Raw genomic sequence first — 55,709 nt, forward strand, 5'->3', positions numbered from 1 at the left:
CAGGGTGTCCCCGATCAGATCGTTGTCAGCTGACGCGATGATCACCCACCCATCCGTGGAGACATCGACGAACGGCAGGTCAGACAGGAACCCGTGCGGCAGGAGAATGGCGTCGGCAGATCGGAGATTGCTAACGGCATCCTCAACGATCTTCGGGGTGTGCTGCATGAAGCGGAAGCGTACTTGCGGGGCGCGCTCAGCGGCGAGGTCGGCGACGACCCTCCCGACTGTCGCGAAACCGTAGTCCGAACCGAAGACGGTGAACTCCCGCATCGATTCGCTCGGGTCCCATGCTGCCTGGCTCGCGAACACTCGCTGGGCGGCATCAAGGGCGATCCCCGTCTGCTCCGCCAGGCGTGAGGCAAGCGGGGTCAGCTGATACGAGTTACCCTGGCGCGCCAGGATCTGGTCGCTGAAGTGGATCCGCAATCTGGCCAGCGATGCGCTCAGCGCAGGCTGGCTGAGGTTGAGCCTCTCTGCCGCTCGCGTCACGCTGCGCTCAGTGAGGAGAGCATCGAGTGAAACGAGTAGGTTCAGGTCAAGTCGGGTGATGCTCTGTGGGGTCGGCACGTCATCGTGTCCTTCGCAGATCGGATCGACGCGGCATCAGCGACGTCGATGTCTCAAGGACACCATATAGCGTCGATCGATTGCCTGGGCGACGGGCTCAGCTGCCGGTGCGGCGGTCCCGCGAGAGGAACTCCATCGACTGACTCGAGGAATGCACCAATGCCCGGAAACGGCCTCCGGGGCTTGCCGCCGGGTCGCTGGACGGGAGCGCAGCCGCGCGGAGTGCCGTGGCCGTTCGCAGGGCGGCTGTCCGCAGCGTCTCAACGGTGTGCAGCCACGACTGGTCGTCATTCGGCACGACAGCTCCGATTGCGGCCACCGTCTCACCAGCGGCCCCGACCACGGGAACCGCGATGCCCCGAGCGCTGGGATGGATGTGCCCGTCAGTCACGGCGAATCCTTGTTTTCGAACATCGGACAGCGCTGCCCTCAACACGTTTGGATCGTGGATGGTCGCGTCGGTGTACGACGGCAGAGGTGCAGCGAGAACGGTTGCGAGTGCATCCGGTGGGAAATTCGCCAGCAACACCAACCCTGTCGCCGATGCATGCAGCGGCAGCCGGCCCCCGATGATCGTCGATGAAACGACGGCGTCGAGCATCGAAAGGCGTTCCAGAAAGAGGACGTCTCGCCCGTCGGCGATGCCGAGCTGGACATGTTGTCGAACAACAGCATGCGCTTCCAGGAGATAGGGGGACGCGGTCTCGCGAAGGCCAAGCGCACCGGGCGTGCGGCAGGCGAGTTCCCAGAGACGCACTCCGAGCCGATACGTCTTGTCATCCAACCGTTCAACAAGACCAGTGTCAGTCAACTCGGCCATTAGACGATGAGTTGTGGAGAGCGGCAGACCACTACTTCGGGAGAGCTGGGAGATCGTGAGGAACGGCTGGCCTATCGAGAACGAGTCGAGCAGTAGCAGCTGCCTGGTCAGCGCCGATTTTCCTGCGGATGCCTTCGCCATTGATCCTCCGCGCCGAGCCTAACATTTTCCTTTCATCGGAAAGCCAAAGCCGCGCTTCTGCCCCGTGTCATATCGTGTGGTCACTCGTCGTCAACGGTGACAGCAGGAGAGTCCAGTGAAATCCCCACCATCGTCAGCACCCCAAGAATCCGAGCGTTCGAATGTAGGGGACCTCGTCGTCGTTTCCACAGAGGTCATCGCGTCGGACGTGGTGTCGATCAGGCTCCGCCGTGTCGACGGCGGACGCTTACCGGACTGGACGCCTGGTGCCCACATCGACCTCATCCTGCCGAACGGGATCACCCGTCAGTACTCACTCTGCGGTGATCCGGCGAACAGCATCGAATACCGAATCGCGGTGTTGCGTGAGTCAGCGGGACGTGGCGGATCACGCTTCATCCATGACGTGCTTGCCGTAGGTGACCGAGTCGGACTCGGTGGGCCACGAAACAACTTCGTCCTCGTCCCGTCCCCGTCGTTCACCTTCGTCGCCGGCGGCATCGGAATCACCCCACTCCTCCCCATGCTGCACGCAGCTGACGCGCTCGGTGCCCGCTGGAGGCTCCTGTACCTCGGGCGGGATCTCAGCACCATGGCGTTGACGCGTGAGATCAGTGGGCGGAACGGCGATATCACCCTGCATCCAGCCTCCGAACGCGGGCGCATATCTCTTGCAGACTGGATCGGGAGCTTCGACGAAGCGACCAAGGTCTATGCGTGCGGCCCTGCTCGGCTCCTGGCATCCGTCAACGACATCACTCGCTCGTGGAGACACGGGTGGGTGCGAACCGAACGGTTCACCGCCCGCACGTTCGATGCGCCGATCCGCGCCGATTCGTTCGAAGTGCAGGTCTTCGGGACTGATATCGCGGTCGACGTCGAACCGGGCACCTCCATCACGGCAGCTCTGCGTCGCGCGGGGGTTGACATCCTCACGTCGTGCGCCCGTGGGGTGTGCGGCACCTGCGAGACCACCGTCGTGACCGGAGAGCCCGATCACCGCGACTCAATTCTCAGCGATGACGAGCAGGTGGCCGGAGACTGCTTCTTCCCCTGCGTCAGTCGTTCGCGCAGCGACCGCATTGTCATCGCCGTCTGACCGCGCTCGCCTGATGAAAGGGCACCACATGACCATCACGGACGCACCGACCATGGCTGAGAACACTGAAGACCCGTTCAGCGCCGACATCCTCGAGGATCCGCTTCCCTTTCAGGAGCGGCTGCGCGAGGCTGGAAGTGTTGTGCACCTTCAGAAATACGGCGTCTACGCGATGGGCAGGTACGACACCGTCCGTTCCGCCCTGCTGAACTGGCAGGACTTTCAATCCGCCGCTGGCGTCGGCATGACCAACTTCACGGTGGAGAAGCCATGGCGGCCACCGAGCCTGCTTCTCGAGGCCGACCCGCCCCACCACGACGCCCCGCGTGAGGTGCTCGCGAAGATCCTGAGCCCGCGATCCATTCGTGAGCTGGAACCAGCATGGGCGGATGACGCGGAGCGCCTCGTTGACGATGTGGTGCACGGACCGCTCGAGTTCGACGCCGTCGCAGCGCTGGCGGAAGCATTCCCACTTCGCGTTTTCCCCGACGCGGTAGGCCTCCCAGGCTCAGACCGCGACCACCTTCTTCCGTATGGCGATCATCTCTTCAACACCTTCGGACCCGAGAACTTCCTGGTCGAGCAGGGCGCGAAACGCGCACCGGAACTGTCAGCCTGGGTGAACGCACAATGCTCACGGGAGTCCCTCTCCCCGACCGGGTTTGGGGCAAACATCTGGGCGGCGACGGATCGCGGCGACATCACGAGCGCCCAGGCGCCGCTCATCGTCCGCTCCCTGCTCTCCGCCGGCGTCGACACCACCGTTCATGCCATTGGTGCAGTGCTCCACGCATTCGCAACCCACCCCGAACAGTGGGCGGCCCTCCGCGCCGACCCGCGGCTGGCTCGTCGAGCTTTCGACGAGGCGATCCGCCTCGAATCCCCGGTGCAGACGTTCTTCCGCACGACCACACGGGACGTGACCATCGACGGCACCCTCATCCCAGAAGGACAGAAGATCCTCATGTTCCTCGGATCGGCCAACCGCGACCCACGGCGTTGGGAGCACCCCGATGTGTTCGACCTGTCGCGCGATCCGTCAGGGCACGTCGGGTTCGGCATGGGCATCCATCAGTGCGTTGGTCAGCATGTAGCCCGCCTCGAGGCGGCCACGCTCGTCACGGCGCTGGCGCGACGGGTGCGAACGATCGAGCTCTCCGACCGGCCCACACGCCACCTCAACAACACGCTGCGCGCATGGGAGACCATGCCGGTGCGCATCACCCTCACCTGATCGAACAGGAGCTAGCGGCGCATTCCCGGCACGGTGACCTGGTTCATCTGGGCCCTCAACCACTGATGACCCGGATCATCGTCGAAAGCGGCATTCCACCAGAAGGCGTTGCGGAGGTCTGGCACGTCGATTGGCGGGTCGAGCACGACGACTGGACGGGTCTCGGCGAGGCGTCGAGCCAGGGATTCGGGAGCAAATGCGATTCGGTCAGTGTCAACGACGAGATCTGCGAGGGTCAAGAAGTTTCGGCTCACCACCTGAATGTGGGGATAGATCCCGATGGTGTGCAGTTCACGGATGGCCAGGGAGATCGCTGTTCTCCCGTTGAACGTGACCACCCATGGAAGCCGGCCCAGCGCCTCCTCGGAGAGTTCCGGTGCATCGTGGCGGGCTGTGTCGGCGATGCAGACCCACCGATCCAGGAACAAATCCTGGTGCGCAGCTCCCTTGATATATCCGTGGGGAACGATGAGGCCATCAATGTCTCGAAGTGACTCAGGAGCGTTGTCGACGACGGTGTCCTCCATCTGCTCGAACACCAACTGGACAGAGGGCGCGTACTTGGCGATGCGGCGGGACAGGGGCGCTCCGAAGACGCTGGCCGCATAATCCGAGCAGATGATTCGGAACTCTCGCTGGCTGGATGCTGGGTCGAAATCGGATTGCGATCCGAAGACACGGGACACGGAGGCGGCCGTGGCTTGGATCTCAAGGCTGAGCTGCACCGCGAGCGGGCTCAGCACATAGGAATTGCCGGAACGAACGAGGAGGTCGTCATTGAAGTGCCGACGGAGGCGGCTCAGCGACTGGGACAGCGCAGGCTGGCTCATGTGCATGCGCTCTGCGGCGCGGCTTACGCTCCTCTCTTCGAGCAGTGCTTGAAGAGGCAGAAGAAGATTCAGATCGACGTTGACCGGTTCCATGGTGACTACCGTACGCCCGGGTGAGACGCCGCCATGCCGGTGCTCTCGCGCACGATCAACGTCGGTTCCAACTCGATCTGCTCGTGTCGATGGGTGCCAGGTTCAGCGACTTCGCGAAGAAGGAGCTGTGCTCCTCGATAGCCCAGTTCGTCGCCGGGCTGGCCGATCGTGGTGATCGGGATGGGACTGTCCCATGCTGCCTGGTTGTTGTCGTAGCCGACGATGCCGACCTGGGACGGAACGCTTACGTCGTGGGCGGCGAATGCCTGGGCGATGCCGGCCGCAAGGAGATCGGACGCGGCGAAGATGCCATCAATGCGGCCGGCATTGATGTCTTCGATGAGTGTGAGACCGACCGCCCATCCGTCGGAGCGGTTGACGCCGATCGGATCGATCTCGCGTGCAGGCTGTAATCCGTGCTCGGTCAGGGCTCGATGGAAGCCCAGTCGCCGTTCGGTGACCGGTTGCAATCCGCTGGGGCCACCGATGAACGCCAGGCGGCGCCGGCCGGTTTCCAGGAGATGCTGGGCAGCCATGTAGCCGCCGACGTCGTTGCGAATGTGGGCGCTGCAGAACGAAGCAGGATCTGCCGCATAATTCAGGAGCACGAGTGGGCCACCTGGCGACGCTCGCTGGGCGATCGCCCGGTAGTGCGACTCATCGTTGAGTGTGAGGAGGACGCCAGCGACGCGTCCCTCCGCGAACAGGCGCACGTAGGTGTTCTCCCGGTCGAGGCGCCCGTCACTGTTTGCCAGGAGGAGGGTGAGGCCGGCTTCTTCCGCAGCGCGTTCTGCCCCGGCGGCGATCTCCACGAAGAGCGAGTTGGACAGATCCGAGAGCACCAGTCCAAAGGATGGTGTCCGGCCAACCGCCAACGAGCGTGCAGGCCCATTCGGCACATAGTTGAGCATCTGGATCGCACGCTGCACCCTGTTGAGCGTGACGTGCGTCACTCGCTCCGGATGGTTGAGCACATTAGACACCGTGCCCTGCGAGACGCCCGCCAACGATGCCACGTCGGCGATCGACGCATTGGACGGAGGAGGTGTGGTTCCTCCTGCGGGTACTTGCACGGCAAAGGTCATGCGCCCAACTTACCGGGACATGCCATGAAGCGCTTCAAACCTCGGCGTATGCCTGCGAGGCATATCGGGTATTACAGATGGCGATGGATACGGGGCCGACGGCTATTCCGGTCGTGACTGTGCGCCCCTAACATCAGCTTGAAGCGCTTCAAACGAGGCCTACATTCAAAGGAGAAAACATTGCCTTCACCCTTCACACAGCGTGGTGTGCGTCGCTTGGTGCCGCTTGTGACCATTGTCGGAGCGAGCGCACTTCTCATCACCGGCTGCAGCGCCGGTGGTAGCGGTGGCGGATCCACTACCGCACCAGAGGACTTCACCTACCTGTCCTTCGCGGAGAACACATCTATCAAGGACACCCTGACCGCCCTCAGCACCGATGAGTGCTCCGCAGAGAACGACGCCCTTCCTCTGAAGGTGACGACCCAGCCGCAGGCAAGCTACGACCAGCAGCTGCAGCTACTTGCCGGCCAGAACGCTCTGCCCGTACTGATGGCCAGCGGAAACACGCCCCAGGTCGCGAAAGACCTCAACAAGGGTGGGAAGCTCGTCGATATCGAAGCGGCACTCAAGGAGCTCGATAAGAGCGACGACATCATCCCTGCCGCGAAGTCGACCATCGACGCGCTGTACGACGGCGACCAGTACGTCCTCCCGACTGAATTCAACGTCGAAGGCATCTGGTACAACAAGAAGATCTTCGCTGACAACGGCATCGATGTTCCGGCAACCTGGGACGAGCTGACCGCGGCTGCAGACACGCTCAACACGGCCGGCGTGACGCCGTTCTCCGCCGACGGCAAGGACGGATGGCCTCTGACCCGTCTCGTCGGAAACTACATTTTCCGCGACCTCGGACCCGACGCCCTCCAGAAGGTGGCTGACGGAGACGCGAAGCTCACCGACCCCGAGTACGTCAAGGCGGCCGACGAGGTCGCGAAGCTCGGCGAGAAGGGGTACTTCGGGCCGTCCGTCGGCTCGATCGACTACACGACCGCGGTTACGCAATTCCTCTCTGGGGATGCGGCCATGTTCTACATGGGCAGCTGGATCCTCGGCAACTACGCAGACCCCGCCCAGAACGTGATCGGCGCAGACAACATCGGCTTCATGCCGTTCCCCGAGGTCACGGGCGGCAAGGGATCGATCGACCAGCTCGCTGCCAACGTTGGCGTGCCGTTGGCGCTCTCACAAGCGAGCTACACCGATGACGTGGCGAAGTGGGTTGGCTGCATCGCAGACAACTTCGGCTCAAGCTCTCTGAAGAACCAGGGAGTCATCACCGGCTTCAAGGTCAACACGCCGGTCGAAGACCTGCCACCGCTCACGAAGACCGTGCAGGAGCAGATCGACAACACCACGCAGAGCGTGCTCTGGTTCGAAGCCCTCTTCAACGCGAAGGCGGCCACCACCAGCCAGACGAACGCATCTCAGCTCGTAACCGGTGCGATCGCTCCGGAGAAGTTCATGGAAATGGTCCAAGCCGACCTCGGCAACTGACACCAGAAATGACGCGTGAGCGCTGCGGGGTGGAACTCCCACCCTGCAGCGCGCCCGCGTTCCGCTGCAACAACGAAAGACCAATGTCGTGAATCGCGTTCTCGGTGACTGGCGGGCCGTCACCATACTCCTGGGCCCCGCACTCCTCGTCTACACACTCGTCATGCTCGTGCCCATCCTCTGGTCGCTGGGCTACACGGTATTCGAAGGCAACCCCATCACCGGGTTCACCTTCGTCGGCCTCGACAATCTTGCTGCGCTCTTCACCGACCCCAAGGTGGGCGACGCCCTCCTCTTCACCGTGAAGTACGCCATCGTGCTGACCATCGGACAGGTGGCCTTCGGCTACGTGCTCTCACTTGCGTACATCTTCTGGCTGAAGAAGGCATCGGGACTCATCCGCACCCTGGTGTTCTTCCCTGTGGTGCTTCCCACCGTCGCAGTCGCACTGTTGTTCCAGAAGCTGTTCGAATACGCGCCCCAAAATGGCCTGGTCAACTCGGCACTCAACCTGGTCGGCATTCCCTCCGTTGACTGGTTCTCGACAGCCGGCAGCGCCTTCTGGGTGATCATCATCATGGACATCTGGCGGTCAATGGGCTTCTACGCAGTGCTCCTCTACGCCGGCCTCGTCGACATCCCAGAGGACCTCTTCGAATCCGCTCGACTCGACGGCGCCGCGGGATGGCGACTCGTTCGCCATATCGTGATTCCACTTTCTCTGCCTGTGTTGCTCTCCTCGATCATCTTCAGTGTCAACGGCACCCTGAAAGTGTTCGACTCCGTTCTCGCCCTGACGAACGGCGGGCCGGGTAATACGACAACGCCGCTGACGCTGTACATGTACCAGACGTCCTTCACCTATGGCGAGTACGGCTACGGCAGCTCCATTGCACTTCTCCTCACGATGCTCTGCCTCATCGTCACGTTGTTCATCTTCCGCTCGTCGCGCAACGACCTCACGAAAGGCTGACGACGATGTCCAGAGCCACTTCCTCAACTGTGACCTCGATTCGACGCCGCGAGGCATTGGGTCGCACCGTGCGGCGCATCCCCGGCTGGCTCCTGGTCGCCGTGCTCCTCGTCATCGTGGTCTATCCGTTGTTCTGGCTGCTTATGGGATCGTTCAAGTCTCAAAGCGAGTTCCTCACGAGCCCGTCCTGGGCATTCCCGGAGAGTTGGACGAACTTCGACAACTACATCGAGGCGTTCACCACCGGCAACCTCGGCACCTACATCCGCAACAGCATCCTCGCGACCATTCCCGCGCTGTTCTTCACCATCGTGTTCGGGGTGGCCGCAGGCTTCGCCCTCGAGGTGATGGTGTGGAAAGGCCGTGGAACGGTGCTGCTCTTGTTCCTCGCCGGCATCATGGTGCCTGGACAGATGATCCTCCTTCCGCTCTTCACGATCTACTTCCAGACCGGCCTCACGGGATCGCTCTGGCCCCTGATCATCACGTACACAGCGATCGGTCTGCCGCTCACTGTCTTCATGATGGCGACGTACTTCCGAGGCGTGCCACGCGAGATTTTCGAAGCGGCTACTCTCGACGGGGCAAGCATCTTCCGCAGCTTCCTGTCCATCGGGTTCCCCCTCGTCAAAAACGCCATCTTCACCGTCGCCCTCGTCCAGTTCTTCTTCATCTGGAACGACCTCCTCATCGCGCTCACCTTCACCAACCGAGATGACCTCCGCACCATCCAGGTCGGACTGCTGAACTTCACCGGCCAGTTCGGGCAGGTCCAGTACGGACCGACCTTCGCGGCGATCTGCGTCAATGTGTTTGGCACCCTCGTGATCTACCTCTTCCTCAACCAGCGGGTCATGAAGGGCCTGACCGCTGGATCGGTGAAGGGCTGACCATGACATTCACATCTGACCTGCGGGTCGAGCACCTTGAAAACGGACTCGGAGTCGGCACCGCTCTGCCCCGACTGAGCTGGACCATCACCGACGCACCGAACGGTGTCTCCCAAAGCGGGTTCGACATTGAGATCGTTCGTTCCGCCGGGGATCCACTCTCTACCAGGGTTCTCAGCGACCTGAGCGTCCTCGTGCCGTGGGTGGGCGAGCCCCTGGTTTCCCGAGAAATCGCTGAGGTCCGCGTTCGCGCGAGGCTCGACGATGGCAGCGTCACGGAGTGGACACCATCCCTGCGCATCGAAGCCGGACTCCTCTCCCCGTCTGACTGGAGCGTCGACTTCGTCTCCCCAGCCATTCGATCTCCGCATGACGAGGCCCGGCCGGCGTTCCTCCTTCGCTCCGAGTTCGAGGTGAAGGGAGCGATCACGGCCGCGCGCGTTTATGCGACAGCGCACGGAGTCTTCGACCTGGAGGTCAACGGCCACCCGGCCACCGACATCCTCTCTCCGGGCTGGTCAAGCTACTCGCATCGGCTTCGGTACCGCACCATAGATGTCACCGACATGATCCAGGCCGGGCCCAACGCACTGGGCGTGTGGCTCGCCGACGGCTGGTACCGAGGCCGTCTGGGATTCAACGGCGGTCTCTGGGACAACTACGGAACCGACGTCGCGTTGCTCCTGCAGCTTGAGATCTCTGACGACGACGGAACCCGAGTAGTTCCTCTCTCGTGGTCGTGGACCGAGAGTCCCATCACGGCGACGGGCCTCTACGAAGGGGAGCAGCACGACCAGCGCCTCGCCATCGCAGGCTGGTCGACGGGAGGGTCTGTCGCGGGCGAATGGAACGGTACGACCACACTGAAGCGCGATGAGTTCCCCCACCGTTTGGAAGCACCAACCGGCCCACCCGTGCGGGTGACTGAGATCCTGGCCCCGATCTCGATTGAACGTCGTCCCAACGGCAGGCTTCGACTGGATTTCGGACAGAACATCTCCGGCAAGATCGGCTTCGACGTCACGGCGCCAGCCGGGCACCGGATCGAACTGCACCATGCCGAAGTGCTGGAGCACGATGAGCTCGCCGTCCGCCCGCTTCGCACAGCTACGTCGGTGGACAGCTACACCTCCGCCGGGGAAGCGGGTGAACGATGGACGCCGCGGTTCACGCTGCATGGTTTCCGTTACGCCGAGATCGTTGGTTGGCCGGAGGACCAGGGCACGGATGCGATCTACGCATCGGTCGTCCACTCCGACATGCAGCGCACCGGCTGGTTCTCCAGCTCGAACGCGATGCTCGATCGCTTCCACGAAAACGTCGTGTGGAGCATGCGCGACAACTTCGTTGACCTGCCGACGGACTGTCCGCAGCGTGACGAACGGCTCGGCTGGAGCGGCGACATCCAAGTCTTCGCGCCAACCGCGGCCTATCTCTACGACAGCATCGGATTGCTGACCAACTGGCTCAGGGACTTGGCTGCCGAACAGAAAGAACACGGGTCGGTCCTCAACTTCCACCCGTGGATCGACTGCGGCTTCCCGAAAGACCCCTCCGCGGCGTGGGGCGATGCTGCCGTCATCGTGCCCTGGGTTCTTTACCAGCGCACCGGTGATCGTGACCTGCTGAGCGATCAGTTCGCGAGCATGAGCGCGTGGGTGGATCAGGTGACCGGGCTCGCCGATCCGTCCGGCCTGTGGGGCACCGGATTCCAGCTGGGAGACTGGCTGGACCCTGCTGCCCCGCCGGATCGCCCCGGAGATTCCGCGACCGATGCTTACCTGGTAGCGACTGCGCACTACGCCCGCTCCGCGGCGATCGTCGCCGAGGCTGCCGGGGTTCTGGGAGACACGGTTGGTCAGCAGCGGTATGCGGACATCGCGGCACGCGCGAAGCTGGCCTTTCAACAGGTCTACGTCGCCCCACTGGGTCGAGTCGTGAGCGACACCGTGACCAGTCTCGCCATCGCCATCGCGTTTGATCTGCTGGCGAACGACGAACAGCGCGAGTCGGCCGGACGGCGGTTGGCTGAGTTGGTGCAGAACGGCGGATACCTCATCCAGACCGGCTTCGTGGGCACGCCGATCGTGTGCGATGCTCTCGCCCAGACCGGGCACATGGATGACGCGTACCATCTCCTCCTCCAGACGAAGGCGCCGTCCTGGTTGTACGCCGTGACAATGGGGGCAACAACGGTCTGGGAACGCTGGGACAGCATGCGACCAGACGGAACGTTGAATCCAGGTGAGATGACGTCGTTCAACCACTACGCCCTCGGGGCCGTTGCCGACTTCATGCACCGCCGAATCGGTGGGCTTGAACCCGTCGAACCCGGATATCGCCGGGTTCGAATTGCCCCACAGCCTGGCGGGAAGTTGACCCATGCTTCTGCAGAGCACCTGAGCGCATACGGCCTGATCTCCACGCGATGGACACGCGAAGACGGGCTACTCACCGTTCACGTCACCCTCCCGCCCGGCGTGACAGCTGACGTCGTGCTCCCCGGCGCCGACGTCCGAGTCGTGCAGGCGGGTCACCACACGTTCACCGCCTCAATGCGCAGTGCCGAGGACGACCCCTCGGCGCCGCGGCGATGGAACATCCACAATCCAGACGAGCGCAGGCAGATGATCGAGTTGGGGATTGCGTCATGAATGCCGAGACGGCCACGCAGGCGCTCCCACTCGACGTGATGACATCGCTCCTGTCTGGAGCCGATTTCGCTTCGACGAAGGCGCTGCCGGATCACGGCATCCGTTCTGTCGTCATGACCGACGGGCCTCACGGCGTCGCCATGAATCTGGCGGACTGGTCGGGGAAGGTGCCGGCCACGTGCTTTCCGACGGCGACGAATCTCGCATCGACGTGGAACAGCGAACTCATCGAACACGTCGGTCGTGCAATCGGCCTCGAGGCGCGCGCGGCTGGAGCGCAGGTCCTCCTTGGGCCAGGGATGAACATCAAGCGCTCGCCGCTCGGGGGTCGGAACTTCGAGTATTACTCCGAAGACCCGCTCGTGACCGGCGCTGCTGCAAGCGCCTTCGTGCGTGGTGTGCAGTCTGCAGGCGTCGGAGCCTGCATCAAGCACTTCGCTGTGAACAACCAGGAGACCGATCGAATGCGCGTCAGCGCAGAGGTCTCCGATCGCGCGCTGCACGAGATCTACCTCGCGGGGTTCGAGCAGGTGGTCACGGACACACAGCCGTGGATGGTGATGGCGTCCTACAACCGCATCAACGGCGTCTACGCCGCAGAGAACCCGTGGCTCCTGACCGAAACGCTTCGGGACAGCTGGGGGTTCGACGGCGTCGTCGTGTCCGACTGGGGGGCAGTCGATGATCGAGTGAAGTCCCTCGCCGCTGGCCTCGACCTGGAGATGCCGTCGACCTCCGGCGCCTCCGATCGTCAGATCGAGGAGGCGGTTCGACGCGGCGTGCTCTCGCAGGACGCAGTGCGAGCATCAGCCGACCGTCTGGTGGCGCTGGCTCGTCGCGCACACACTGAAACCATCGATAGCGTGGTCGATCAGTTCCACCACGATTCGCTCGCGTTGGACGCAGCCCGGGAGTCAATCGTCCTCCTCAAGAACGACGACCGCGCGCTCCCCGTTGCCGCCGGCGGATCGATTGCCCTGATCGGAGAGCTCGCAGACCGCCTCCGCATCCAGGGCGGGGGCAGCTCCGCCGTGAATGCGCGGACGGCGAGTTCGTTGCTGTCCGCGGTCCACGCAGTCAACCCGTCAGCGCGGTATGCCCGCGCATACGACCTCGACGCGGGAACTACCGACGATGATCTGACGGCCGAAGCCGTCGAGGCCGCCCGCGCCGCCGAGACGACGATTCTCGTGCTGGGCTTGCCGGCCGACGCCGAGTCGGAGGGATACGACCGCACCGGCATCCAGTTGCCCGACGCCCAGATCTCGATCCTCAACGCAGTTGCCGACGTTGCCGCCAATCTCGTCGTGGTCTTGAACAGCGGGGGAGTGCTCTCAACGGAGTGGTCAGAGCTGGCACATGCCATCCTCACCGTCGGCCTGCCGGGCCAGGCCGGACCTCAAGCACTCGCTGACGCGCTCTTCGGGGTGTGCAGCCCGTCTGGAAAGCTCGCGGAGACAATTCCCGTGTCACTCGCGTCCCACCCTTCCGCCATCTCCTTCCCCGGAGAAGGCGGCAAGAGCTACTACGGGGAGGGCGTCTTCGTCGGATACCGGTACTTCGACTCCGTCGCGGCGCCCGTCGGCTATGCCTTCGGACATGGACTCAGCTACACCACCTTCGTCATGACTGAACCGTCAGTGCGCTGGGATGGCGACGTACTCCTCGCATCAGCACTCGTCTCCAACAGCGGTGACGTTGAGGGGGCCGAGACGGTGCAGGTGTACCTTCGACCTCCCTCCACAGAGGTGAAGCGCCCGGCGCACACCCTCGGGGGATTCAGCAAGGTGCACCTCCGGCCCGGGGCGTCCGCAACCGTCACGATCCGTATTCCCAGACGTGCGTTCGCCCGGTACGACGAGTCGATTCGAGACTGGGCCTTCGACGCGGGGGAGTGGACGGTCGCCATCGGTTGTTCGTCACGCGACATCCGCTGCGTGGTTGCGGTGGACATCGAGTCGAATGTGACAAGGCTGCCGGCCCTCAGCATCGACGCAACGCTCGCGGAATGGATGTCCCACCCGGAAGCAGGGCCCGACCTGACGCGCCGCCTTCTCGAGGTTGAACCGTCAGGCCAGACAGTCGGGCTGCTGACCAATCCAATGGCGCTGACCATGATCGGCGGGATGCCGGTCCACCGTTTGTCCGTCGATGCGGGCAACGCTCTCACCATCGGGATCCTCCACGAAGTACTTGTAGGCCTTCGCGACAACGCTTCTTGATCGCTTCTTAAATCCGCGGCACTACATTGACGTTTGTCAATATAGTGAGGCAGGATGGTCGTATGACGTTGACCGACTTGCTGCCCGTGACTGACGTGACCGCCTGCTGCGAACCGCTGACTCGCGAGGCACTGAGCGCTGAGAACGCTGACGCACTGGCCGGGTCGCTGAAGGCGTTGGCTGACCCGGCCAGGCTCCGACTTGTCTCGATGGTCGCTGCGCACGAAGATGGCGAGGCGTGCGTCTGCGACCTCACGGAGCCGCTCGGGTTGTCGCAGCCGACGGTGTCGCACCACCTCAAAATCCTGGTGGATGCCGGCTTCCTGACCCGCTCCAAACGAGGGCTCTGGGCGTACTACCGTCTCGTGCCTGGGGCACTCGACTCCATCAGTCGCCTGCTCATCACGATCTAGGCGCTTGCCGCCCGCCGACCGGCATCCGCTTCGCCGGCATCCGCTTTAGCCAGCATCCGTACAAACCAGTTTCGAGGAGTACCCGCATGACCATCACCGAGCTTCCACTCACGACAGCGCCGACGCCGTCGTCCTTCGACCGCCTCACTGGGCTCCCCGTCGCCGTCATCGGCGCTGGGCCCATTGGTCTGGCTGCCGCTGCGCAGCTCATCGAGCGTGGCCTTGACGTCGTCGTCTTTGAGTCGGGCGCGTCGGCCGGTGCTGCGGTGCAAGCCTGGGGCCACACGCGCTTGTTCTCCCCGTGGGAGGTGCTCGTCGACGAGGCGGCAGCGAGGCTGCTCGACAACGCTGGCTGGGAGGCTCCGCCCGCGAAGCGACTCCCGTTCGGTCGCGACCTGGTCGCCAACTACCTGCTTCCGCTCGCGGAAACCCCTGAACTCGCCGCGCGCATCCGCTACAACAGCGCCGTGACGGCCGTCTCCCGCCAGGGCATGGACCGCACCCGCTCGAACAACCGGGCATCCGCTCCCTTCCTGCTCCGCGTGCAGACCCCAGAGGGCACGACCGAGCAGCTGGCCCGCGCTGTCATCGATGCCTCCGGAACGTACTCGACCCCGAACGGTGTGCTGTCCAGCGGGTTGCAGCCTGCGGCCGCAGCGGACGTCGCCGCGCACATCACACACGCGCTGCCCGATGTGTTGGGCGCCGACCGCGAGCAGTTCGCCGGCAAGCACGCGGTCGTTGTCGGGGCAGGCCACTCAGCGGCGAACACGCTCCTCAAGCTGGCCCAACTCGCCGGCGAAGTACCGGAAACGACCATCACCTGGGTGGTGCGCTCGGTGAGCCCCGTCCGCGTCTACGGTTCGGAGAACGACGAGCTGGCCGCCCGTGGCCAGCTGGGCACAGCGGTGCACGACCTGGTTCGCGCCGGCACGGTCACCCTCGTCGACCGGTTCGAAATCGACGACGTTCAGCCGACCGGCGACGGGCGCGTGACGGTTGTCGGGCGCAGGCGTCGCGAGGCAACGTCGATTGAAGCGGATGTCGTGGTCAACGCCACCGGCTTCCGTCCCGACCTCGACATGCTGCGCGAGGTGCGGCTGAGCCTCGACGACATCGTGGAGGCGCCGACGCGACTGGCCTCCCTCATCGACCCGAACCTGCACAGCTGCGGCACCGTTTACCCACACGGCGTCGACGAGCTGGCGCACCCCGAACCGAACTTCTTCATTGCGGGCATGAAGAGCTACGGCCGTGCGCCGACCTTCCTGCTGCTGACCGGATACGAGCAGGTGCGCTCCATCGCCGATGAGCTTGCCGGCAACACGGAGGCGGCCCGCATCGTGCAGCTCGTTCTCCCCGAAACCGGTGTGTGCTCGACCGCCCCGCCGACTGACGATGGAACTCTGCCGCTGCTGGCGACGAACGAGGGCGCATCCTGCGGAACGCCGTCATCGACATCCGCTCAGGGAAGCTGCTGCGGCTAGACGCGATCCTCATCGAGCGACGAAGCAGCCGCGCCTAGCCGTGTCGGCGTGATGGCCTAGGCGGATCGGGGTCGCCACGGCTCGGGCTCGTGGGCGAGCCAAACCAGTTCGGGGTCGAGAGCGCGCACGAGCAGCTGGCCTTCGGTGTGCGGCTCGTCGAGCTCGCCGAACCACACCGCCACGTCACCGCCGATGACGATTGGGCGCCCCGCAGTCTCGACGACGACTACCTGCGTGCCTGGGGTGTGGCCAGGGGCAGGGATGAGCCGGAGCCCCGGAAGCAGCTCACGCTCTCCATCGACCGGCACGTACTGCACGCCGGGCGCATCGACCCACTCGCGAATCGTGTAGTCGTCCTCGCTGCGCGCGTCGTCGAGCTCCCTGCGCTGCACATAGATCGGTTTACCGGCGAAGAGGTGGTTGCCGCCGCAGTGGTCGAAGTGCAGGTGGGTGTTGACGACGATATCGATGCCGTCGAGGTCGAAGTCGTGCTGCTCGCTTAGCGGATGCAGAAGGGGATCGAGGTCGGCCACCGCCGGGTGCAGGGCCGTCATGCCGGTGTCGACCAGTACGCGCCCATCGGGATGGTCGATAACGTGCACGTACACCGGCATCCGCTCGCCCTCAGCGAGCAGGTCGGCAACGTGGACTGGCGTGATGGTGATCGCGGCCGGGGTGTTCATTGTGACCTCCAATGTTGACTGCAGCTTATGTCTAGGCGAGGCATCGCCGATGAACTCGCCGGCAACGCGGAAGTCGTCCGCATCGTCCGGCTGGCCCGCCCACTAAGGAGTCACCGCTTAGCCCCCACGGGAAATGTCACGCCGGTGAGCTCCTCGGAGACAGTCCACAGGCGCTGCTGGATTTCCTGGTCGTGGGAGTCGGCGCTGGAAGTGACCACCTTCGGATATCCGCGGTTCTGACCCCCATGGGCTGGACCGTAGTACTGGCCGCCGACGACCTCCGGATCGGTGGCGGCGCGCACCGTTGGCAAGGCGCCCATTTCGGGCTTCTGGCTGAGCAGCGGCGCGAACCAGGTGAGGGGCACCCGGATCGCGGCGGGTGTATCGCGGGTGAGGGCGGTGTTGGCCACGCCGGGATGGGCGGCCACCGCGACTGTCGTGCCGTGCGACGCGAGCCGGCGCTGCAGTTCGTACGTGAACATCAGGTTGGCCAGTTTGGCCTGGCCATACGCGCCGGCGCGGCTGTACGAGCGCTCCCACTGCAGGTCGTCGAAGTGGATGGCGGCCCGGATGCGGTGGCCGTTACTGCTGACCGTGACGACGCGGGAGCCGGGGACGGGCAGGAGCCGGTCGAGCAGCAGGCCGGTGAGGGCGAAGTGGCCGAGGTGGTTGGTGCCGAACTGCAGCTCGAAGCCGTCGGTCGTTGTTCGCTTCGGGGTGTACATCACGCCGGCGTTGTTGACCAGAAGGTCAATGCGCGGGTGGGCGGCGCGGAGGTCGGCCGCCGCGGATCGGATCGAGTCGAGCGAGCTCAGATCGAGGGCCTGGACGGTGACGTCGCCGATAATGCGATCGGCTGCCTGCTTCCCCTTCTCGACATCGCGAACGGCCAGGACCACCGCCGCCCCGCGCTCGGCGAGCATGCGGGCGGTCTCGAAGCCCAGCCCGGAGTTGGCACCGGTCACGATCGCCACCCTGCCGTGCTGATCGGGGATGTGTTGCTCTGTCCAGTCGTTGCTCATGATGCTCTCCTAAAATACTGTCGGTCTGTTATGACCTCACCATAAGGGACCAGCGGTCTAATGTCAAAGGACCGGCGGTCTTTAAGCTAGGCTCATGGTGTGACATTCCAACGCGCACGAAGCGAGGAGCAGCGGGAGATCCGCCGCAGGGCGATCCTGGACACAGCAGCGGCCATGCTCGACGAGATGCCCGTGGCCGCGGTGAGCCTCAACGAACTCAGTCGGCGGGTGGGCCTGGCCAAGTCGAACGTGCTGCGGTACTTCGAGTCGCGCGAGGCTGTGCTGCTCGAACTGCTGGACGACTTCCTGGGAAGCTGGCTCGCCGAGCTGGCGGACGAGCTGGCCGCGGGCATCGAGCCACACGCGGCACCGGAAGTGCGGGCGCGTCAGCTGGCTGAGATCCTCAGCCAGTCGCTGGCGAGCCGAGTGGTGCTCTGCGACCTTCTCGGCGCGCAGGGCGGCGTTCTGGAGCACAATGTCTCGGTTGAGGTCGTCAAACGGCACAAACGGGCTTCCCTCGCCAAGCTCGCGGTCATGACCGAGCTCGTGCGCCGCCATGTGCCGGAGGTCGGCGACGGCGCGCAACTGTTCTGCCTGATGAGCCTCGTCTCGGCTGGCGCCCTGTCGGCCTACGTCCCGCCGCCGCCCAGCCTCCTCGCCGCCTATGCGGACGAGCCCGCCCTCGGCGCGCTCAACCTCGAGCTGCGTGACGCTTTGCGGTTCTCCTTCACCTCGGCGCTCGTTGGTGTGCTGCCGCGCGGCTGAACCTTATCGGCACTGACGAAGCAATCGTCAGGTCAGCAGGGCGATGGAAGAGCTAGCGCTTGTCGAGGCTGCCGATTTCCTCACCATCGGTGCGGTAGACAGTGAGGGTGTCGCCGTCGACCTCGGCGGTGGAAGCAAGGTTGAGCCAGGGGGTAACCCCTTCGCAGGCTTGCAGGGTGGATGCGAACGGGCCGAACGTGAAGGTGTCGCCAGAGACGGTGCCTTCGCCTGTGAGTGGGTTGCATCCGTCTGTGCCGGAAAACGTCCCGTCGGCTTCGATCGTCAGCGACGGCTCCCCGGCAGCATCCTCGCCCCAGGTTCCAGTGAATGTTGAACCGGACGCAGCGCATCCAGTGAGAGTCATCATGGCCAAGGCGGCCGTGACGGCGAGGGCGATTCGAGCGGTCTTGACGGTCATGGCCAGATCCTAGCGGCGGACGCATGTCGAACGGAAGAGACCTCGCGTCGTCGATTTCATACGGGATGACGCCTCGTCAAGAGTCGGCTGTCTGCTGCGCCCAACGCAGACGTCTGGCTCGAAGCCCTACGATCGCAGTCACTCGCGCAGGCAGCGACCGTGCCGTCCACGGTGAAGGAAGCGGAGGTTCCTCCGGCGGCTGCGACGAACTGCTGGGTTTCGGCGGTGCCGCTCACCTCGACGAGAGCGACGGCAGCTCATCAATGGTGAACGCGAGGACTCGGGTGACGGAGGTCAGGGCCAGCTGGGTGCCGGCCGTGGCAGCGGAGTCGCCCCCTCCGGGCGCATCCCGTCGAAGATGATGCCGAGGTAACGTCGCCAGACATCCGGTGGAGGATCTGCAAGGAACTCCGTCGTGTGCACGGGCGCGCAGATCAGCAGGAACACGTCCGTGCCGGTGATGTCGGTGCGGATCGCGCCGGCGTCACGAGCGCGATTGACGAGCGAGCCTACCAAAACACTCGGATTGATCGGGGCCGGCATCATCGGTACGACGGTGGCCCGCCTGGCCGTTGCTGCAGGACTGGACGTCGTGCTGAGCAACTCCCGCGGCCCCGACACGCTCGCCGGACTCGTCGCAGAACTCGGTGAGCACGCCCGTGCCGGCACCCCCGCGGACGCCGCGCGGGAGGGGGGCATCGTGGTGGTCGCCATCCCGCTCAACGGTTATGAGTCGCTTCCGGCGGAGGCGTTGGCGGGCAAGATCGTGATAGACGCGACGAACTACTACCCGCAACGCGACGGCAGGATCCCGGTGCTCGACTCGAACGAGCTGACCTCGAGCCAGCTGGTGCAGCAGCACCTGGCCGGCTCCCTCCTGGTCAAGGCGTTCAACAGCATCGCCTACATCAGCCTCGGCAGCCGGGGGCGGCCCGCAGGCGATCCCGACCGCAGCGGCTTGCCCATCGCCGGCGACGACGCCGTCGCCAAGACGCGGGTGACCGCGCTGCTGGACACCCTGGGCTACGACGCCGTGTACATCGGCACCCTCGCGGACAGCTGGCGCAGCGAACCCAACAGACCGGTCTACGTCCAGCCGTACTTCGCCGGCAAGCCCCCCAAGGACGCCACACCCCGCTGGGCCCTCGACAACCCAGGCATCGCGGTTCCCGCCGACCAGATCAGGAAACTCACCGACTCCGCCGTGCGCGGCGTCGCCGGCGGCTATCTGGCCTCATTGGAGTCCTGAGACAGTCAGACCATCCACGGTGGAGGAGACTCGCACGTTGAGCGGGCACCGCTGCCTCGCGTGGTGAGCGGATTCGAGCCCGATCCCGCTCACCTGGTCCCGGACCGCCACGTCGATGTCCCTCGACCGAAGCTCGAAGACACGAGCCGTCTCGTGGTCGCGTCGGTCGGCCGGTGAGTGCCCGTGTTCTTCGGGCCTCACCGGCAGGCACGAGGTAGCACCCCGGCTTGGTCGGAGGCGTAGGGGTGCTGCCGGCCCGGTGAGACGCAGGAGAACCCAGCCCGAGCGACGACGTGGAGCACGGCGCGCAGCGCCTGGGCCCGGATCCCTGCGCCTGGTGCGGGTGACCGTTGCGGGGACGCTAGGTGCAATCGGCAGGTCTTCGACCTGAGACTTTCCGCGCTTTACGGCGGCGTTCAGTGATCGCTATTTTTGAGCACCAACCCGATTGCTGGCCCTGGCTCAGAGCGAGTAGTCAGCGTCTCGTATCCCATGTGATTCGACACACTTAGGTTTCGAGACACTCCACATATGAATCGGAATGTGGCGGGTGACCCGCGCGGGCTTGAATGTCAGCGCTGCCCGAAAGCGGAATCCGTTGGCGGAGGAAAGGCACTGGCGACCGTCATCCAAGATAGCTCAAGAGGGCTCTAACGTGCTCCAACATTCTATTTCTTCCAACTGCCGTGAGCGAAAGCCACGTGACGGCCTTGGAGTTCTTGGTCGTGTTCGAGATCACGAGGTAGCCGTGCTCCTGCAGAATCCGCAGGTTCTTGCTGAGTGCTGAATCAGTCACTTTGAGATCCTCGCGCACCAGAGAGAACGCAACCTCATCGGCCGCCAGAAGAATCGCACAGATCCGAAACCGCTTTGGGCTGAGAAGCAGATCGTCAAATTGCGGCGAGGGCATCAGGCGGTCTCGTCCCGGAGCTTTCGATCCGCCATGGGCACAAGAATGAGCGTGGCGAGGAGCACGAATCCACCCGCAATGATCATCGCGTAGTCGACCACGCCCATTCCTGAAGACGGTCAGGCCTCCAGTCATCGACGGGGCCCGGGTGGGCTTGAGTGCTGGTTATGAGCGGGCTGCCGTCAGGCGCTGCGCATAGTGATTGCTCCCGTGGTGAGGACTGCGCGCCGTCTGGTGAGGTAGCGGGTTGAGAGGGCGATGGCGTGGTTCATGTGACCGGACACCCAGCTAGGCGGCGGGTCTCGACGTTCGAGGACGCGGAACCCAATGTCGACAACCTGTTCAGGGGTCTGCGCGCGGCCGGCTTGGGCGGCGGGGTCGTCGGTGAGGCCGTCAAAGAACTCGGACGTCGTGATCCCCGGCGCCAAGGCCAGAACGCGGATACCCGTGCCGCGGGTCTCGGCCCAGAGGGCCTCGGTGAAGCTCAGCACGAACGCCTTCGTGGCCGAGTAGACACCCTGCATGGGTATCGACGAATATGCGGCGAGACTGGTCACGTTCAAGAGGTACCCGGAACCGTTCGCGAGCATGCCGGGCAGGAACGCGCGGCTGATGTCCATGACTGCGGCGGAGTTCACAGCAACGTTGTGACGTAGCTGTGCCGGATCCGAGTCGGCGAACTTCGACCAGAGCCCCACACCTGCGTTGTTAACCACACTGGTGACGACCAGACCGCGCAGGGCGACCTCTCGAAGGAGGCTCTCGCCCGGTGCTTCCGCGGCGAGGTCGAGCACGATCGTGCTGACCGCCACCTTGTGCCGCACTCGAATTTCGTCGGCGAGGGCGTCGAGGCGATCCTGGCGTCGGGCGACCAGGACCAGGTTCGAGCCCTTCGCCGCGAGCCGGCGGGCGAAGGCTGCTCCGATCCCGCTACTTGCGCCTGTGACCAGCACGGTCTCTGCGGCATGCCTGATGGGCTTCATTGTGGATCCAATCTGTCAGCGAATGCTCATGTGGCAGTGTATGCCACTTAGGCGGCGAATGCTATTCTGGGGTCATGGGTGCTGAGGGTTCACTGCGGGAGCGCACGAGAGAGCGGATGCGTGACGAAGTCGCGTCGACGGCGATGCGGCTGTTTTTGGAGAGGGGATTCGACGCGGTTACGACTGCTGAGATCGCGAACGAGTCCGGGATCTCCCCGCGGTCGTTCTTCCGGTACTTCGAGACGAAGGAGGACGTCGTCCTATCGCGCCTGCGTGACGCCGGCGGCCCCGTTCGCGACGCCCTCGTATCCCGGCCGACGGACGAAAGCGTGTGGGAGTCGCTCAGAATCGCGTTTCGGCAGCTCGTCGAGCAGTCCGTGTTCGCGCCGGCGGACTCGTTCGATCTCACGCGACTGATCATGACGAGCCCATCGATCCAGGCCCGGAGCGCGCAAAAGCGACAAGATTGGGAGGATCTACTGCTTTCCGAAGTCGCCGCACGACTCCCGCAACTTTCTCCCTCGCCGGAAGTTGCAGATGCTGATCGCGCGCGTGCGCTGCTAGCAGCGGGGCTCGCCTGCGTCGATTCTGCGACCCGCGCCTGGCTCGCGACCGACGGGCGAGCGGATCCGGTGCATCTGCTCGACACCCTCATGGGACAGCTTCACCTCTCGTGACCTCCGGCGAGCTCATGCCTACGAGGCTGCGCCAAACTGCCTGCTGACGCACGACTGCCAGCACGCAATGCGTCGATTTTCGCTCCTTCGTTCCTTCGCTCTCGCCATCTAGCGGCAACATAACGCCGCCATCGAACGGCAACAGTCACACTCGCCGCGCCGCGAGTTTCCGCCGTTTGAAACCGCCCTAGGGAAATGAGACATCTCACCCTCACGACCAGCACTTTTGCAAAATCACCGGGATCTCGTGGCGCAGCGAGTCTCATAACTACGTCGCATAACCTCGTAGCGCTGTCAGCGACCTCAGGCTCATGCTGCAAGCGGAGGTCTCATCCGCTCAGCGAGAAGGCCCAACTTGCGTGTGAACTCACAGTTTCAACGGGCCTGTGACAAAGGGAGCGGATGACGGGAATCGAACCCGCGCTATCAGCTTGGGAAGCTGAAGTTCTACCATTGAACTACATCCGCAGAGCCGGCAGCCATCAACAGCAGACCGGATCCGTGCCAGCATATCAACTCACCGCCGGTAGGCTGGCACAGTGCTTCTCTCGGATGGTGATATCAAGTCAGAACTCGGTGCTGGACGAATTGGTTTGGAGCCCTACGAACCAGGCATGATCCAGCCGTCGAGTATCGACGTGCGACTCGACCGGTTCTTCCGCCTGTTCGACAACCACAAGTATCCGTTCATCGACCCGGCCAAAGACCAGCCGGAGCTCACTCGCCTCATTGAGGCCAAGGCCGATGAACCGTTCATCCTGCACCCCGGCGAATTCGTGCTCGGCTCCACCTACGAACAGGTGAGCCTGCCAGACGACATTGCCGCCCGCCTCGAAGGCAAGAGCTCACTCGGTCGCCTCGGCCTGCTCACCCACTCCACCGCCGGCTTCATCGACCCCGGCTTCACCGGCCACGTCACGCTCGAACTCAGCAACGTCGCCACCCTGCCGATCAAGCTCTGGCCTGGCATGAAGATCGGCCAGATGTGCTTCTTCCGCCTCTCGTCGCCGGCCGAAAAGCCCTACGGTTCGCAGGACTACAGCTCCCGCTACCAGGGCCAACGCGGCCCGACCGCCTCGCGATCCCACCTGAATTTCCACCGAACGGATGTCTCAGAGTCACGCGACCTCGTCACGGAGCCGACCGCCTCCTAGCGCTCCTAGCGCTCGCATCTGGCTGTCGCCAGGACCGCAAATCGGCTCGCCAACAAGCCACGATCCGGCCGTAAGGGTGTTCTGATTCGGGCACCGTGCCTACGCTGAATGCATGGCCGAGAAGACGAAAAGCTCGACGGTCGAACGCTGGGTGTTCTGGCCGGCGGCTGTAATCGTGACCCTGGTTGCAGCCTTCGCCCTCATCGCGCCCGGGGTTGCCGAAACCATATTCGGTGCCATTCAAAGTGGCATCGTCGATACCTTCAACTGGTATTACGTGCTGATCACCGCATTCTTCGTGGGGTTCAGCCTGTTTGTCGGATTCAGCAGGTTCGGCGACATCAAGCTGGGCCACGACGACGATAAACCGGAGTTCTCGGTGCTGACCTGGTTCTCCCTGCTCTTCGCAGCTGGCATGGGCATCGGGCTGGTGTTCTACGGCGTCAGCGAACCGCTCAGCCACTACGTCAGTCCGCGCCCAGGGGTCACCGGAACTTCCGCACAGCTCGCGCAACAGGCACTGAGCCAGACCTACCTGCACTGGGGCGTGCACGCCTGGTCGATCTACGTGGTTGTCGGTCTTGGACTGGCGTACGCGATTCACCGGCGCAAGCGGCCCATCTCCATCCGCTGGGCCCTCGAGCCACTGCTCGGCAAGCACGTGAAGGGCGGCTGGGGCAACGCCATCGACGTGATTGCGCTGGTCGGCACGCTGTTCGGCGTCGCGACGTCACTCGGGCTTGGCGTGCTGCAGATCAGCGCAGGCCTCGACGTGGCCGGGATTATCGCCCCGAGTCAGACGTCGGAAGTCATCATCATCATTGTCATCTCCATCTTCGTGCTCTTCTCGGTACTCTCAGGCGTCAACAAAGGCATGAAATGGCTCTCAAACTTCAACCTCATACTGGCGGCCGCGCTGCTGCTGTACCTGCTCTTCGCCGGGCCAACCACGTTCTTGCTGCGCGAATTCGTACAGTCGATCGGTAACTACGTGCAGAACTTCATTGGGCTGGCATTCAACACCAACGCCTTCACGGGCGCAGAGGGGGAGGCCTGGCAAGCTTCGTGGACCTCCTTCTATTGGGGATGGTGGATTTCCTGGGCGCCGTTCGTCGGCATCTTCATTGCCCGCGTCTCCAAGGGGCGCACGGTTCGCGAGTTCGTGGCCGGTGTCATTCTCGTGCCGACGCTCCTCGGCATTCTCTGGTTCGCCGTGCTCGGCGGATCGGCCCTGGCCATGGAGGTGGCCGACCCCGGCTCGCTGCTCGACGCCGACGGCAACGTGAACGTCGAGACCGCCCTGTTCCAGATGCTGGCGAACGTTCCGGGGGCTCCGGTGCTCATCGTGGGCGCGATCGTGCTCATCGGCATCTTCTTCGTGACCTCCGCCGACTCCGGCGCCCTCGTGATGGGCATGCTGGCCACGGGCGGGAAGCTCAACCCAAGCAAGTTCACCCGCACCTTCTTTACCGTGATCACGGCGGTGCTGGCCATTTCGCTGCTGCTCTCCGGCGGGCTGCTGGCCCTGCAAACCGTGGCCATCATCATTGCGCTGCCGTTCAGCATCATCATGCTGATGATCTGCTGGTCGACGATTGTCGCGTTCAGTCGCGAACGCCGGGCATATGAGCGGGCACGCCGCGCACAGTTCGTCGACCACATCGGCACCTACTACGGACTCGAAGTTGAAGAGCACGCAGAGCACGGAATCCTCGGATCCGCGCCCAAGTGGATGCGTCGGTTCCGGCGCCCTGCCCCGCCGCCTACCGGAGTGCCACCGGTGCCACCGAAGGCGAGCGATGTGCCCCGGCACGCAAACGAGCGCACCCTGCTCGCCGAGAATGCCGAACCCGACGGCGTCTCCACTGACGACGTCGAAGAGATCGTCAAGCACGACCCGCTGTCGAAAGCGGATGTCGAGGATCTGCCAGATCGCGGAGAACCAGGTCCCCCGGCGTGAAGCCTGGCTCAGCGGGGGCTGTTCACGTCACGCGCTGCTCACGTCACGCGCTGATCACTTCACATCTGCCAGGTAGCGTGGGCCGCGGTAGCGGACCCATCCGCTGCTGTAGGGAGTGCTGAACAGCTGCGAGTCGTGTGCCGTTTCGTCCTCGTGTGCCTTCATGGACCTGAACGCGTTGGACTGCGTCGGATGCGTCGTGCGCAGCCCGCAGTTGTCGCACAGGGTGTCTACTTTTGCGGTGAGCATGGCGTGCCCTCCAGAACCTCGCCGCCGAACGCTGGTTTGTTCGGCTGATGATCTGAGCGGCTCCAGTGCAGCCCGTTTGCTTCCGTACAGTCCACGGTAGAAGCTGTGCCACGCGACCTCAATACCTCACGTGGAGAGCTACTTAATACGGATGCAACACAGCCCCGGTAAAATCAGCTCATGACCCCCGCCCCGCTGTCCCCCCTGGCCGACGCACTCATCGCGTCTGGCCCCACCCCCGACTACCCCGGTCGCATGCAGCGATTCGGGCAACTCGTGGGTAGCTGGGCGGCCAAGGGCTCTCGCTTGAACGAGGAAACGGGGGAGTGGTCAGAGCGCGAGTTCACCTGGATCGTTGACTTCATCCTCGACGGGCGCGCCGTTCAAGACGTCGAGGTTGTCGCGAGCACGACGCATCCGTCTGGGTTCGAAACCGTCGCCACCGCTGTGCGCGTCTACGACGCCCACGCCGGAGTGTGGCGCGTGAGCTACTTCTCGCCGCTGTCGGGCGAGTACTCCCACCTGATCGCCACGCCATACCGGCACGGCATTCGCCAGGACGGCACCCGCACAGACGGCAAGGCCATCCGCTGGAACTTCACCTCGATCACCCCCGACTCCTACCGCTGGGACGGCTGGGTGTCGGAGGACGACGGCGTCACGTTCGCGCTCATCGAGCACAACGAGGCCGTGCGCATTAGCTGACCCGGTCTCGAGACGGCCTGGCGGCCTCCTCAACCGACGGACTCCGGTGGTTGAGGAGCGCCAGAGGAACGAGGTCGCGTCTCGAAACGGGTCAGAGCACCCGCGCCAATGAGTCCAGCTCCGCCAGCGGATCCGCGGTCACGGGGAGGAGCACCACGCTGTGTGCGCCCGCATCCCTAGTTCCCGAACGGGCGATTATTCAAGAGGTTCGGCTTACGGGGGAGTGGTACGGCAACTACAGGAAAGGCGCGCCTGTCTTGGACGCGTACACACAGATCGTGAAACAGGTGATTCGATGAGCGACCAGCAGCAGGACCGACCAGACCTCAGCCGCCGCCGCAAGCCGCAGGCGACCCCTGACGAACGCGTAGACCCGGTGGACTATCGCCAGAACGCACCGACCCCGCAGCCAGCCCCTGTGGCATCTCAGGCCCCCACGGCTACGGCCGGCGCCGCACCGCGGCGCGGCCGCCCACGCCGCGAGGTCACGGTGCCGTTCAGCACCCGGCTGGCTCCGGATGTTCTCGACCTCATCGACGCAGCGTCAGCCGCGGAGGACCGCGGAACGATCCGCAGCGTTGTCGAGGCCGCGATACGCGAGAAGTACCAGAAAAACTGACCAGCTACGGAGCCTGCACGGTTAGGACATTTCCGATGCGCGTGCCGCCTGGCTCAGCTGAATGCTTCACGATCAGTTTGGCGGTGCCTGAGAGTGAAAGTCTCGATACCAGGCCGAAATTTAAGCGCAGCAAACGGTTCAAGTGAAGGTGTTCTAAGACGGCATCAACGACCTCGCTGTCCCCTGGCCGGGAACACAGTTGGCCTATTTAGGCGTGAGCAGGGCGCATGTGCTTGGACCACGCGGTCTGCTGAGCCGTGCTTCATCTATCAGCCAGGTTGAGAATTCAAACGTGGAGGGCACAGCGCTGCCGGGGCAGGTGATCATAGAGTGCTCGCTACGATCAGCGCCGTAATGGCGGCCGCGACAAGCGCCAACCCGATCAGAGATCGGTTCACTCGGCTTCTACTCACCGTGCCCATTTTGAATATTGATCTAGAGACCCTATCGAGATTGGGGTACAGGGCCTGAAGCGGCGCTTCCGGCGGGGACGAGTCAGGATCCTGAAGGCCTCCACCACGCCGGCCTCCTGGCATCGGGAACATTTTCGACGCCGGGCCCGTTGCCACGAGCATGACAACTATCGGAATCATCGGTGCAGGAAACATTGGCAGCCAGGTCGCCCGCAAGGCGATCGAGAGCGGCTACGACGTCGTGATCAGCAATTCCCGTGGCCCCGAGACACTCGCGGCCCTCGTCGCCGAACTCGGCCCGAGGGCGACCGCCGGAACCGCAGCACAGGCGGCACAGGCGGCCGACGTCGCGGTCGTGACCGTGCCGCTCAAGGTCTATGCGGACGTGCCTGTCCAGCCGCTCGCCGGAAAGATCGTCATCGACACCAACAACTACTACTTCGAACGCGACGGCCACATCGAGGCCCTCGACAACGGTGAGGCAACCGTTACCGGCATGCTGCAGGAGCACCTGCCGACTTCGCGCGTAGCGAAGGGCTTCAACCACATCACGGCCGCCGACATCACTGCTGACTCATTCCCGACCGGTGACCCGGCACGGCGTGCGCTCGCTACATCGTCCGACTTTGCGGATGCCTCTGACTTCGTCACGAAGCTTTATGACGAATTCGGTTTCGACACCGTGAACATCGGTCCACTCGCCGAGAGCTGGCGCGTCGAGCGCGACCGCCCAGCCTATGGCACGCGACAGAACATCGCTGAGCTTGAGGCCAACCTAGCAAAGGCACCGCGCACGATCTGATCCAGACCTGCGGCGCGGAACCGAGGACATCCTCGGTTGCGCGCCGTTTTTGTGCTGGGTCTATTTTTCGAGGCCGGAGGAGATGAGCTCGGCGCCCCGGCCCAAGGGTCTCGGGACGTCGTCTGGCGCACGATCGCACGCTCAGACGGCGCCGATGCTGCGATAATCGGTGGAGTGCAGACCACACCGCAGCATCCTCAGCGCCTCAGCCTCGGCGAAGTCGCGCCGGCCCTGGTATTTGCAGGGATAGCGTTTAGTGGCTTGCTGCTCCTGCCGCTGCTGCAGGCGGCTGAGCCCGAAGTGGGTGTCATGCCGCTTTCACCCGCGGCCTTCGGGTGGTGGGTGCTCGTCGCCGTCTTCGCGGTTCAGGCGACCGCCTTGCTGTGGGCGAAACGGTCGCCGCGGCTCGTGCTCGTGGCCGTGGCCACCGCGCCGCTGGTTCTCGCGTTCGCCGCGCCGGCCTCCACCTTCAACCTCACCGCTCTCGGCATCACGTTCGCTGTCTTCCTCGCCGTGCTGCGCGAAACGCTGCGGCACCTTTCCGCGGTGTTGCCGGTCACCATCGTGCTCGTAGCCTTCTCGCAGGTCGTCAACGATGTGCGTGCGGGAGCGCCCTTGGACGTCGCAACCGTGGGGATGGCTGCGCTGCAGGCCCTCGTCGTCGTCGTCGGGCCACTCGTGATCGCGCTGTACTTCGCCGCCCGTCGAGACGCCCGAGTCAGCCGCGGCAACGAGACGCTCGCGCTGAAGCGCGAGCGCGACGCCCTCATCCAGGCTGCGGTCTCGAGGGAGCGCATGGCCATGTCGCGCGAGCTGCACGACATCGCCGCGCACCACATGTCGGGTATCGCGCTGCTCTCATCCGCAATCTACCGCCAGGTCGATACCGACCCGGAGGCCGCGAAGACCTCGGCGCAGCAGGTACGCGCCCAGAGCACGATGGTGTTGGACGACCTCAGACGGGTGATCGGCCTGCTGCGCGAGGATGCCGACAGCAGCCGCGCTGTCGAGACGCTGGCTTCGGTGGGCGATCTGATCGCGCTGCGCAAGAAGTCCGGGCTGCCACTCGAGTACGAGGTGCTCACCGGCAAGAAGACCCTCGGGACCGGTATCGGCCCGCTCGCGCAGCTGGTCGTGTACCGCACCGTTCAGGAGGCTCTCGCCAACGTGGTCGCGCACGCGCCGGGCGCGCACTGCGTGGTGCGGATCGACGACCGCGCGCCTGACGCGCTCGTGGCGCTGATCGCCAACGACAGATCCCACGCACTCGACCTGGGGCCAGGTGGCGGGTTCGGCCTCGTCGGCATGCAGGAGCGCGCCGACCTCATCGGCGCCGAGCTACAGCACGGCCCCACCGATGAATCCGGCTGGGATGTTCGTCTGACCGTAAAACGAGAAGAAGCATGATCCGCGTCCTCATCGCCGATGATCAGCCCCTCGTGAGAGGCGGCCTGTCGGCACTCGTTAACATGGAAGCCGACCTGGAGGTGGTGGGCCAGGCAGCCGATGGCATCGAGGCGTTGGCGATGGCGAGGCAGCTGCGTCCTGATGTGGCGTGCCTCGACATCCGGATGCCCGGCCTGGACGGTATCGCCGCTGCACGTGAGTTATGCGGGCCCGATGCCAAGTTCCCGATTCCCGTGTTGATTCTCACCACGTTCGACCTCGACGACTACGTCTTCGGAGCTCTCGAGGCGGGGGTTTCTGGGTTTCTGCTGAAAGATGCCGATCCGGACACGATCACGAACGCGATTCGCCAGGTGGCCGCCGGCATCGGCACCATCGACCAGACCCTCACCCGCCGCATCATGCGGGAATTCGTGCAGCGGCGCAGCCTGCGGCCGGTGACCACATCGCTGACTAGCGACATGCTCACCGGCCGAGAGCAGGAGGTTCTGGTGCTGCTCGCCCAGGGCCTGTCCAACGAGGAGATCGCGCAGGCCCTGGTGGTCGAGCTGTCGACAGTGAAGTCGCACCTCGCCCGCATGCTGCCCAAGTTAGGCGTCCGCTCCCGCCTTCAGGCGGTCGTCTGGGCGTACCAGAACCGCTTCGTCGATCTTCCCTGACGGCTCCTTGAGATAGCCGAGCCGTCCCCGCGTTGCCACGATCACGATGATGGCGGCGATCACCGCGCTGACCGCCAGCGCGTTGGAGGTGACGCTCTCGCTGACGGTCGGGAACATCTCGCTCCAGACGACCGACATGAAGGTGTTCACGCCCACGTGCGCCAACATGGCGAGCGGGAGGCTCTGACCTGTTCTGTTGAATATCCAGGCCATGACGACGTTGAAGCCGATGCAGAAGACGGCGAAGCTCACGGGCCGTGTCCAGTCGGCATCCGGGTAGCCGCCCCATTCGGTGAGGAACAGCGGCATGTGCCACAGCGCCCACATCGGGCCCAAGATGAAAGCAGAGCGCATCGGGCCGAATCTGTCCTGCAGGCGGGGCAGGGCGAAGTCGCGCCATCCCGGTTCCTCGGCGAGGCCGGTGGTGAGCATCTGCACGATGAGCATCGGAACGTAGGCAGCGAGCACCGTCAGGGACGGCGGCATGACCTGACCGCCCGACACCACCAGACCGGTGAGAATCAGCGCGGCCGGCACGCCGAGCAGGGCGATGGCATACCAGTGCCAGCGAACCCGCCAGCGCCACAGGCGTGCCCCCCACTGGCGAAGCCCGGCCACACCCCCGGTGACCGCTGTGACGATCAGGGCCGAGGTGATGGGCCCCAGGTAGGCGCCAGGCAGCATCCCGGTCAACTGGCCGAGCTCGAAGGTGTAGTCCCAGACGCCCAGCCCGTTATTCGAGAGGATGAAGGGCATCCAGGCGCTCCAGCTGAGCGCGTTTGCGAGCACGAAGAAGCTCACGAGGGGATGCCGCTTGATGACACCCCTGAGCCCCCTCTGTTGTGTGACTACCTTCATGACCTGTCCTCTCATCGTTGCCGTGGCGCGAAACGGCCACATTTCGACGGTAGAAGGCACCGACCTATCCCTCGAGAGTTGAAAGGATGCACCTCCGGAGAACCATCGAAGGGTGCAAACTGCATCCAAAGTTGTAAGCGCCGCAGTTCATCCGAAGGCACGTAGAAGAGCCAGGCCGGTGTTCCTACTCTCGATTGAAGGTGCTCATCGGCACCCTCGATAGAAAGGCCAGCCATGACCTCGACGATCAACGCCACCACGGTCGATACCGCCGTGCGCCTCATTCACCTCACCAAGACCTACCCCAACGGGCCGGAGCAGATCACGGCGCTGCAGGGCGTCTCCTTATCGATCGCAGCCGGGTCATTCACATCGATCATGGGCCCGTCGGGTTCGGGCAAGTCGACCTTCCTCAACATCGCGGCCGGCCTGGACACGCCCACGAGTGGCCACGTGCTGATCGGCGACACCGACATCACCGAGTTGTCATCGGATACCGTCACGCGCTTTCGCCGCCGCCACATCGGCTTCGTGTTTCAGTCGTACAACCTCATCGGGCACCTGACCGTCGGCGAGAACATCCAGCTGCCGATGCTGCTCGACGGTCGCCGCCCCGACGAGCAGTGGCAGCAGTCGCTACTCGATTCGGTCGGACTCACCGGCATGAGCGACCGGCTGCCGAGCGAGCTCTCGGGGGGCCAGGCCCAGCGCGTCGCCATCGCACGCGCCCTGATCACCCGGCCCACGGTCGTCTTCGCGGACGAGCCGACCGGTGCGCTCGACCGCCGAACCGGCGAGCAGGTGCTCGAGGTACTGCGCAGCACTGCCAAGCGCTTCGCGCAGACCCTGGTGGTCGTCACGCACGACCCTGTCGTCGCGGCGGCATCGGATGACGTGCGCTTCCTGGCCGACGGACGCCTGGCCGGCGAGATCATTGCCCCCACCAGCGCCCAGATCGCGGCCCGCCTGATCGAGTTGGGCCGGTAACACCATGTGGTCTTTCGCCCGCTCAGCAGTTCGCGCCTACCGCGGCAGCTTCATCGGCAGCTTTCTCATCGTCATGTTCGCAGCCGCCCTACTCTCGGCCAACGGAGTGCTTATGGAGACCGGCCTACGCTCTGACGCGCCGCTGCTGTCGGCCGTTGCCGGCTCCTTCGCCGGCACCGCCATTCTCGTGGTCGTGCTCGTGGTCGCCTCCACCTTCGCGTCGGCTTTGCGTCAACGGCACGAGCAGTTCGCGCTACTGCGGGCTGTCGGAGCCACCGCCTCGCAGGTGCGCTCGATGGTGACCGCCGAGGTTTCGATCGTCTTCGCAATCGCGGCGCCGCTCGGCGCGCTACCCGGGCTTGGGGCAGCGAACCTGCTGACTCCCGTGCTCGAGTCGGGCGGCATCATCCCTGTCGGCCTCCCCCTCGTCGTCTCGCCGCTGCCCGTCATCGGCGCACTACTGCTGCTGTTTCCGACCGCCCTGCTCGCCGCCCGTCTGGCTGCCCGCAAGGTCACCAGCGTCAGCCCCACGGCGGCCGTCCGTGGTTCGGATGCCGAGTCGGCGCACCTCTCTCCTGCGCGTGGCCTTGCTGCGGTCGTTCTGCTGGCCGCCGGAATCGTGGTCGCCGGCATTCCGTTCGTGATGCCGGGCGTGATGGGCAGCGCTGCCGGATCGACATCCGCGTTCCTGCTGATCAGCGCCGCGGCCCTCGCCGGCCCGGCGATCGTCGCCTTCGCGGCTCGTCGGGCGGCACGCGTATTCCGGTCGTCGCGCTCCGCTTCGCTCATGCTGGCTGTCGTCAATGCCCGGGGCTTCTCCCGCCGACTAACCGCTGCCATCGTCCCGCTCGCTCTGTTTCTCGCCTTGGGAACAGTGCAGACCGGCGTCAACAGCAGCCTCGTGCAGGGCGCAGCCATGCACCTACGCGAAGGACTGGGATCGGATCTCGTCATCACCTCGCCAGACGGCGTGACCGCCGATCAACTGGCTGAAATCGCGTCCGCGCCCGGAGTCGACTCCCTCGTCGCGAGCTCGGCAGTGCCTGCAGACGTACTCACGCGGGATATGGACGGGCTGGCCACATGGGAGGCCTCCGGCGTGAGCGCCCTGACCGGCAGCCCCGCGGGCCTGATCGACCCAGATGTGACGTCCGGCTCGCTCGACGATCTGGCCGAACCCGGCACGATCGCCGCGAGCAATGGATCGGGCTTCGGCACGAGCATCCAGCTCGGCGACACCGTTTCCCTTCGCTTCGGTGATGCTCTGCTCGACGCGACGATCGTCGCGGTCTACGAGCGCGGCCTCGGTTTCGGCGACTACATCATCGACGGACGAAGCCTGCCGACGACGCCAGTTGTCGCCGACGCAGTCTTCACGCAGGGCTCTCGTGTCAACCTCCCCGGACTGGAGACGATGACCGTCGACGAGTACGCGGATGAGGCGGTGGCCGGCGCGGCCTCGTCGCAACAGCTCGGAGCGGTGCTGCTGTTCGTACTCATCTTCTTCATCGCCATCGCTGCCGCCAACACCCTCGTGATGCTGACGGGCGCGCGCAGGTCGGAGTTCGCCCTCTTACGCCGCATCGGAGCCACCCGTCGCCAGCTGAACTCGATGATCGGTATCGAGTCGATGTTCGTGGTGCTCGCGGCCCTGGTCATCGGAACCGTGTCCGTACTACCCGCGTTGCTCGGTGTCGCCTACGGCATTCTCGGTGGCTTCTCGCTGGCGATCGACTGGGCGGTGTACGGGGTGCTGACGGCGGCGGTTGCGGCGATAGTGGTCGCGGCGATGGTGGCGCCGTCGTGGGCCGGACGCCGGGCTACGGCCTGAGCGGGGACCTCAAGTGCCCGATGAGTGGCCCTTTAGCGGGCGAGGTTCACTCGTCGCGCGAATCGCCGGCTGCCACGGAGTCTCGACTGCCCTCGCCGCTTAGTTTGCTCGTAACCATGCCACGGAGTCCTCGGCAGGAACGCCGGCGTTGCGGGCGGCTACACCTACCTGTCGCAGGCCGGGCCGATTCCGGCCAGCGTCAGCCTCACCCCGACCTCTGGGCCGGATGACGGCGGCACTCTGGTGACGATCCTCGGCTCGTGCGTTGGCGCCCAATGGGAGTGGTTCCAGCGCCGCATCTCGGGCATTTAGGAAATCGACTCAACAGACGATTCGTAGATAGTGCGAATACGCCAGAGATCTATTGACATAATCATTATTATCGGCGATATGTCGTTGTAATGTCAGCGATATGTCATTAACGAAGCGATTCTGACTCCGCGGGAGTCTCATGCTGACTGAAAGCGTATGTGGGGTTGCAGCGTGCCGACCGCCGGGTTGTTGAACGGCACGCTGCTGGCTTTAGTGCCGTTTGCCCAATCCGGGCGAACCGCCCTGATACATGACGATTGAACGAGCTACGTGTCTGGGTTCACGCGGTCCTTACGTCGAGGTTGTCGCGAGCACGACGCATCCGTCTGGGTTCGAAACCGTCGCCACCGCTGTGCGCGTCTACGACGCCCACGCTGGAGTGTGGCGCGTGAGCTACTTCTCGCCGCTGTCGGGCGAGTACTCACACCTGATCGCCACGCCATACCGGCACGGCATTCGCCAGGACGGCACCCGCACAGACGGCAAGGCCATCCGCTGGAACTTCACCTCGATCACCCCTGACTCCTACCGCTGGGACGGCTGGGTGTCGGAGGACGACGGCGTCACGTTCGCGCTCATCGGGCACAACGAGGCCGTGCGCATTAGCTGACTTGGTTTCGAGACGGCCTGGCGGCCTCCTCAACCGACGGACTCCGGTGGTTGAGGAGCGCCAGAGGAACGAGGTCGCGTCTCGAAACGGGTCAGAGCACCCGCGCCAATGAGTCCAGCTCCGCCAGCGGATCTATGGTCACGGGGAGGAGCACGACGCTGTGTGCGCCCGCATCCTGCAGCTCGGCGATGCGTTCCCGAACACGGGCCGGGGTGCCGGCCAACGACAGCGCGTCCACCCACTCGTCTGGCATCCGCTGTGCGAACTCGGAGCGCGAGGATGAGCCGGCCCGTAGCTGCGCGAATTCGGCGGCGAAGGGCAGCGGCACGATGTGCGGCGCCCAGTCAGGGTCGCCGATCCACTCGAGGCCAGCGCGGGCTGCCTGGCGCGCGACAGCGACGTCGTCATCGATCGCTGCCACGTTGTACGCCACGATTCTGTGCTCGCCTGCGGCGGCGATGTGGGCGAGCGCCGCAGCCAGGTACTCCGGTGTGACCGGCTCAGCGAGGATGGTCCCGTCGGCCGAACGGCCAGACAGCGCCAGCGATCGCGGCCCGCGCACGCCGGTCAGGATCGGCGGCACGACGCGGGGCGGTGAGGCCAGGACGACCTCATCGAGCGAGACGTAGCGGCCGGAGACCGTGACGGTCTCACCGGCCAGCAACGCCCTGGTCGCGGTGACCGACTCCTCCAACATGGTCAACGGGCTGGCCGGCATGGCGCCGACCTGTCGCATCCACGCCGGCATCCCGTGCCCGATGCCGACGGTGATCCTGCCCGGAAAGAGCTCGGCGAGCGTCGCAATCTCCAGGGTCGCGAACGCGGGGTTCCGCGCTGCGGCCGGCAGGATCCCGACACCGACGTGAATGCGCGTCGTCGACGCGAGCGCCACTGCGGCCTGGGCGATCCCACCCCTGAAGAAGCAATCCTCCACAATCCACAGCTCATCGAAGCCCAGCCGGTCGGCTTTTTGCGCAAACGGAATGATCTGCGCGGCGGGGATGTCGCGGGGCAGCACGACGCCGATGCGACGATCCAGACTCGTGCTCATGGGCGCCTTCCGGTTTGGGAGCAATAGACCCAGAGCCTACTCCGGGCGCAGTCGCAGGTTCTGCATTCCGCCGTCGACGGCGATCGACGTGCCCGTTGTCGACCCTGAACGCGGGCTGGCCAGATACGCCACCGCTTCGGCGACTTCCTCCGGCGTCACCAGGCGACCGTGCGGCTGGCGTGCGTTCAACGCAGCGCGCTCAGCTGCGGGGTCGTCGGCCGCGTCGAGCAGGCGCCCGACCCACGGGGTGTCGGCCGTGCCGGGGTTCACGCAATTGACGCGGATGCCCTCCCGCAGGTGATCGGCGGCCATCGCGCGGGTGAGTGACAAGACGGCGCCCTTCGACGCGGTGTACAGCGCGCGGGCAGGCAAGCCAGCCGTCGCGGCGATCGACGATGTGTTCACCACGGCGGCGGACGGCGACGCGAGCAACCACGGCAGCGCCGCGGCGGTCGTGCGGGCGATGCCCGTCACGTTGATGCTGAGCACCCGGGCCCATTCCGCATCGTCGTTGTCGGCGATCGTGCCGATGGCGCCGATGCCGGCGTTGTTGATCACGATGTCGATGCGGCCGAACTTCTCGGCCACGGCGGCGATGGCGGCACGCACCGACGCGGTGTCGGCCACGTTCGCCTCGACGGCGAAGTGGGCGGCATCCGCTGCGCCTGGCTGCAGGTCGAGCACGGCAACGGATGCCCCACCCTCGTGCAGGCGCGCCGCGATGGCCGCACCGATGCCGGATGCCCCGCCGGTCACGACCGCGACGAGGTTCTCAAATTCCTGGCTCATTTGTGTACTCCTTCGTACGCGGTGAAGTCCTGGCGCTGGCGGCCGAGCCCTTCGATTTCGATCTCGCAGACATCGCCTGCGGAGAGATAGGGGAAGCGGCCGGAGAGCGCGACGCCCTCAGGGGTGCCCGTGAGAACCAGGTCGCCCGGTTCCAGCGTGAGGTACTGGCTGAGGTGCCAGATCACGAAGTTCACGTCGAAGATCTGGTCGGCCGTGGTCGAATCCTGGCGGATCTCACCGTTGACCCAGCTGTTCAGGGAGAGGTTCTGGTACTCGACCTCATCGGGCGTGACCAGCCACGGCCCTGTCGGGTTGAAGCCTGGCGCGCACTTGCCCTTCGACCACTGGCCACCGGAGACCGCCATCTGGAAGTCGCGCTCCGACACGTCGTTGGCCGCGACGAAACCGGCGATGTGGTCGATGCTGTCGGTGGGGGAGTCGAGGTAGGAGGCACGCTTGCCGATCACGATGCCGAGCTCCACCTCCCAGTCCGTCTTCGTGCTGCCCTTGGGGATCTCGACCGAGTCGTTCGGGCCGACCACCGTGTTGGGCGTCTTCAGGAACATGATCGGGATCTCCGGCGGCAGCGAGCCAGATTCCGCCGCGTGCGCCGCGTAGTTCATGCCGATGCAGATGACGGCGCTCGGCCGCACGATCGGGGCGCCGATGCGCAGGGAGTCGGCATTCGCGATGGCGGGCAGTGAGCCGGCCTCGATCGCCGCACGCACGTCATCCGCTCGGCCAGACGCCAGGAAGTCACCGGTGATGTCGGCGGTGATCTCCGAAATATCGAAGTACGTGTCGTCCACCAGCACGGCGGGAATTTCCTGGCCAATGGGGCCGAGGCGGGCGAATTTCATGGTTCATCTCTCTCTGCGGAATCACTGCTCACACTGCCGGAACATCAGAACTATATCGTCGCTGAACCGCGAATCGTGGCCGAGAACGACGTTGTCCTGCTGATTGACATCCTATACATCCGATGTTTATGCTCGGGATGCCCAAGCAAGACGAAACCTTGCGAGTGAGACAACCCTGTGAGTGAGAACCAACTGTGAGCACTGTCATCGCGCTGGAAACCAGCGACGTCCGCTTCCCCACGTCCACGTCGCTTGACGGTTCTGATGCCATGAACCTCGACCCCGACTATTCGGCCGCTTACGTGCGGATCGTGACGGATGCCGATGACGGGCTCGAAGGACACGGTTTCGTTTTCACGATTGGCCGCGGCAACGACGTTCAGGTCGCCGCCATTCAGGCGCTGGCCGACCACGTCGTCGGCCGGAACGCCGAGGAGCTGCTGGCCACGATGGGCGCCACCTGGCGTGAATTCGTCTGGGACTCGCAGCTGCGCTGGCTCGGCCCTGAGAAGGGCGTCATGCACATGGCCATCGGCGCCGTGGTCAACGCCCTCTGGGACTTGAAGGCCAAGCGCGCCGGCCTGCCGCTCTGGCAGCTGCTCGGCCGGATGAACCCTGAGGAGCTCGTTGAACTGGTCGATTTCCGCTACCTCACCGATGCCCTCACCCCCGAAGACGCCCTCGAGATCCTGCGCGCCGCTGAGCCGGGACGCGCCGCGCGCGAGGCGGAGCTGCTGGCCTCCGGTTACCCGGCATACACGACGACCCCCGGCTGGCTCGGCTACAGCGACGAGAAGCTGGCCAGGCTCGCGAAGGAAGCCGTCGAGCAGGGCTTCGGCATGATCAAGCTCAAAGTGGGCGGAAACCTCGAGGACGACATCCGTCGCATGCGACTGGCCCGTGAGGTCGTCGGCCCCGACATCCGCATCGGCACAGACGCCAACCAGCGCTGGGGCGTGGCCGAGGCCATTGAGTGGATGAGTCACCTCGCCGAGTTCGACGTGGCCTGGATCGAGGAACCGACCAACCCCGATGACCTGCTGGCTCACGCCGCCATCGCCCGCGGCGTCGCCCCCATCCCGGTCGCCACCGGCGAGCACATGGCCAACCGCGTCATGTTCAAACAGTTTCTACAGGCCGACGCACTGCAGGTGCTGCAGATTGACGCCACCCGCGTCGGCGGCGTCAACGAGAACATCGCTATCCTGCTTCTGGCCGCCAAATTCGGCGTGCCGGTGTGCCCGCACGCCGGCGGCGTCGGCCTGTGCGAAGCCGTGCAGCACCTGTCCATGTTCGATTTCGTCGCCGTTTCTGGCAGCAGTGAGGGGCGCGTGATCGAGTTTGTCGACCACCTCCACGAGCACTTCGTGACCCCCGTCGTCATGCGGGGCGGCGCGTACCAGGCCCCGACCACGCCGGGCGCAGGCACCGAAATGCTCGCAGCCAGCCGCGCAGAGTATGAGTTCACCGCCCGTGCCGGAGCTGTCTGAGATGCCAGAGCTGTCTGAGATGCCCGAGCTCACTTTTCCGCGCCTCGGCTACGGCGCCGCGAACCTCGGCAACATGTACCGCGAACTGACGGATGACGCGGCGAGCGACATCCTGCACGCCGCGTGGGATGCCGGTGTGCGCTACTTCGACACCGCTCCGCACTACGGACTCGGGCTGTCTGAGCGACGCCTCGGCGCGTTCCTGGCCACGAAGCCGCGTGACGAGTACCTCGTCTCCACCAAGGTCGGCCGCTTGCTGCGCCCGAACCCCGAAGGCGCAGGCACCCTCGACCTCGACAACAGCTTCGCGGTGCCCGCCGACGTGAAGCGGGTCTGGGATGCCTCGGCCGACGGCATCCGCCAGAGCGTCGACGAGTCGCGGGAGCGCATGGGCCTCGACCGGTTCGACATCCTGTTTCTGCACGACCCGGAGCGCTATGACCTGACCCAGGGCATCAACGAGGGCATTCCAGCGCTTGCCGCCCTGCGTGACGAAGGCGTCGTCGACGCGATCGGCGTCGGCTCGATGACAACGGACGCCCTGCTCGCCTCAGCCAACACCGGCCTGGTCGACCTGCTCATGGTGGCCGGCCGGTACACGCTCGCCGAGCAGCCGGCCCTCACCGACGTCGTTCCGGCCTGCGCGGCCATCGGGGTCGGCATCGTGAACGCCTCCGTCTTCAACTCCGGCCTGCTCGCCACCGACAGCCCTGGTACGGATGCCCGCTACGAATACGGCAGCGTGCCTGCAGAGCTGCTCACCCGCGTGCAGGCCATCGCCGCCGTGTGCCACGAGTTCAGCGTCTCGCTGCCGACGGCCGCACTGCAGTACTCGCTCAGGGACAGCGCGGTGCGCACCGTCGTGGTCGGCGGCAGCCGCCCTGAGCAGATAACGCAGAACGCCGAGCGGATGCAGGAGGGCGTGCCCGCAGAACTGTGGAGCGCACTGGCCGACAGAGGACTCATCCCCGCATGACAATCGACGCGCACCTGCACCTCTGGAATAGAGAGGTCAGCGACTATGCCTGGCTCACGCCAGAGCTGGGTGCGCTCTATGCCGATTTCACCCCGGTGCAGGCGAGGGCAGAGCTTGACGAGGCCGGGGTCGACGCGGCCATTCTCGTGCAGGCCGAAGATTCACTGCGCGACACCGAAGTCATGCTCTCGGTCGCTGCTGCCCACGACTGGGTGGCCGGAGTGGTCGGTTGGGTGCAGCTCGACGACCCTGCGGCAGCCGAGACGGCGCTTGACCGCTGGCAGCAGCATCCGGTGTTCGTCGGTGTGCGTCACCTCGTGCACGACGACCCGCGTGATGACTTCCTCTCGCTCCCCGGTGTGCGCACCTCCCTTGGCATGCTCGCCGAGCGCGATCTCGCCTTCGACGTGCCGGATGCCTGGCCGAGGCACCTGGGAGCCGCCCTCGATCTCGCCGACGCGCTGCCCGACCTCACCCTGGTGATCGACCACCTCGGCAAACCGCCGCGAGGTACGGCCGACCTCGAAGAGTGGGAGCGGCAGCTCCGCGTGCTGGCGACCAGGCCGAACGTCGTGGCGAAGGTGTCGGGGCTCGGTACCGCGAACGCGGAGTTCAGCACAGACGCCGTCCGAGGCGTCTGGGGCATCGCGCTGGAGTCCTTTGGCCCGAGCCGGCTGCTCTACGGAGGCGACTGGCCCATGACGGTGCCGGCCGGCGGCTACCTGCCAACCTGGAGGGTGCTGAGCGGCCTTATCGGCGAACTCAGCCCTGCGGAACAGCAGCAGATCCTCACGCAGAACGCAATCGACACCTATCGACTTGACCCAGTGGCGCACCCTGCAAAGATCTGATGTATAACCGTTACCAATCCCGGCGCCCCTGAGATTGACACACCAGAACAGCCATACCTAGTATGACCAAGACGCTTCACTCAAGGAAGAGAGATCCCATTGCTCGACGGTATACATCCGATCTTAACGGGGGAGCTGTTGCTCCACCTGGATGCCATGGGTCACTCAGACGCCGTCGTGGTCGCCGACGCGCATTTCCCGGCCCACCGCCTCGGCAGTCGCGTTGTCGACCTGCCGATGCTCAGCACGCCAGACGTGCTCGCCGCGATCCGCACGGTCATCCCGCTCGACGATGCCCCAGGGCTCGATCTCATGACGAGCGCCGATGGGGAGGTGCTCCCCGTACAGCACGAACTCATCGCTGCGGCCGCCGCAACTGAGGCCGATGTGCGATTCGTCGACAGGTTTAGGTACTACGAGGTGGCGGCATCCGCTTTCTTGATCGTGCGCACCGGGGAGACCCGGAAATACGGGAACGCACTGCTGCGCAAGGGCGTCGTTGGTCATGACTCGGTGCGCACCTCAGTGCGGAGCGACGGATGACCGGCCGCGCACCCCTCCTGGAGATCGTTGGCGCAAGCAAGAGCTTCCCCGGCGTGAAAGCCCTGCAAGACGTCCGGCTCGACCTGCGACACGACGAGGTACTCGCCCTGGTCGGCGAGAACGGCGCCGGTAAGTCGACGCTCATGAAGCTGCTCTCCGGCATCTACACGCCTGACGAGGGCGAGTTCTTCCTGAACGGCCAGAAGCTGTCGATCGAGGGCCCGCGTCACGCCCAGGAACTCGGCATCAGCATCATCCACCAGGAATTCAACCTGGCCAACGACCTCACCGTTGCACAGAACATCTTCATCGGGAGGGAGCCGCGCATCGGCGGGTTCTTCCTGAGCGAGCGCGACCTGAACGCCAAGGCCCAGGAACTCTTCGACCGGCTCGGGCTGGCGCTCGACCCGCGTCAACCCGTCGGTGAAATCACCGTGGCCAGGCAGCAGATGGTCGAGATCGCCAAGGCGCTGTCGTTCAACGCCAAGGTGCTCATCATGGACGAGCCCACCGCAGCGCTGAACGACGCCGAAGTCGAGACCCTGTTCGAGCTCATCCACCGCTTCAAGAGCCCAGACACCGGCGTCATCTACATCTCGCACCGCATGGACGAGCTGCGGGTCATCTCCGACCGCATCACGGTGCTGCGCGATGGCCAGTACATCGACACCGTCGACGCCCAGGCCACCCCGATGAGCGAGGTCATCTCGTTGATGGTCGGCCGCGAGATCACGGGCGAGGCCCGTCCCCAGCAAACGGATGCCGTGGGCGACGTCGTTCTCTCGGTCACCGGCCTCAGCACCAAGCACCTGCTCAACGACGTGAGCTTCGACCTGCGCCGCGGCGAGATCCTCGGTTTCGCCGGGCTCATGGGAGCCGGTCGCACCGAGGTCGCACGGGCCATCGTCGGTGCAGACCCGAAGTCTGCGGGCACCATCGCACTGAACGGCGCCACCGTGCAGATCGGCAACCCAGCCGTGGCAGCCAGCCTCGGCATCGGCTACCTCTCAGAGGACCGGAAGGCGCTGGGGGTGCTGCTTGACCGCGATGTGAAAGAGAACATCGTGCTGAGTTCGCTGCCGAAGTTCACGAGGGCATTCGGGTTCATGAAGGCGGCGGACATCCAGTCGACGGCATCCGACTATGTCTCAGCCCTGTCGATCAAGACACCGTCAACGGCGCAGCTGGTGAAGAACCTCTCTGGTGGCAACCAGCAGAAGGTCGTCATCGCGAAGTGGCTTGTCAAGGACTGCGATGTGCTGATCTTCGACGAGCCAACCCGCGGCATCGACGTGGGTGCGAAAGACGAGATCTACGCCCTGCTGGAGTCGCTCGCCGCCCAGGGGAAGGCGATCATCATGATCTCCTCCGAGCTGCCAGAGGTACTTCGCATGTCACACCGCATTGCGGTGATGTGCGAGGGGCGCCTCACCACAATTCTCGACAATGCTGACGCGACCCAGGAAAACATCATGGACTACGCGACCCGAATGAGCTCCGAAGGAACGGTAAACGCATGACCTCGATCACGTCCGATGCAGCACGGATCTCACCGCCGCGAATTCTCGGCCAGCTCCGCGGCCAGCTGCAGCAGCTGTTGGCCTTCGCCAGCCTCATCATCATCGTCGCGTTCTTCGCCTTCGCGAGCCCGCACTTCTTCACCGCCTCGAACATCACCAGCATCCTGGTGGCCGCAACGGTCACCGGCATCCTGGCCCTCGGCACCACCTTCGTGATCATCACCGGCGGTATCGACCTCTCCATCGGCACGGGAATGATCCTCTGCGGCGTGATGGCCGGCGTCTTCCTCACCTACTGGGGCTGGCCGCTCTGGGCCGGTGTGCTTGGCGCCGTCGCCTTCGGCGCGCTGATCGGGTTCGTGAACGGCGTCAACGTCGCGATCCTCAAGATTCCGCCGTTCATTGCCACCCTGGCGATGATGCTGGTCGCCGCGGGCCTCGCCCTCGTCATCAGCGGCACGAAGCCGATCTACTTCAAGGAAACGCCCGACTTCCAGTCGATCATGAACCTGTCGATCATCCCCGGCATCCGTTTCCCGCTGGGCGTGGCCATCTTCATCCTGATGATCGTGATCGCTGCGGTGCTGCTGTCGCGCACGATCTTCGGCCGCTACACGTACTCGATCGGCAGCAACGAGGCCGCGACCGCGCTGTCGGGCGTCAACGTGAACAAGTGGAAGATCGTCATCTACACGGTCTCCGGCGTGTTCGTGGGCGTTGCCGGTGTGCTGGCGGCATCCCGGCTCAGCTCCGCGCAGCCCACCGGTGGAATGGGCCTCGAGCTCGAAGCCATTGCGGCCGTCGTCATCGGCGGCACGTCGCTGGCCGGCGGCAAGGGCTCGATCGTCGGAACCGTTATCGGTGCCCTGATCATGGCCGTGCTCACCAATGGCCTCCGCATCATGTCGATCCCGCAGGAATGGCAGTCGGTGGCCGTCGGCTGCGTCATCCTGCTCGCGGTCTACCTCGACATGCTGCGTCGCAGGGGAAACTAACGCCCGCGCGTCATTCCGTTTTCACCTGCGCGTCGCCGCGCTTCTACCCGCACATCGCACCTCGCACCTCTTATATCAACGCACTTCCCACGCAATCTGAGTGATCGAACAAAGGAGTTTGTCCCGATGAACAAGAGACTAATCACAGCAATGGTCGGCATCACGGCCGTCGCCGCAGCGCTCACCGGCTGCTCGGCGGAAGCGTCCGGCGCCGCTGGCGGAGACGGCGACAAGCCGTACATCGCCATCGTGTCGAAGGGCTTCCAGCACCAGTTCTGGCAGGCCGTCAAGCAGGGCGCAGAGCAGGCCGCCGAAGAATTCGACGTCACCATCACGTTTGAGGGCCCTGACACCGAAGCGGATGTCGACCAGCAGATCCAGATGCTGCAGACCGCTCTCGACAAGCAGCCGGCCGCCATCGGATTCGCCGCCCTCGACAGCCAGGCCGCCGGTCCGCTCCTGCAGCAGGCCAAGGACTCCGGCATCCCCGTCGTGGCCTTCGACTCCGGTGTCGACAGTGACATCCCCGTGACCACGGCATCGACCGACAACAAGGCCGCAGCCGGCGAGGCCGCCAAGCAGATGGCCGACCTCATCGACCACGAGGGCAAGGTTGCGCTCGTCGTCCACGACCAGACTTCGGTCACCGGTGTTGACCGCCGCGATGGCTTCGTCGAATACATGGAGAAGAACGAGCCGAAGATCGAGATCGTCGACGTGCAGTACGGCGCCGGCGACCAGGCCAAGTCCGCTGACCTCGCGAAGGCGATCATCGCCGCAAACCCTGACCTCAAGGGCATCTACGGCTCGAACGAGGGCTCGGCCATCGGCGTCGTGCAGGCTGTGAAGGAGCTCGACCTCTCTGGCAAGCTCACCATCGTCGGCTTCGACTCGGGCAAGGCCCAGATCGACGCGATCAACGACGGCCTGATGGCCGGCGCGATCACGCAGAACCCGGTCGGCATCGGCTACGAGACCGTCAAGGCTGCTGTCGCAGCAATCAATGGCGAGAAGGTCGCAAAGACGATCGACACCGGCTTCTACTGGTACGACAAGACGAACATCGACAGCGACAAGATCAAGGCTGTCATCTACGAGTAACGCCTGAGACTCGCTCGCTGAGGGGTCACCACGCACGACGAAGCGCCGAGGTCGACATGACCTCGGCGCTTCGTCGTGCCCCGCACAGGTGCTCAGTGCACGTGCTCGAAAGCCCGCCGCTGCTGGTCGGTGTGGGCCCGAGAGCGGTAGCTCGACGGGGACTCGCCAACGTGTCGCTTGAATGCGGTGCTGAAGGCACTCTCGGACGAGTAGCCCAGCTCGAGTGCGAGCGAACCGATTCGTGTATCCGCAGATCGCAGTTCTCGCTGGGCGAGGAGCATTCGCCAACTGATGAGGTACGACAGCGGCGGGGTGCCTGCGGCGTGACGGAACCGTTCTGCGAAGCTGGATCGAGACATGGATGCGGCACGGGCCAAATCCTCCAAGCTCCATCCCTTGGCCGGTTGCTCGTGGATCAGTGCCAGTGCGGGCCCAAGCCGCGTGTCGGAGAGCACCCTGAGCCATCCGGCCGGCATGTTCGAGTCGCTCATGAAGCCGCGAACCACATCGAGCACGAGTAGTTGGCCGTACTGGCGGATCGCGAAGTCAGAGCCAATGCGGTTGGCGGTCATCTCCTCGAACAGCCGTTGAATGTGTCCGCGAAGTTGAGGCCCGACGGCACTCGAACGACCGATGTGCAGGACAGGGGGCAAAGCCTGGAGTAGGAGCTCTCGGCCAGTTGGGTTCAAGTCCACCCGTCCGCCGATGAGGACATCCGCGCCGTCAGCGTTCGCCTCATCAGGCGAGATCACGGACCCCGCCGATGGCGGCTCAACGCGAACCGGTGTCTCGTCGCCGGTTCCACCCTCCAATGCCAGCCAGGATCGCCCGTTCAGAACCACCACATCACCTGATGCCAGCTTGATGGGTTTGTCCAGGCCATCGGTGCTCAGCCAGGCATGCCCGTGGACGACGGCGATGAACTTGAGGTCATCGTTGATGCTGCTGTCCGTCTGCCAGCGCCCGCGTACTACCGAGCCGCCGGACACGACGCTTGTGACCTCGATGAGATCCAGGATTTCCGACAACCGATCTGTGGACATGCACTGGACTATAGAGCAAGAAAACAGGACTCCTCGTTATTCACAATCCACGCCCGTGTCATCAGGCTGGACACGGCCCGAAAAGACCGGCCTCCGACACAACCACTCACCGCCATGGCACGCGCCCCGGCACAGAAGGAATACCCATGAATGACACAATGATCGCCCTCGTCACCGGTGGCAACAAAGGCATTGGTCGCGAGATCGCCGCCAAGCTCGCCGAGCTCGGTCACACCGTAGTAATCGGCGCACGCAGCCTCGAACGGGGCGAAGCAACAGCTGCCGAGCTGCGCGCTGGCGGCGGCAACGTCACCGCGGTAGCTCTCGACGTCACAGATCCGACTTCGGCGGCAGCCGCAGCTGCCGAGGTCCAGGCTCAGTTCGGCCGCCTCGACGCGCTGATCAACAACGCTGGTGTCAGCCACATGCCCGGCGCCGACTTCGCTGGTCAATTGCCACGATCCGCTGACGTCGATCACGTCCGCTATGTGTTCGAGACGAACGTTTTCGGCGTCATCACCGTCACGAGTGCTTTCCTGCCGTTGCTCCGCCGTTCGTCCGCACCTCGCATCGTGAACGTCTCAAGCAGCGCGGGCTCGCTCGCATCGATCTCCGACTTCGCCAATACAGACCCGATCGGCCTTGGATACGTCGCCTCGAAGACTGCGCTGACCGCCGTCACCATGATGTACGCCCGCGACCTCGTCGGAGACCATATCCTCGTGAACGCGGTCTGCCCTGGCTTCGTTGCAACCGACCTGAACAATTTCCACGGCGTCCGCACTCCTGCGGAGGGCGCGGCATCAGCGGTGCGCATGGCGACGATCGCGGCAGACGGACCCACCGGAACCTTCACCGACGACTACGGCCCCGTGGCCTGGTAGCGGATCCGCAGAAGCGCCGAGGTCGACCTGACCTCGGCGATTCTGCGCGTTCGAAAGCTGCTCGCTATGACGATGCTGTGGCCGCGTCACGCAGCCACTGCTCGACGCCGGAGATGTGCACGGTCGTGAGCGCCTGGGCCAGCCCGGCATCCCCGCGTTCGAGAGCGTCGACTATGGCCTTGTGCTCGTCGAGGGTGCGTTCGACGGAGTGCTCCTGGGTGAGGCCGCGCCAGATGCGCGCGCGCACGGTGTTGCTCGACAGCGAATCGATGAGACTCGACAGGTACGAGTTGCCCGACGTCGCCACGATGGCGCCGTGGAACTCCAGGTCGTGTGCCACGAGGCCCTCGACGCTCGTCTTCTCGTTGACCGACTCAATCTGGGTGCGGAGGTCGCGCACGACATCCGCTGTTATGTGTGTGGCCGCGAGTGCGACGGCAGCCGGTTCCAGAATGCGGCGAACGGCAAACAGCTCCAGGATGGACGAGTCGTCATGCAGGTCGACCACGAATGACATGGCCTCAAGCAGCAGGCGAGGTTCGAGGCTGGTGACGTAGGTGCCGTCGCCGCGTCGCACGTCGAGCACCCGAATCACCTCGAGCGCCTTCACCGCTTCACGCAATGAGCTGCGGCTCAGCCCGAGCCCCTCGCTGAGTTCTTTCTCCGGGGGCAGCCGGTCGCCTGGCGAGAGTTCGCCGGAGAGAATCATGTCTTTGATCTTCAGGATCGCTTCGTCGGTGACCGCCATGCAAAGATCCTACCTTTGCGGGCGACCCCGCTGATTGAGGAGCGAGCGCCAGCGAGTGTCTCGAAATCGAGCTACGCGCATCGAACGCAGCTATGCGGCAGCTGCAACACCCGCACAGCTGCGTTCGACCCGCGCTGCGACTGCGTGGGTGCGCCGACGGCCCACCAAGGGGTCTCGAGACGGCCTGGCGGCCTCCTCGACCGGCGGAGACTGTCCCGAAATCGAGCTACGCCAAGCGGATGCCGTGGGTTGCGGCTAGCGGATCTGCTCCTGCTTCGACTTGACCGGGATCAAGAGGGCGAGGCCCACGGCGATCACGAGGACGATGCCGAGGATGCCCCAGTACTGCGCGCCACCGAACGTGACGAACAGGGCGAACGCCGTCGGCGCCAGGAACGTGGCAGCCTTGCCCGTTGTGGCGTAGAGGCCGAAGACCTCGCCCTCGCGCCCGGCAGGGATGACCCTGGCCAGGAACGAGCGGCTGGCCGACTGCGCTGGTCCGACGAAGAGGCAGAGTGCAAGGCCGAAGGTCCAGAAGATGATCTGGCCGCCGTCGTGCAGGATGAACACGGCAGATCCGCAGACGATCAATCCGATCAGCGATGCGACGATGACCGGCTTCGGACCGATCTTGTCGTCGAGCAACCCGATCGACACGGTGGCGACACCGGCGACCACGTTCGCGGCGATGGCGAAGATGATGACCTCGCCGGCGGTGAATCCGAAGGTACCTGCGGCCAGGATTCCGCCGAAGGAGAAGACGCCTACCAAGCCGTCACGGAACACCGCACTGGCAATGAGGAAGAAAACCGTCTGCCGACTGGTCTTCCAGAGCGCTGCAATGTCGCGGCCCAGCCGAGCATACGAGGCGAAGAATCCCACCTTGTCGCGGGCGACCTTGGCCGGCGCGTGGTACTCGGGCACGGCGAGCAGCACGGGGAGGGCGAACAATCCGAACCAGACGGCGGCGATGAGCATCGAGACGCGTACCGCCATGCCGTTCTCGTTGGTGACGCCGAACAGGCCGACCTCGGGGTTGATGAAGCCGAAGTACACGATCAGTAGCAGCACGATGCCGCCGAAGTAGCCCATCGACCAGCCGAATCCGCTCACCTTGCCGATGGAGCGCGGGGTGGACACGTTCACGAGCATGGCGTTGTAGTTGACCGACGCGAACTCGAAGAAGACGGTACCGACGGCGAGCAGGAGCAGCCCCAGCCACAGGTAGGAGGGGGAGGGCTCGACGAAGAACATCAGTGCGGTGACGGCAACGACGACATACGTGTTGATGGCCAGCCAGAACTTGCGACGCCCGGAGACATCGGAACGCTGCCCGGTGATGGGTGCGAGGAGCGCAACGATCAGGCCGGCGGCCGCGAGTGTCCAGCCGAGCTGGCTGGAGACGAAGGCCTCGCCGCCGAAGGATTCGCCGGTGAGGTAGACCGTGAAGACGAACGTGGTGACGACCGCGTTGAAGGCCGCTCCGCCCCAGTCCCACAAGCTCCAGGAGAGCACTCTGCCCTTGCGCGCTTTCTGGGCGGCGACCGACTCCACCTGGGCGTTATCCACGCCGATCGTCGCGGCGGCTCCGTCTGGCCTGGTCAGGTGCGACGGCGGAAAGTTGCGGGGCGAATTCGTGGGCTCCGGCTTGGAGTGCTCGTTCATGAGTTCAGGCTACTGGCGAGCGGTGAACAATTGGGGAAGGTGACCCGAACGGGGACCCCCTTGTGGCCTCGGCCTCACCGGCCGCAGCGGAGGGAACTCAGGTATGGTTTTGACAACCCACAATTTCACACGCCAGTCATCCGCTGCGGGAGAGTTCTGCCGGCAGTTTTCGGCAGGCGCCGTAGGAGCAAATCCTCCCCAGGAATCTCTCAGGCCCCTGTACCGCTGCGGTAGGCACCTCTGAAAAGTGGCCAGGCATTCACCCTGACCCACCGACGGTGCAAGCGTCAGCCCAGCCAGGGCCGGCGCGGAAACTCTCAGGTCCGATACAGAGCGGGGAGGACTCAACGATTGCCCGCGCCCTGCGCGGCCTGACCATCGGAGATCCTCGTGACCCCATCCCGTTTCCGCTCCCTCTTCGCATCGAACAGCTCATGGCTGTAGGAGTCTTCGACCTCTTCTCCGTCGGCATCGGGCCCTCGAGTTCGCACACCGTTGGGCCGATGCGGGCAGCCGCCGTGTTCGCCAGCGAGTTGGCCGAGCGCGGTCTCGCCGAGAGCGCAGTAGGACTTCGCGTCGACCTGTACGGGTCCCTCGCCGCCACCGGCCGTGGGCACGGCACCATGACGGCCGTGATGCTCGGCCTCGAAGGTCGCCATCCAGAGCTGATCCTGCCGGAAGAGGTCGAAGCCAGCCTGGTCAGGATCGCGGCCGACGGCGCGCTCGTGCTCGCCGGCATCCGCTCACTGCCGTATGCCGAAAGCGATATGGTGCTGCACCCGCTCACCGTGCTGGCACGCCATACGAACGGCATGAAATTCGAGGTGACGGATGCCGCTGGCGCTGTTGTGCACGCGGCCACCTTCTTCTCTGTTGGCGGCGGGTTCATCGTGCGCGAGGGGGAGGAGCAGACCAAGGCCGAGCAACTGGCTGCGTCGAAGCAGGACCTCCCGCTGCCCTTCCGGACCGCGGCCGAGCTGCTCGCGCACTGCCGGGAGCAGGAGCTGAACTTCAGCGGTGTCATGCTGCAGAACGAACTCGCCAGCCGCACTGAGCCCGAGGTGACGGCCGGGCTGCTGCACATCCGCGACGTGATGGAGGAGTGTAAGAACTCCAGCATCGCGCGCACCGGAACGCTGCCAGGCGGGCTGAATGTGCGCCGCCGCGCGCCGGCCTGGTACCAGCGTCTGCTCGTCGAAGACCCGAACCGCGACCCGAAGTTCTGGCAGGAATGGGTGAACCTCGTGGCGCTCGCCGTGAATGAGGAGAACGCAACGGGCGGCAGGGTGGTCACCGCGCCCACCAACGGAGCAGCCGGCATCATTCCCGCGGTCATGTTCTATGCCACGCACTATGCGCCCGGCATGGATACCGCCAGCCAGGAGGTGAAGGACGCCGCCGTCGTGCGCTTCCTGCTCGCCGCCGGTGCCGTCGGCGTCCTCTATAAGGAGCAGGCGTCGATCTCAGGCGCGGAAGTCGGCTGCCAGGGCGAGGTGGGGTCTGCGTCGTCGATGGCCGCCGCCGGCCTGGCCGAGGTGCTCGGCGGCACGCCAGAGCAGGTGGAGAACGCGGCCGAGATTGCGATGGAGCACAACTTGGGCCTCACCTGCGATCCCATCGGAGGCCTCGTGCAGATCCCGTGCATCGAGCGCAACGCGATCGCGGCCGGGAAGGCCATCAACGCCGCGAAGATGGCGCTCTGGGGAGACGGAACGCACCGGGTGTCACTCGACGAGGTGATCGTGACCATGCGGGAGACCGGCAAGGACATGAGCTCGAAGTACAAGGAGACCGCGCTCGGCGGCCTCGCCGTCAACGTGGTGGAGTGCTAGCTAGCTGGCGTAGGACTCGCGGTTGGAAAGCACCTCATCCATGTGCGTCTCCGCCCACGATTTGAGTCCGCGGATCATCTGGTGCAACGACAGTCCAAGATCTGTCAGTTCGTAGGTGACCGTGACGGGAACCGTCGGTGTCGCGGTGCGGCTGACTAATCCGTCGCGCTCCAGCGACCGGAGCGTCTGGGTGAGCATCTTCGGGCTGACTCCGGCCAGCGTGCGGGACAACTCCGAATAGCGCATCGGCCCGGCCTCGCCGATGCAGTCGGGGCCGCTTCCGAGCGCGGTGAGTATCAGCGTGACCCATTTGTCGGAGATCCGGTCCAGCAGCTTCTGGCTCGGGCAGACGGCCAGGAAGGCGTCGTAGTTCGTCTTGTTCTGCGCCTTTTGTGCGGCGGCGGTCATGGTTGCCATCGATGGTTCCTTCCACCCGCGGGTAACTAACGCACCTGAAAGTGCCTACTTCCCGACGGGAAGTTACTTCCTCATACTGGGGCAAGGAGCCATTCGGCACCAGCCCCATTCCACGGAAAGGCAAAAACTTGACCACGCTTTCAACCACACTTCCCGGCGGCACCTGGTCTCTCGGCGACCTGACGGTCTCGCGTTTCGGATACGGCGCTATGCAGCTCGCCGGCCCCTGGGTCATGGGCCCGCCCGCTGACATCGATGGAGCACTCGCCGTGCTCCGTGAGGCCGTAGAACTCGGAATCACACACATCGACACGAGCGACGCCTACGGGCCGCGCATTACCAACCAGCTCATCCGCGAAGCGCTGCACCCGTACCCCGAATCCCTTCACATTGTGACCAAGGTCGGTGCGAACCGCGACGAGCAGGGCGGCTGGCCTGCGGCCCGTCGACCCGAAGACCTGCGCCGTGCTGTGCATGAGAACCTCGAAGCACTCGGCCTCGAAACGCTCGACCTCGTCAACCTCCGGCTCGGCAACGCTGAGGGGCCAGAGGCTGGTTCGATCGCCGAGTCGTTCGAAGCGCTCGTCGAGCTGCAGGAGGAGGGCCTGATCCGGCATCTCGGCGTGAGCAACGCGACGGCTGAGCAGGTGGCAGAGGCCATGGCGATCGGGCCGATCGTGTGCGTGCAGAACATGTACAACCTCGCCCACCGCCATGATGACGAGCTGATCGACATGCTCGCGGGCGAGGGCGTTGCCTACGTGCCCTTCTTCCCGCTCGGTGGCTTCAGCCCACTGCAGTCCGAAGCGCTCTCAGCCGTGGCGTCGCGATTGGGCACGACGCCGATGTCGGTCGCCCTGGCGTGGCTGCTGCAGCGGTCACCAAACATCCTGCTGATTCCCGGAACATCGTCGGTCACGCACCTGCGCGAGAACATCGCTGGCGCAGGGATTACGCTCTCGGCAGACGACGTCGCCGAGTTGGACACGATCGGCCGCTAGCCGATCGGACGGACGTCCGGGGCCTCGCCTTCGTGTGATGACGAGGCCCAAATGTGGCGCTTAGACCGCGCTGGCGCGGCGCCGGCGCACGAGGACTCCGGCGAGCCCTGCGATGAGGAGAATGAGCGCTCCGAGCCCTGCCGCACCGCCGTCGAAACCGGTGGATGCCAGTTTCGGGTCGACTGACGCCGGCGTGACCCTGGGTGTGACGGTCGGCGTTGGGGTGCTCGTGGGCGGCGTGACTACTGCGACGGCGGTCCACTGGGCGTAGAGGACAACGTCGCCGGTCACGGTGCCCGCGAAGTTCCACTTCGTGCCGCCGGTCGCGGCCGTGTACCAACCGTTGAGGGTGAACCCTGTGCGAGTCGGCGCGCCAGGCGCGGCGATCGTCGTGCCGTAGTCGGTGGTGACGGATGCGACGGCGCTGCCGCCCTGCGCGTCGAAGCTGATCACATGGCGGTCGAGGGTCCACGTGGCATACAGGGTGAGGTCGCGGGTCAGGACCGTCGTCGGCGTCATGGCGGTGGTGCGCGCAGCATCCGTTGACCAGCTGAACCCGTAGTGCAGGGGCGCGGCCAGCGTCGGAAGGGTGAGCTGGGCCGCGGCAAGCGTGCTGGCATATACGCGCAGCGGAGGGACGGCCGCTGGCGTAGCGCCGGAGCCGCCCGTGGTGTCGAAGGTGAGCTCAAAGCTGTTGGAGCCGATGTTGCCCGTCAAGCCGATGGAGCCGGTGTTGACGATCGCACCGGTATTGGTGATCGTCCCTGCCCCGCCGATCGCGCCATTGTTCACGATGGTGCCGGAGTTCTGCACGGTGGTGCCCGCCGGAATGGTCAGGGTGCTGCCGGGCGTGATTGTCAGGGTTCCGTTGTTCGAGAGCGAACCGAATGCAGCTGTGCTGTCGCCGCCGCCGATCAGGAACGAGCCGGGAGCGGATGACGCGGAGACCGTGACCTGCGCGCCGCTTCCGATGGTCAATGCGCCGCCGTCACCAGTGAAGGCACCGCCGCCGATTGCCGTACCCTGCAACCCGCCGTTGGCCGTAACCACGCCTCCGGTGATGGTGACGGTGCCGCCGTTGCCGACGCCGACGCTGCCCTGTCCTCCGCCAATTCCGGAGGCGTAGATTCCTGCCTGCGCGGTGACGGTGCCGCCGGAGATGGTTGTGATCCCGCCGTTCTTTCCACCGTTGCCACCGCCAATTCCGGCACCTTGGTCTCCGCCCGTCGCGGTTATGGTGCCTCCGCTGATCGTGGTCGTCCCGCCGCTGCCGCTGTAGCCGCCGCCGATTCCGGCCGATGAAGCGCCACCCTGTGCGGTAACAGTTCCCGCGGTGATCGTGGTGGTTCCGCCCTCGCCCAGGAAGCCGCCGCCGATTCCGGCGCCGCCGGAGAGGAGGCCGATGGTGTCGGTTCCTCCTCGTGCGGTGACGGTTCCGCCGTTGATCGTGACAGTGCCACCATCTTCAAACGGCCCGCCGCCGATTCCTGCGGCGTCGTCCCCGCCGGTGGCGGTGAGCGATCCATTGGCTCCGCTGTCGACAATGACCAACTCCGTACCAGCAGGCACTCCGACCCCGGCCAGGTTAAACCCGCCGACGGCCGTCAAATCCTGACCGTTCAAATCGAGCGTCACCGGCAACCCGGCGGAGACCTTGAGAGCGGGACCCGAGAGAACGTCAATGTCGTCGCCGAGGGTCACCGTTCCGCCCGCGGCGAATGCCGCAATCAGGCCAGCGGCATCGGTGACCGTCGTGGCGGCCGACGCGGCCTGCACAGGGGCAGCGGTGAAGCCGAACGCGAGCAGAGCTGCGGTGACGGTAAGGGTTGCCGCTGTCCGTCCGACTGGTGTGTGCTGGAAACGGGCAGGCGTGGCGCGTGCTGCGGCAAACATCGTTGAAGTCCCCTTATTTAGATATGTAGGCACAGGCTAGCGGCGCGGCGCAGCGCGGCGCAGGCTAGAACTGGCCCCAATTATGGGGAGAACGGGGCGCAGAAACGAGGCGAAGGAACGCGCCGCGGAAACCCGCCGAAGCAGGGTCAGGACGGGAGTCCGGGCACCCACTCGAGCATGTCGGGGAAGCTGGCGTAGTACAGCTGGCCATCGTGATGCACGAAGCCACCGTCAACGTAGTTCGGATCGGTGTCCGGCTCATTGAAGTAGCCAGGGAATGACGCGTCGTCGCTGACATATCCGGTGTCGAGGAGCGAGGCCCTGAAGGTGTCCCACTCGGCGTCAGACATGGCGAGCTGCCCGAAGACGACCATCACGTCGCCCATGTTGCCCCAGAGGCAGACCATGCCGCCGTCGTCGAGGATGAACTGCAGGTCGGTGCTCCACCACTGCGTGAACTCCTTCGACGTCAGGCCGGATGCCGCGAAATCGTCGTACGCAGCCGGCTCGAGCGCGGTGTCGCAGGTGGGCGCGGCAGCCGAGTTGGGCGCCGCAGCCGCGGTGGGCACGGGTGTGCCAGGGCCCAAGAACACAGGGGTATTGGCAGGGGCTGGCGACGGAGCCGTGGCACTCGACGTTGGAGGGACGTCGGGCGTCGCACCGCACGCGCTGAGCGTGAGCGCGGTGGCGGTAACGAGAAGGAGCGTGGTCAGAATGCCTCGAGATCGCTGCATGTGCACAGCATAGGGACGATCGCTGGCCCCCG

At 64.9% G+C, this 55,709-nt stretch carries 54 protein-coding genes, 1 tRNA gene and 1 riboswitch (1 of these 56 cut by a window edge); of the genes, 32 read left to right on the forward strand and 23 right to left on the reverse strand.

Features of this window, described 5'->3' with window-relative positions; genetic code table 11:
- Together AC25Y4_RS14375 and AC25Y4_RS14380 are read right to left on the reverse strand one after the other, a co-directional pair.
- Positions 1 to 570, reverse strand: partial view of a LysR substrate-binding domain-containing protein gene (locus tag AC25Y4_RS14375; protein WP_488121101.1) — the 5' portion only. The gene continues 399 nt to the left of window position 1, outside the view; 570 of the gene's 969 nt are visible here — the first part of the coding sequence; the start codon lies at positions 568 to 570; its stop codon lies beyond the left edge, outside the window.
- A 97-nt stretch (positions 571 to 667) separates the two neighbouring features.
- The gene (locus tag AC25Y4_RS14380) at positions 668 to 1,531 is read right to left on the reverse strand and encodes an IclR family transcriptional regulator (RefSeq protein WP_488121102.1); all 864 of its coding nucleotides are present in this window, start codon (positions 1,529 to 1,531) and stop codon (positions 668 to 670) included.
- 115 nt (positions 1,532 to 1,646) lie between these two features.
- Between AC25Y4_RS14380 and AC25Y4_RS14385 the strand changes: the two genes are divergently transcribed.
- Positions 1,647 to 2,630, forward strand: a complete 984-nt coding sequence (locus AC25Y4_RS14385) for a PDR/VanB family oxidoreductase (protein WP_488121103.1) — start codon at positions 1,647 to 1,649, stop codon at positions 2,628 to 2,630.
- Between the two features lie 28 nt (positions 2,631 to 2,658).
- On the forward strand, positions 2,659 to 3,864 hold the full coding sequence (locus AC25Y4_RS14390) for a cytochrome P450 (RefSeq protein ID WP_488121104.1): 1,206 nt from the start codon (positions 2,659 to 2,661) through the stop codon (positions 3,862 to 3,864).
- 11 nt (positions 3,865 to 3,875) lie between these two features.
- Here AC25Y4_RS14390 and AC25Y4_RS14395 read toward each other — a convergent pair whose 3' ends face one another.
- Both AC25Y4_RS14395 and AC25Y4_RS14400 read right to left on the reverse strand, forming a co-directional pair.
- On the reverse strand, positions 3,876 to 4,787 hold the full coding sequence (locus AC25Y4_RS14395) for a LysR family transcriptional regulator (RefSeq protein WP_488121105.1): 912 nt from the start codon (positions 4,785 to 4,787) through the stop codon (positions 3,876 to 3,878).
- 5 nt (positions 4,788 to 4,792) lie between these two features.
- Positions 4,793 to 5,872 (reverse strand): LacI family DNA-binding transcriptional regulator, encoded by a 1,080-nt coding sequence (locus AC25Y4_RS14400; RefSeq protein WP_488121106.1) that lies wholly within the window; start codon positions 5,870 to 5,872, stop codon positions 4,793 to 4,795.
- Positions 5,873 to 6,052: 180 nt separating this feature from the next.
- Here AC25Y4_RS14400 and AC25Y4_RS14405 point away from each other — a divergent pair, with 180 nt between their 5' ends.
- The 7 genes from AC25Y4_RS14405 to AC25Y4_RS14435 all read left to right on the forward strand — a co-directional run bounded on the left by AC25Y4_RS14405 (position 6,053) and on the right by AC25Y4_RS14435 (position 16,011).
- A complete protein-coding gene (locus AC25Y4_RS14405) occupies positions 6,053 to 7,372 on the forward strand; it encodes an ABC transporter substrate-binding protein (protein WP_488121107.1) in 1,320 nt (439 codons plus the stop codon).
- Positions 7,373 to 7,460: 88 nt separating this feature from the next.
- Positions 7,461 to 8,345, forward strand: coding sequence for a carbohydrate ABC transporter permease (locus tag AC25Y4_RS14410; RefSeq protein ID WP_488121108.1), 885 nt, complete (start codon positions 7,461 to 7,463; stop codon positions 8,343 to 8,345).
- A 5-nt stretch (positions 8,346 to 8,350) separates the two neighbouring features.
- Positions 8,351 to 9,235 (forward strand): carbohydrate ABC transporter permease, encoded by an 885-nt coding sequence (locus AC25Y4_RS14415; RefSeq protein WP_488121109.1) that lies wholly within the window; start codon positions 8,351 to 8,353, stop codon positions 9,233 to 9,235.
- 2 nt (positions 9,236 to 9,237) lie between these two features.
- Positions 9,238 to 11,889, forward strand: coding sequence for a family 78 glycoside hydrolase catalytic domain (locus AC25Y4_RS14420; protein WP_488121110.1), 2,652 nt, complete (start codon positions 9,238 to 9,240; stop codon positions 11,887 to 11,889).
- Positions 11,886 to 14,111: a glycoside hydrolase family 3 C-terminal domain-containing protein gene (locus AC25Y4_RS14425; RefSeq protein ID WP_488121111.1), complete on the forward strand. Its 2,226-nt coding sequence runs from the start codon at positions 11,886 to 11,888 to the stop codon at positions 14,109 to 14,111. Before AC25Y4_RS14420 ends, AC25Y4_RS14425 begins: the two co-directional genes overlap by 4 nt.
- Positions 14,112 to 14,173: 62 nt before the next feature.
- Positions 14,174 to 14,524: a metalloregulator ArsR/SmtB family transcription factor gene (locus AC25Y4_RS14430; protein WP_488121112.1), complete on the forward strand. Its 351-nt coding sequence runs from the start codon at positions 14,174 to 14,176 to the stop codon at positions 14,522 to 14,524.
- A gap of 86 nt (positions 14,525 to 14,610) precedes the next feature.
- Complete coding sequence (locus AC25Y4_RS14435) at positions 14,611 to 16,011, forward strand: FAD-dependent oxidoreductase (protein ID WP_488121113.1); 1,401 nt, start codon at positions 14,611 to 14,613, stop codon at positions 16,009 to 16,011.
- A gap of 56 nt (positions 16,012 to 16,067) precedes the next feature.
- On the opposite strand, the gene AC25Y4_RS14440 is transcribed toward AC25Y4_RS14435, so the two are convergent.
- Both AC25Y4_RS14440 and AC25Y4_RS14445 read right to left on the reverse strand, forming a co-directional pair.
- Positions 16,068 to 16,694: an N-acyl homoserine lactonase family protein gene (locus tag AC25Y4_RS14440; protein ID WP_488121114.1), complete on the reverse strand. Its 627-nt coding sequence runs from the start codon at positions 16,692 to 16,694 to the stop codon at positions 16,068 to 16,070.
- Between the two features lie 110 nt (positions 16,695 to 16,804).
- Entirely contained in the window at positions 16,805 to 17,716 is a 912-nt protein-coding gene (locus AC25Y4_RS14445; protein ID WP_488121115.1) for an SDR family NAD(P)-dependent oxidoreductase, read from the reverse strand.
- A gap of 99 nt (positions 17,717 to 17,815) precedes the next feature.
- Between AC25Y4_RS14445 and AC25Y4_RS14450 the strand changes: the two genes are divergently transcribed.
- Positions 17,816 to 18,481 (forward strand): TetR/AcrR family transcriptional regulator, encoded by a 666-nt coding sequence (locus tag AC25Y4_RS14450; protein WP_488121116.1) that lies wholly within the window; start codon positions 17,816 to 17,818, stop codon positions 18,479 to 18,481.
- Between the two features lie 52 nt (positions 18,482 to 18,533).
- Here AC25Y4_RS14450 and AC25Y4_RS14455 read toward each other — a convergent pair whose 3' ends face one another.
- Together AC25Y4_RS14455 and AC25Y4_RS14460 are read right to left on the reverse strand one after the other, a co-directional pair.
- Positions 18,534 to 18,899, reverse strand: coding sequence for an META domain-containing protein (locus tag AC25Y4_RS14455; protein ID WP_488121117.1), 366 nt, complete (start codon positions 18,897 to 18,899; stop codon positions 18,534 to 18,536).
- A gap of 294 nt (positions 18,900 to 19,193) precedes the next feature.
- On the reverse strand, positions 19,194 to 19,445 hold the full coding sequence (locus AC25Y4_RS14460; protein ID WP_488121118.1) for an SbtR family transcriptional regulator: 252 nt from the start codon (positions 19,443 to 19,445) through the stop codon (positions 19,194 to 19,196).
- Here AC25Y4_RS14460 and AC25Y4_RS14465 point away from each other — a divergent pair.
- Complete coding sequence (locus tag AC25Y4_RS14465) at positions 19,426 to 20,148, forward strand: NADPH-dependent F420 reductase (RefSeq protein ID WP_488121119.1); 723 nt, start codon at positions 19,426 to 19,428, stop codon at positions 20,146 to 20,148. The genes AC25Y4_RS14460 and AC25Y4_RS14465 overlap by 20 nt on opposite strands.
- Before the next feature lie 625 nt (positions 20,149 to 20,773).
- On the opposite strand, the gene AC25Y4_RS14470 is transcribed toward AC25Y4_RS14465, so the two are convergent.
- Positions 20,774 to 21,058, reverse strand: coding sequence for a transcriptional regulator (locus AC25Y4_RS14470; RefSeq protein WP_488121120.1), 285 nt, complete (start codon positions 21,056 to 21,058; stop codon positions 20,774 to 20,776).
- 182 nt (positions 21,059 to 21,240) lie between these two features.
- Positions 21,241 to 22,041 (reverse strand): SDR family NAD(P)-dependent oxidoreductase, encoded by an 801-nt coding sequence (locus AC25Y4_RS14475; RefSeq protein ID WP_488121121.1) that lies wholly within the window; start codon positions 22,039 to 22,041, stop codon positions 21,241 to 21,243.
- Positions 22,042 to 22,115: 74 nt separating this feature from the next.
- On the opposite strand from AC25Y4_RS14475, the gene AC25Y4_RS14480 reads away from it, so the two are divergent.
- Positions 22,116 to 22,718, forward strand: a complete 603-nt coding sequence (locus AC25Y4_RS14480) for a TetR/AcrR family transcriptional regulator (RefSeq protein WP_488121122.1) — start codon at positions 22,116 to 22,118, stop codon at positions 22,716 to 22,718.
- A gap of 397 nt (positions 22,719 to 23,115) precedes the next feature.
- Here the strand turns inward: AC25Y4_RS14480 and AC25Y4_RS14485 are convergent.
- Positions 23,116 to 23,186 (reverse strand) — tRNA-Gly (locus AC25Y4_RS14485).
- A gap of 71 nt (positions 23,187 to 23,257) precedes the next feature.
- On the opposite strand from AC25Y4_RS14485, the gene dcd reads away from it, so the two are divergent.
- Together dcd and AC25Y4_RS14495 are read left to right on the forward strand one after the other, a co-directional pair.
- Positions 23,258 to 23,872, forward strand: a complete 615-nt coding sequence (gene dcd, locus AC25Y4_RS14490) for a dCTP deaminase (RefSeq protein WP_488121123.1) — start codon at positions 23,258 to 23,260, stop codon at positions 23,870 to 23,872.
- Between the two features lie 112 nt (positions 23,873 to 23,984).
- Positions 23,985 to 25,832 carry a BCCT family transporter gene (locus AC25Y4_RS14495; RefSeq protein ID WP_488121124.1) on the forward strand — a complete coding sequence of 616 codons (1,848 nt, stop codon included), beginning with the start codon at positions 23,985 to 23,987 and terminating at the stop codon, positions 25,830 to 25,832.
- Between the two features lie 54 nt (positions 25,833 to 25,886).
- Here the strand turns inward: AC25Y4_RS14495 and AC25Y4_RS14500 are convergent, their stop codons facing one another.
- Complete coding sequence (locus AC25Y4_RS14500; protein ID WP_488121125.1) at positions 25,887 to 26,081, reverse strand: hypothetical protein; 195 nt, start codon at positions 26,079 to 26,081, stop codon at positions 25,887 to 25,889.
- Between the two features lie 180 nt (positions 26,082 to 26,261).
- Here AC25Y4_RS14500 and AC25Y4_RS14505 point away from each other — a divergent pair, with 180 nt between their 5' ends.
- The 5 genes from AC25Y4_RS14505 to AC25Y4_RS14525 all read left to right on the forward strand — a co-directional run bounded on the left by AC25Y4_RS14505 (position 26,262) and on the right by AC25Y4_RS14525 (position 30,686).
- Positions 26,262 to 26,786, forward strand: coding sequence for a hypothetical protein (locus AC25Y4_RS14505; RefSeq protein WP_488121126.1), 525 nt, complete (start codon positions 26,262 to 26,264; stop codon positions 26,784 to 26,786).
- 295 nt (positions 26,787 to 27,081) lie between these two features.
- Positions 27,082 to 27,405, forward strand: a complete 324-nt coding sequence (locus tag AC25Y4_RS14510; protein ID WP_488121127.1) for a hypothetical protein — start codon at positions 27,082 to 27,084, stop codon at positions 27,403 to 27,405.
- A 573-nt stretch (positions 27,406 to 27,978) separates the two neighbouring features.
- Positions 27,979 to 28,620, forward strand: a complete 642-nt coding sequence (locus AC25Y4_RS14515; RefSeq protein ID WP_488121128.1) for an NADPH-dependent F420 reductase — start codon at positions 27,979 to 27,981, stop codon at positions 28,618 to 28,620.
- Positions 28,621 to 28,656: 36 nt separating this feature from the next.
- Positions 28,657 to 30,027, forward strand: coding sequence for a sensor histidine kinase (locus tag AC25Y4_RS14520; protein WP_488121129.1), 1,371 nt, complete (start codon positions 28,657 to 28,659; stop codon positions 30,025 to 30,027).
- Positions 30,024 to 30,686: a response regulator gene (locus AC25Y4_RS14525; protein ID WP_488121130.1), complete on the forward strand. Its 663-nt coding sequence runs from the start codon at positions 30,024 to 30,026 to the stop codon at positions 30,684 to 30,686. The genes AC25Y4_RS14520 and AC25Y4_RS14525 overlap by 4 nt, the downstream gene beginning before the upstream one ends.
- On the opposite strand, the gene AC25Y4_RS14530 is transcribed toward AC25Y4_RS14525, so the two are convergent.
- Positions 30,618 to 31,544 carry a CPBP family glutamic-type intramembrane protease gene (locus AC25Y4_RS14530; protein ID WP_488121131.1) on the reverse strand — a complete coding sequence of 309 codons (927 nt, stop codon included), beginning with the start codon at positions 31,542 to 31,544 and terminating at the stop codon, positions 30,618 to 30,620. The genes AC25Y4_RS14525 and AC25Y4_RS14530 overlap by 69 nt on opposite strands.
- Before the next feature lie 234 nt (positions 31,545 to 31,778).
- Between AC25Y4_RS14530 and AC25Y4_RS14535 the strand changes: the two genes are divergently transcribed.
- A complete protein-coding gene (locus AC25Y4_RS14535) occupies positions 31,779 to 32,531 on the forward strand; it encodes an ABC transporter ATP-binding protein (protein WP_488121132.1) in 753 nt (250 codons plus the stop codon).
- 4 nt (positions 32,532 to 32,535) lie between these two features.
- On the forward strand, positions 32,536 to 34,362 hold the full coding sequence (locus AC25Y4_RS14540; protein WP_488121133.1) for an FtsX-like permease family protein: 1,827 nt from the start codon (positions 32,536 to 32,538) through the stop codon (positions 34,360 to 34,362).
- Positions 34,363 to 34,526: 164 nt separating this feature from the next.
- On the opposite strand, the gene AC25Y4_RS14545 is transcribed toward AC25Y4_RS14540, so the two are convergent.
- A complete protein-coding gene (locus AC25Y4_RS14545; protein WP_488121134.1) occupies positions 34,527 to 34,670 on the reverse strand; it encodes a hypothetical protein in 144 nt (47 codons plus the stop codon).
- 254 nt (positions 34,671 to 34,924) lie between these two features.
- Between AC25Y4_RS14545 and AC25Y4_RS14550 the strand changes: the two genes are divergently transcribed.
- Positions 34,925 to 35,284, forward strand: coding sequence for a hypothetical protein (locus tag AC25Y4_RS14550; protein ID WP_488121135.1), 360 nt, complete (start codon positions 34,925 to 34,927; stop codon positions 35,282 to 35,284).
- A 91-nt stretch (positions 35,285 to 35,375) separates the two neighbouring features.
- Here the strand turns inward: AC25Y4_RS14550 and AC25Y4_RS14555 are convergent, their stop codons facing one another.
- From AC25Y4_RS14555 to AC25Y4_RS14565, 3 genes are read right to left on the reverse strand one after another with little or no spacing between them, the layout of a single operon-like run.
- Complete coding sequence (locus AC25Y4_RS14555; protein ID WP_488121136.1) at positions 35,376 to 36,335, reverse strand: LLM class flavin-dependent oxidoreductase; 960 nt, start codon at positions 36,333 to 36,335, stop codon at positions 35,376 to 35,378.
- Between the two features lie 36 nt (positions 36,336 to 36,371).
- Entirely contained in the window at positions 36,372 to 37,124 is a 753-nt protein-coding gene (locus AC25Y4_RS14560; RefSeq protein WP_488121137.1) for an SDR family NAD(P)-dependent oxidoreductase, read from the reverse strand.
- Positions 37,121 to 37,984: a fumarylacetoacetate hydrolase family protein gene (locus AC25Y4_RS14565; protein ID WP_488121138.1), complete on the reverse strand. Its 864-nt coding sequence runs from the start codon at positions 37,982 to 37,984 to the stop codon at positions 37,121 to 37,123. Before AC25Y4_RS14565 ends, AC25Y4_RS14560 begins: the two co-directional genes overlap by 4 nt.
- A gap of 194 nt (positions 37,985 to 38,178) precedes the next feature.
- On the opposite strand from AC25Y4_RS14565, the gene AC25Y4_RS14570 reads away from it, so the two are divergent.
- The 7 genes from AC25Y4_RS14570 to AC25Y4_RS14600 all read left to right on the forward strand — a co-directional run bounded on the left by AC25Y4_RS14570 (position 38,179) and on the right by AC25Y4_RS14600 (position 45,460).
- The gene (locus tag AC25Y4_RS14570; protein WP_488121139.1) at positions 38,179 to 39,474 is read left to right on the forward strand and encodes an L-fuconate dehydratase; all 1,296 of its coding nucleotides are present in this window, start codon (positions 38,179 to 38,181) and stop codon (positions 39,472 to 39,474) included.
- A 1-nt stretch (position 39,475) separates the two neighbouring features.
- Entirely contained in the window at positions 39,476 to 40,450 is a 975-nt protein-coding gene (locus AC25Y4_RS14575) for an aldo/keto reductase (RefSeq protein WP_488121140.1), read from the forward strand.
- Complete coding sequence (locus tag AC25Y4_RS14580) at positions 40,447 to 41,301, forward strand: amidohydrolase family protein (protein ID WP_488121141.1); 855 nt, start codon at positions 40,447 to 40,449, stop codon at positions 41,299 to 41,301. Before AC25Y4_RS14575 ends, AC25Y4_RS14580 begins: the two co-directional genes overlap by 4 nt.
- A gap of 99 nt (positions 41,302 to 41,400) precedes the next feature.
- Positions 41,401 to 41,844, forward strand: coding sequence for an RbsD/FucU family protein (locus AC25Y4_RS14585; protein WP_488121142.1), 444 nt, complete (start codon positions 41,401 to 41,403; stop codon positions 41,842 to 41,844).
- The gene (locus AC25Y4_RS14590) at positions 41,841 to 43,364 is read left to right on the forward strand and encodes a sugar ABC transporter ATP-binding protein (RefSeq protein WP_488121143.1); all 1,524 of its coding nucleotides are present in this window, start codon (positions 41,841 to 41,843) and stop codon (positions 43,362 to 43,364) included. Before AC25Y4_RS14585 ends, AC25Y4_RS14590 begins: the two co-directional genes overlap by 4 nt.
- The gene (locus tag AC25Y4_RS14595) at positions 43,361 to 44,359 is read left to right on the forward strand and encodes an ABC transporter permease (protein ID WP_488121144.1); all 999 of its coding nucleotides are present in this window, start codon (positions 43,361 to 43,363) and stop codon (positions 44,357 to 44,359) included. Before AC25Y4_RS14590 ends, AC25Y4_RS14595 begins: the two co-directional genes overlap by 4 nt.
- A 126-nt stretch (positions 44,360 to 44,485) precedes the next feature.
- Entirely contained in the window at positions 44,486 to 45,460 is a 975-nt protein-coding gene (locus tag AC25Y4_RS14600) for a substrate-binding domain-containing protein (RefSeq protein WP_488121145.1), read from the forward strand.
- 92 nt (positions 45,461 to 45,552) lie between these two features.
- Here AC25Y4_RS14600 and AC25Y4_RS14605 read toward each other — a convergent pair whose 3' ends face one another.
- Positions 45,553 to 46,503, reverse strand: a complete 951-nt coding sequence (locus AC25Y4_RS14605; protein WP_488121146.1) for an AraC family transcriptional regulator — start codon at positions 46,501 to 46,503, stop codon at positions 45,553 to 45,555.
- 146 nt (positions 46,504 to 46,649) lie between these two features.
- Here AC25Y4_RS14605 and AC25Y4_RS14610 point away from each other — a divergent pair, with 146 nt between their 5' ends.
- Positions 46,650 to 47,387, forward strand: coding sequence for an SDR family oxidoreductase (locus AC25Y4_RS14610; protein ID WP_488121147.1), 738 nt, complete (start codon positions 46,650 to 46,652; stop codon positions 47,385 to 47,387).
- 64 nt (positions 47,388 to 47,451) lie between these two features.
- On the opposite strand, the gene AC25Y4_RS14615 is transcribed toward AC25Y4_RS14610, so the two are convergent.
- Together AC25Y4_RS14615 and AC25Y4_RS14620 are read right to left on the reverse strand one after the other, a co-directional pair.
- Positions 47,452 to 48,135 carry a FadR/GntR family transcriptional regulator gene (locus AC25Y4_RS14615; RefSeq protein ID WP_488121148.1) on the reverse strand — a complete coding sequence of 228 codons (684 nt, stop codon included), beginning with the start codon at positions 48,133 to 48,135 and terminating at the stop codon, positions 47,452 to 47,454.
- 255 nt (positions 48,136 to 48,390) lie between these two features.
- Positions 48,391 to 49,800 (reverse strand): MFS transporter, encoded by a 1,410-nt coding sequence (locus AC25Y4_RS14620; RefSeq protein ID WP_488121149.1) that lies wholly within the window; start codon positions 49,798 to 49,800, stop codon positions 48,391 to 48,393.
- Between the two features lie 136 nt (positions 49,801 to 49,936).
- Positions 49,937 to 50,035: riboswitch (glycine riboswitch) on the forward strand.
- A gap of 199 nt (positions 50,036 to 50,234) precedes the next feature.
- Between AC25Y4_RS14620 and AC25Y4_RS14625 the strand changes: the two genes are divergently transcribed.
- Complete coding sequence (locus AC25Y4_RS14625; protein WP_488121150.1) at positions 50,235 to 51,632, forward strand: L-serine ammonia-lyase; 1,398 nt, start codon at positions 50,235 to 50,237, stop codon at positions 51,630 to 51,632.
- Here the strand turns inward: AC25Y4_RS14625 and AC25Y4_RS14630 are convergent, their stop codons facing one another.
- Positions 51,633 to 52,049, reverse strand: coding sequence for a winged helix-turn-helix transcriptional regulator (locus tag AC25Y4_RS14630; RefSeq protein WP_488121151.1), 417 nt, complete (start codon positions 52,047 to 52,049; stop codon positions 51,633 to 51,635).
- A gap of 128 nt (positions 52,050 to 52,177) precedes the next feature.
- On the opposite strand from AC25Y4_RS14630, the gene AC25Y4_RS14635 reads away from it, so the two are divergent.
- Entirely contained in the window at positions 52,178 to 53,050 is an 873-nt protein-coding gene (locus AC25Y4_RS14635) for an aldo/keto reductase family oxidoreductase (protein WP_488121152.1), read from the forward strand.
- A gap of 60 nt (positions 53,051 to 53,110) precedes the next feature.
- Here AC25Y4_RS14635 and AC25Y4_RS14640 read toward each other — a convergent pair whose 3' ends face one another.
- Positions 53,111 to 54,943, reverse strand: a complete 1,833-nt coding sequence (locus tag AC25Y4_RS14640) for an InlB B-repeat-containing protein (protein WP_488121153.1) — start codon at positions 54,941 to 54,943, stop codon at positions 53,111 to 53,113.
- A gap of 146 nt (positions 54,944 to 55,089) precedes the next feature.
- Positions 55,090 to 55,677, reverse strand: coding sequence for a hypothetical protein (locus AC25Y4_RS14645; protein WP_488121154.1), 588 nt, complete (start codon positions 55,675 to 55,677; stop codon positions 55,090 to 55,092).
- Positions 55,678 to 55,709 lie beyond the last annotated feature (32 nt).

Source organism: Leifsonia sp. Y878, from assembly GCF_057669685.1.

Excerpts from the sequence above, each read along its gene's own strand:
- AC25Y4_RS14380 (WP_488121102.1), bottom strand. The coding sequence starts at position 1,531 with ATGGCGAAGGCATCCGCAGGAAAATCGGCGCTGACCAGGCAGCTGCTA.
- AC25Y4_RS14390 (WP_488121104.1), top strand. The coding sequence starts at position 2,659 with ATGACCATCACGGACGCACCGACCATGGCTGAGAACACTGAAGACCCG.
- AC25Y4_RS14395 (WP_488121105.1), bottom strand. The coding sequence starts at position 4,787 with ATGGAACCGGTCAACGTCGATCTGAATCTTCTTCTGCCTCTTCAAGCA.
- AC25Y4_RS14400 (WP_488121106.1), bottom strand. The coding sequence starts at position 5,872 with ATGACCTTTGCCGTGCAAGTACCCGCAGGAGGAACCACACCTCCTCCG.
- AC25Y4_RS14415 (WP_488121109.1), top strand. The coding sequence starts at position 8,351 with ATGTCCAGAGCCACTTCCTCAACTGTGACCTCGATTCGACGCCGCGAG.
- AC25Y4_RS14420 (WP_488121110.1), top strand. The coding sequence starts at position 9,238 with ATGACATTCACATCTGACCTGCGGGTCGAGCACCTTGAAAACGGACTC.
- AC25Y4_RS14425 (WP_488121111.1), top strand. The coding sequence starts at position 11,886 with ATGAATGCCGAGACGGCCACGCAGGCGCTCCCACTCGACGTGATGACA.
- AC25Y4_RS14430 (WP_488121112.1), top strand. The coding sequence starts at position 14,174 with ATGACGTTGACCGACTTGCTGCCCGTGACTGACGTGACCGCCTGCTGC.
- AC25Y4_RS14435 (WP_488121113.1), top strand. The coding sequence starts at position 14,611 with ATGACCATCACCGAGCTTCCACTCACGACAGCGCCGACGCCGTCGTCC.
- AC25Y4_RS14440 (WP_488121114.1), bottom strand. The coding sequence starts at position 16,694 with ATGAACACCCCGGCCGCGATCACCATCACGCCAGTCCACGTTGCCGAC.
- AC25Y4_RS14445 (WP_488121115.1), bottom strand. The coding sequence starts at position 17,716 with ATGAGCAACGACTGGACAGAGCAACACATCCCCGATCAGCACGGCAGG.
- AC25Y4_RS14455 (WP_488121117.1), bottom strand. The coding sequence starts at position 18,899 with ATGACCGTCAAGACCGCTCGAATCGCCCTCGCCGTCACGGCCGCCTTG.
- AC25Y4_RS14460 (WP_488121118.1), bottom strand. The coding sequence starts at position 19,445 with ATGATGCCGGCCCCGATCAATCCGAGTGTTTTGGTAGGCTCGCTCGTC.
- AC25Y4_RS14470 (WP_488121120.1), bottom strand. The coding sequence starts at position 21,058 with ATGCCCTCGCCGCAATTTGACGATCTGCTTCTCAGCCCAAAGCGGTTT.
- AC25Y4_RS14475 (WP_488121121.1), bottom strand. The coding sequence starts at position 22,041 with ATGAAGCCCATCAGGCATGCCGCAGAGACCGTGCTGGTCACAGGCGCA.
- AC25Y4_RS14480 (WP_488121122.1), top strand. The coding sequence starts at position 22,116 with ATGGGTGCTGAGGGTTCACTGCGGGAGCGCACGAGAGAGCGGATGCGT.
- AC25Y4_RS14495 (WP_488121124.1), top strand. The coding sequence starts at position 23,985 with ATGGCCGAGAAGACGAAAAGCTCGACGGTCGAACGCTGGGTGTTCTGG.
- AC25Y4_RS14500 (WP_488121125.1), bottom strand. The coding sequence starts at position 26,081 with ATGCTCACCGCAAAAGTAGACACCCTGTGCGACAACTGCGGGCTGCGC.
- AC25Y4_RS14505 (WP_488121126.1), top strand. The coding sequence starts at position 26,262 with ATGACCCCCGCCCCGCTGTCCCCCCTGGCCGACGCACTCATCGCGTCT.
- AC25Y4_RS14510 (WP_488121127.1), top strand. The coding sequence starts at position 27,082 with ATGAGCGACCAGCAGCAGGACCGACCAGACCTCAGCCGCCGCCGCAAG.
- AC25Y4_RS14515 (WP_488121128.1), top strand. The coding sequence starts at position 27,979 with ATGACAACTATCGGAATCATCGGTGCAGGAAACATTGGCAGCCAGGTC.
- AC25Y4_RS14525 (WP_488121130.1), top strand. The coding sequence starts at position 30,024 with ATGATCCGCGTCCTCATCGCCGATGATCAGCCCCTCGTGAGAGGCGGC.
- AC25Y4_RS14530 (WP_488121131.1), bottom strand. The coding sequence starts at position 31,544 with ATGAAGGTAGTCACACAACAGAGGGGGCTCAGGGGTGTCATCAAGCGG.
- AC25Y4_RS14535 (WP_488121132.1), top strand. The coding sequence starts at position 31,779 with ATGACCTCGACGATCAACGCCACCACGGTCGATACCGCCGTGCGCCTC.
- AC25Y4_RS14540 (WP_488121133.1), top strand. The coding sequence starts at position 32,536 with ATGTGGTCTTTCGCCCGCTCAGCAGTTCGCGCCTACCGCGGCAGCTTC.
- AC25Y4_RS14545 (WP_488121134.1), bottom strand. The coding sequence starts at position 34,670 with ATGCCCGAGATGCGGCGCTGGAACCACTCCCATTGGGCGCCAACGCAC.
- AC25Y4_RS14550 (WP_488121135.1), top strand. The coding sequence starts at position 34,925 with ATGACGATTGAACGAGCTACGTGTCTGGGTTCACGCGGTCCTTACGTC.
- AC25Y4_RS14555 (WP_488121136.1), bottom strand. The coding sequence starts at position 36,335 with ATGAGCACGAGTCTGGATCGTCGCATCGGCGTCGTGCTGCCCCGCGAC.
- AC25Y4_RS14560 (WP_488121137.1), bottom strand. The coding sequence starts at position 37,124 with ATGAGCCAGGAATTTGAGAACCTCGTCGCGGTCGTGACCGGCGGGGCA.
- AC25Y4_RS14565 (WP_488121138.1), bottom strand. The coding sequence starts at position 37,984 with ATGAAATTCGCCCGCCTCGGCCCCATTGGCCAGGAAATTCCCGCCGTG.
- AC25Y4_RS14575 (WP_488121140.1), top strand. The coding sequence starts at position 39,476 with ATGCCAGAGCTGTCTGAGATGCCCGAGCTCACTTTTCCGCGCCTCGGC.
- AC25Y4_RS14580 (WP_488121141.1), top strand. The coding sequence starts at position 40,447 with ATGACAATCGACGCGCACCTGCACCTCTGGAATAGAGAGGTCAGCGAC.
- AC25Y4_RS14590 (WP_488121143.1), top strand. The coding sequence starts at position 41,841 with ATGACCGGCCGCGCACCCCTCCTGGAGATCGTTGGCGCAAGCAAGAGC.
- AC25Y4_RS14595 (WP_488121144.1), top strand. The coding sequence starts at position 43,361 with ATGACCTCGATCACGTCCGATGCAGCACGGATCTCACCGCCGCGAATT.
- AC25Y4_RS14600 (WP_488121145.1), top strand. The coding sequence starts at position 44,486 with ATGAACAAGAGACTAATCACAGCAATGGTCGGCATCACGGCCGTCGCC.
- AC25Y4_RS14605 (WP_488121146.1), bottom strand. The coding sequence starts at position 46,503 with ATGTCCACAGATCGGTTGTCGGAAATCCTGGATCTCATCGAGGTCACA.
- AC25Y4_RS14610 (WP_488121147.1), top strand. The coding sequence starts at position 46,650 with ATGAATGACACAATGATCGCCCTCGTCACCGGTGGCAACAAAGGCATT.
- AC25Y4_RS14615 (WP_488121148.1), bottom strand. The coding sequence starts at position 48,135 with ATGGCGGTCACCGACGAAGCGATCCTGAAGATCAAAGACATGATTCTC.
- AC25Y4_RS14620 (WP_488121149.1), bottom strand. The coding sequence starts at position 49,800 with ATGAACGAGCACTCCAAGCCGGAGCCCACGAATTCGCCCCGCAACTTT.
- AC25Y4_RS14625 (WP_488121150.1), top strand. The coding sequence starts at position 50,235 with ATGGCTGTAGGAGTCTTCGACCTCTTCTCCGTCGGCATCGGGCCCTCG.
- AC25Y4_RS14630 (WP_488121151.1), bottom strand. The coding sequence starts at position 52,049 with ATGGCAACCATGACCGCCGCCGCACAAAAGGCGCAGAACAAGACGAAC.
- AC25Y4_RS14640 (WP_488121153.1), bottom strand. The coding sequence starts at position 54,943 with ATGTTTGCCGCAGCACGCGCCACGCCTGCCCGTTTCCAGCACACACCA.
- AC25Y4_RS14645 (WP_488121154.1), bottom strand. The coding sequence starts at position 55,677 with ATGCAGCGATCTCGAGGCATTCTGACCACGCTCCTTCTCGTTACCGCC.